This window comes from Collinsella aerofaciens (genome assembly GCF_040910325.1).
In the GTDB taxonomy this organism is placed as follows: Bacteria; Actinomycetota; Coriobacteriia; order Coriobacteriales; family Coriobacteriaceae; genus Collinsella; species Collinsella aerofaciens_BL.
In genome coordinates this window covers 1-49,423 of sequence record NZ_JBDGAV010000004.1, presented here as the reverse complement: position 1 = coordinate 49,423, position 49,423 = coordinate 1, and the positions used below count along the sequence as shown (strand labels likewise).

At 56.7% G+C, this 49,423-nt stretch carries 48 protein-coding genes; 10 read left to right on the top strand and 38 right to left on the bottom strand.

What is annotated here, in order from left to right; genetic code table 11:
* The 12 genes from AB5Z25_RS02720 to pyrR form a co-directional block, all read right to left on the bottom strand.
* A partial coding sequence (locus AB5Z25_RS02720) for a hypothetical protein (protein WP_368134730.1) occupies positions 1-228 on the bottom strand: 228 nt, incomplete at its 3' end.
* Positions 225-938: a helix-hairpin-helix domain-containing protein gene (locus AB5Z25_RS02715; RefSeq protein WP_368134729.1), complete on the bottom strand. Its 714-nt coding sequence runs from the start codon at positions 936-938 to the stop codon at positions 225-227. The genes AB5Z25_RS02715 and AB5Z25_RS02720, both read right to left, overlap by 4 nt.
* 214 nt (positions 939-1,152) lie before the next feature.
* Positions 1,153-2,397: a tRNA uracil 4-sulfurtransferase ThiI gene (thiI, locus tag AB5Z25_RS02710; protein WP_022094718.1), complete on the bottom strand. Its 1,245-nt coding sequence runs from the start codon at positions 2,395-2,397 to the stop codon at positions 1,153-1,155.
* Entirely contained in the window at positions 2,398-2,679 is a 282-nt protein-coding gene (locus AB5Z25_RS02705) for a DNA-directed RNA polymerase subunit omega (RefSeq protein ID WP_035138532.1), read from the bottom strand. It lies immediately after the preceding gene.
* Between the two features lie 5 nt (positions 2,680-2,684).
* Positions 2,685-3,254 carry a guanylate kinase gene (gmk, locus tag AB5Z25_RS02700; RefSeq protein WP_006236131.1) on the bottom strand — a complete coding sequence of 190 codons (570 nt, stop codon included), beginning with the start codon at positions 3,252-3,254 and terminating at the stop codon, positions 2,685-2,687.
* Positions 3,255-3,563 carry an integration host factor, actinobacterial type gene (gene mihF, locus AB5Z25_RS02695; RefSeq protein WP_006236130.1) on the bottom strand — a complete coding sequence of 103 codons (309 nt, stop codon included), beginning with the start codon at positions 3,561-3,563 and terminating at the stop codon, positions 3,255-3,257.
* Between the two features lie 239 nt (positions 3,564-3,802).
* Positions 3,803-4,519, bottom strand: a complete 717-nt coding sequence (gene pyrF, locus AB5Z25_RS02690) for an orotidine-5'-phosphate decarboxylase (protein ID WP_368134728.1) — start codon at positions 4,517-4,519, stop codon at positions 3,803-3,805.
* Positions 4,513-5,421: a dihydroorotate dehydrogenase gene (locus AB5Z25_RS02685; RefSeq protein WP_006236128.1), complete on the bottom strand. Its 909-nt coding sequence runs from the start codon at positions 5,419-5,421 to the stop codon at positions 4,513-4,515. The genes pyrF and AB5Z25_RS02685 overlap by 7 nt, the downstream gene beginning before the upstream one ends.
* 14 nt (positions 5,422-5,435) lie before the next feature.
* Entirely contained in the window at positions 5,436-6,203 is a 768-nt protein-coding gene (locus AB5Z25_RS02680) for a dihydroorotate dehydrogenase electron transfer subunit (protein WP_368134758.1), read from the bottom strand.
* A 116-nt stretch (positions 6,204-6,319) separates the two neighbouring features.
* Positions 6,320-7,609, bottom strand: a complete 1,290-nt coding sequence (locus tag AB5Z25_RS02675) for a dihydroorotase (protein ID WP_368134727.1) — start codon at positions 7,607-7,609, stop codon at positions 6,320-6,322.
* A complete protein-coding gene (locus AB5Z25_RS02670) occupies positions 7,593-8,537 on the bottom strand; it encodes an aspartate carbamoyltransferase catalytic subunit (RefSeq protein WP_035138537.1) in 945 nt (314 codons plus the stop codon). The genes AB5Z25_RS02675 and AB5Z25_RS02670 overlap by 17 nt, the downstream gene beginning before the upstream one ends.
* 4 nt (positions 8,538-8,541) lie before the next feature.
* Positions 8,542-9,126: a bifunctional pyr operon transcriptional regulator/uracil phosphoribosyltransferase PyrR gene (gene pyrR / locus AB5Z25_RS02665; protein WP_138112663.1), complete on the bottom strand. Its 585-nt coding sequence runs from the start codon at positions 9,124-9,126 to the stop codon at positions 8,542-8,544.
* Positions 9,127-9,578: 452 nt separating this feature from the next.
* Here pyrR and rpmB point away from each other — a divergent pair, with 452 nt between their 5' ends.
* The 4 genes from rpmB to AB5Z25_RS02645 all read left to right on the top strand — a co-directional run bounded on the left by rpmB (position 9,579) and on the right by AB5Z25_RS02645 (position 14,126).
* On the top strand, positions 9,579-9,767 hold the full coding sequence (gene rpmB / locus AB5Z25_RS02660; protein ID WP_022094725.1) for a 50S ribosomal protein L28: 189 nt from the start codon (positions 9,579-9,581) through the stop codon (positions 9,765-9,767).
* A 411-nt stretch (positions 9,768-10,178) separates the two neighbouring features.
* Positions 10,179-12,827 carry a bifunctional acetaldehyde-CoA/alcohol dehydrogenase gene (gene adhE, locus AB5Z25_RS02655; RefSeq protein ID WP_138112664.1) on the top strand — a complete coding sequence of 883 codons (2,649 nt, stop codon included), beginning with the start codon at positions 10,179-10,181 and terminating at the stop codon, positions 12,825-12,827.
* Positions 12,828-12,915: 88 nt separating this feature from the next.
* The gene (locus AB5Z25_RS02650; RefSeq protein ID WP_006236119.1) at positions 12,916-13,680 is read left to right on the top strand and encodes an aminoglycoside phosphotransferase family protein; all 765 of its coding nucleotides are present in this window, start codon (positions 12,916-12,918) and stop codon (positions 13,678-13,680) included.
* A 197-nt stretch (positions 13,681-13,877) separates the two neighbouring features.
* The gene (locus AB5Z25_RS02645; protein WP_033121501.1) at positions 13,878-14,126 is read left to right on the top strand and encodes a DUF6061 family protein; all 249 of its coding nucleotides are present in this window, start codon (positions 13,878-13,880) and stop codon (positions 14,124-14,126) included.
* Positions 14,127-14,175: 49 nt separating this feature from the next.
* Here the strand turns inward: AB5Z25_RS02645 and AB5Z25_RS02640 are convergent, their stop codons facing one another.
* The 7 genes from AB5Z25_RS02640 to AB5Z25_RS02610 all read right to left on the bottom strand — a co-directional run bounded on the left by AB5Z25_RS02640 (position 14,176) and on the right by AB5Z25_RS02610 (position 21,848).
* Positions 14,176-14,862: a sensor histidine kinase gene (locus AB5Z25_RS02640; protein ID WP_368134726.1), complete on the bottom strand. Its 687-nt coding sequence runs from the start codon at positions 14,860-14,862 to the stop codon at positions 14,176-14,178.
* A 334-nt stretch (positions 14,863-15,196) separates the two neighbouring features.
* Complete coding sequence (locus AB5Z25_RS02635) at positions 15,197-15,874, bottom strand: response regulator transcription factor (RefSeq protein ID WP_368134725.1); 678 nt, start codon at positions 15,872-15,874, stop codon at positions 15,197-15,199.
* A gap of 19 nt (positions 15,875-15,893) precedes the next feature.
* Positions 15,894-17,966, bottom strand: a complete 2,073-nt coding sequence (locus tag AB5Z25_RS02630) for an ABC transporter permease (protein ID WP_055228677.1) — start codon at positions 17,964-17,966, stop codon at positions 15,894-15,896.
* The gene (locus AB5Z25_RS02625; RefSeq protein WP_033121505.1) at positions 17,956-18,723 is read right to left on the bottom strand and encodes an ABC transporter ATP-binding protein; all 768 of its coding nucleotides are present in this window, start codon (positions 18,721-18,723) and stop codon (positions 17,956-17,958) included. Before AB5Z25_RS02625 ends, AB5Z25_RS02630 begins: the two co-directional genes overlap by 11 nt.
* Positions 18,724-18,800: 77 nt before the next feature.
* Positions 18,801-19,988 carry a sigma-70 family RNA polymerase sigma factor gene (locus AB5Z25_RS02620; RefSeq protein ID WP_033121506.1) on the bottom strand — a complete coding sequence of 396 codons (1,188 nt, stop codon included), beginning with the start codon at positions 19,986-19,988 and terminating at the stop codon, positions 18,801-18,803.
* A gap of 35 nt (positions 19,989-20,023) precedes the next feature.
* Positions 20,024-20,731 (bottom strand): hypothetical protein, encoded by a 708-nt coding sequence (locus AB5Z25_RS02615; RefSeq protein ID WP_055228676.1) that lies wholly within the window; start codon positions 20,729-20,731, stop codon positions 20,024-20,026.
* Between the two features lie 10 nt (positions 20,732-20,741).
* The gene (locus AB5Z25_RS02610) at positions 20,742-21,848 is read right to left on the bottom strand and encodes a DUF6076 domain-containing protein (protein ID WP_033121508.1); all 1,107 of its coding nucleotides are present in this window, start codon (positions 21,846-21,848) and stop codon (positions 20,742-20,744) included.
* 222 nt (positions 21,849-22,070) lie between these two features.
* On the opposite strand from AB5Z25_RS02610, the gene AB5Z25_RS02605 reads away from it, so the two are divergent.
* The 6 genes from AB5Z25_RS02605 to AB5Z25_RS02580 all read left to right on the top strand — a co-directional run bounded on the left by AB5Z25_RS02605 (position 22,071) and on the right by AB5Z25_RS02580 (position 28,339).
* Positions 22,071-22,691 (top strand): CHC2 zinc finger domain-containing protein, encoded by a 621-nt coding sequence (locus AB5Z25_RS02605; protein ID WP_033121509.1) that lies wholly within the window; start codon positions 22,071-22,073, stop codon positions 22,689-22,691.
* A complete protein-coding gene (locus AB5Z25_RS02600) occupies positions 22,666-24,039 on the top strand; it encodes a DNA primase family protein (RefSeq protein ID WP_227351978.1) in 1,374 nt (457 codons plus the stop codon). Before AB5Z25_RS02605 ends, AB5Z25_RS02600 begins: the two co-directional genes overlap by 26 nt.
* Positions 24,040-24,421: 382 nt before the next feature.
* Positions 24,422-24,655: a type 2 periplasmic-binding domain-containing protein gene (locus tag AB5Z25_RS02595; protein ID WP_229028283.1), complete on the top strand. Its 234-nt coding sequence runs from the start codon at positions 24,422-24,424 to the stop codon at positions 24,653-24,655.
* Positions 24,656-25,001: 346 nt separating this feature from the next.
* Positions 25,002-26,291, top strand: coding sequence for a plasmid recombination protein (locus AB5Z25_RS02590; RefSeq protein WP_368134724.1), 1,290 nt, complete (start codon positions 25,002-25,004; stop codon positions 26,289-26,291).
* Between the two features lie 18 nt (positions 26,292-26,309).
* Complete coding sequence (locus tag AB5Z25_RS02585) at positions 26,310-26,612, top strand: hypothetical protein (protein ID WP_033121834.1); 303 nt, start codon at positions 26,310-26,312, stop codon at positions 26,610-26,612.
* 80 nt (positions 26,613-26,692) lie between these two features.
* Positions 26,693-28,339, top strand: a complete 1,647-nt coding sequence (locus AB5Z25_RS02580; RefSeq protein ID WP_199572093.1) for a recombinase family protein — start codon at positions 26,693-26,695, stop codon at positions 28,337-28,339.
* A 179-nt stretch (positions 28,340-28,518) separates the two neighbouring features.
* Here AB5Z25_RS02580 and AB5Z25_RS02575 read toward each other — a convergent pair whose 3' ends face one another.
* From AB5Z25_RS02575 to AB5Z25_RS02485, 19 genes are all read right to left on the bottom strand, one after another.
* Complete coding sequence (locus tag AB5Z25_RS02575; protein WP_368134757.1) at positions 28,519-30,228, bottom strand: proline--tRNA ligase; 1,710 nt, start codon at positions 30,226-30,228, stop codon at positions 28,519-28,521.
* A gap of 12 nt (positions 30,229-30,240) precedes the next feature.
* Positions 30,241-31,323 (bottom strand): flavodoxin-dependent (E)-4-hydroxy-3-methylbut-2-enyl-diphosphate synthase, encoded by a 1,083-nt coding sequence (ispG, locus tag AB5Z25_RS02570; RefSeq protein ID WP_138112668.1) that lies wholly within the window; start codon positions 31,321-31,323, stop codon positions 30,241-30,243.
* 13 nt (positions 31,324-31,336) lie between these two features.
* Positions 31,337-32,698, bottom strand: coding sequence for a M50 family metallopeptidase (locus tag AB5Z25_RS02565; RefSeq protein ID WP_368134723.1), 1,362 nt, complete (start codon positions 32,696-32,698; stop codon positions 31,337-31,339).
* A gap of 24 nt (positions 32,699-32,722) precedes the next feature.
* Positions 32,723-33,910, bottom strand: coding sequence for a 1-deoxy-D-xylulose-5-phosphate reductoisomerase (gene dxr / locus AB5Z25_RS02560; RefSeq protein WP_368134722.1), 1,188 nt, complete (start codon positions 33,908-33,910; stop codon positions 32,723-32,725).
* A complete protein-coding gene (locus AB5Z25_RS02555; RefSeq protein ID WP_368134721.1) occupies positions 33,910-34,824 on the bottom strand; it encodes a phosphatidate cytidylyltransferase in 915 nt (304 codons plus the stop codon). The genes dxr and AB5Z25_RS02555 overlap by 1 nt, the downstream gene beginning before the upstream one ends.
* A 2-nt stretch (positions 34,825-34,826) precedes the next feature.
* The gene (gene uppS / locus AB5Z25_RS02550) at positions 34,827-35,621 is read right to left on the bottom strand and encodes an undecaprenyl pyrophosphate synthase (protein ID WP_368134720.1); all 795 of its coding nucleotides are present in this window, start codon (positions 35,619-35,621) and stop codon (positions 34,827-34,829) included.
* Position 35,622: 1 nt separating this feature from the next.
* A complete protein-coding gene (gene frr, locus AB5Z25_RS02545; RefSeq protein WP_138112676.1) occupies positions 35,623-36,159 on the bottom strand; it encodes a ribosome recycling factor in 537 nt (178 codons plus the stop codon).
* Between the two features lie 2 nt (positions 36,160-36,161).
* On the bottom strand, positions 36,162-36,884 hold the full coding sequence (gene pyrH / locus AB5Z25_RS02540; RefSeq protein WP_118259777.1) for a UMP kinase: 723 nt from the start codon (positions 36,882-36,884) through the stop codon (positions 36,162-36,164).
* A 117-nt stretch (positions 36,885-37,001) separates the two neighbouring features.
* The gene (tsf, locus tag AB5Z25_RS02535) at positions 37,002-37,871 is read right to left on the bottom strand and encodes a translation elongation factor Ts (RefSeq protein WP_368134719.1); all 870 of its coding nucleotides are present in this window, start codon (positions 37,869-37,871) and stop codon (positions 37,002-37,004) included.
* A 45-nt stretch (positions 37,872-37,916) separates the two neighbouring features.
* On the bottom strand, positions 37,917-38,645 hold the full coding sequence (rpsB, locus tag AB5Z25_RS02530; RefSeq protein ID WP_006236109.1) for a 30S ribosomal protein S2: 729 nt from the start codon (positions 38,643-38,645) through the stop codon (positions 37,917-37,919).
* 216 nt (positions 38,646-38,861) lie between these two features.
* Complete coding sequence (locus tag AB5Z25_RS02525) at positions 38,862-39,770, bottom strand: tyrosine recombinase (protein ID WP_368134718.1); 909 nt, start codon at positions 39,768-39,770, stop codon at positions 38,862-38,864.
* Positions 39,771-39,778: 8 nt separating this feature from the next.
* A complete protein-coding gene (gene trmFO, locus AB5Z25_RS02520) occupies positions 39,779-41,116 on the bottom strand; it encodes a methylenetetrahydrofolate--tRNA-(uracil(54)-C(5))-methyltransferase (FADH(2)-oxidizing) TrmFO (RefSeq protein ID WP_368134717.1) in 1,338 nt (445 codons plus the stop codon).
* A gap of 14 nt (positions 41,117-41,130) precedes the next feature.
* Positions 41,131-42,066, bottom strand: coding sequence for a DNA-processing protein DprA (locus tag AB5Z25_RS02515; protein WP_368134716.1), 936 nt, complete (start codon positions 42,064-42,066; stop codon positions 41,131-41,133).
* Positions 42,063-43,586 carry a YifB family Mg chelatase-like AAA ATPase gene (locus tag AB5Z25_RS02510; RefSeq protein ID WP_368134715.1) on the bottom strand — a complete coding sequence of 508 codons (1,524 nt, stop codon included), beginning with the start codon at positions 43,584-43,586 and terminating at the stop codon, positions 42,063-42,065. The genes AB5Z25_RS02515 and AB5Z25_RS02510 overlap by 4 nt, the downstream gene beginning before the upstream one ends.
* Entirely contained in the window at positions 43,586-43,993 is a 408-nt protein-coding gene (locus AB5Z25_RS02505; RefSeq protein WP_368134714.1) for a YraN family protein, read from the bottom strand. Before AB5Z25_RS02505 ends, AB5Z25_RS02510 begins: the two co-directional genes overlap by 1 nt.
* 267 nt (positions 43,994-44,260) lie before the next feature.
* Positions 44,261-45,049 (bottom strand): ribonuclease HII, encoded by a 789-nt coding sequence (gene rnhB, locus AB5Z25_RS02500; protein ID WP_368134713.1) that lies wholly within the window; start codon positions 45,047-45,049, stop codon positions 44,261-44,263.
* A gap of 93 nt (positions 45,050-45,142) precedes the next feature.
* Positions 45,143-45,484, bottom strand: coding sequence for a 50S ribosomal protein L19 (rplS, locus tag AB5Z25_RS02495; RefSeq protein WP_006236098.1), 342 nt, complete (start codon positions 45,482-45,484; stop codon positions 45,143-45,145).
* Positions 45,485-45,693: 209 nt separating this feature from the next.
* Entirely contained in the window at positions 45,694-48,444 is a 2,751-nt protein-coding gene (gene ppdK / locus AB5Z25_RS02490) for a pyruvate, phosphate dikinase (RefSeq protein WP_368134712.1), read from the bottom strand.
* A gap of 746 nt (positions 48,445-49,190) precedes the next feature.
* Positions 49,191-49,423, bottom strand: a 233-nt coding sequence (locus AB5Z25_RS02485) for a hypothetical protein (protein ID WP_368134711.1), incomplete at its 5' end; no start/stop codon positions are given.

The following is a 49,423-nucleotide window of genomic DNA, read 5'->3' as shown; positions in this document are numbered from 1 at the left end:
CTTCAAAGGGGCAAGCCGCGCACAAGATTGAGCCAGCACAACGAATACCGCCGCCGCAAATGGAATGGCCCATAGCAGCCCGACCGCCGGCGTCCGCTCTCTCAGCAGCGCATCTGCGGCCACGTTGAGCACCAAGGCGCAGCTCACGCACATGCCGACACACAGGGTCATCGTCCATGGCATCAGGGGCCGCGGAGGCATCACATGTTCGCGCTCGGTCGCACTCATACGCAGATGCAATCTTTGATTTTGGCAAGCTTCTTCTCGCCGATTCCCGACACACGCATCAGATCGTCAACCGAGGCAAAAGCACCGTTCTTTGTCCGCTCATCGATGATCGACTGTGCCATGGAGGGACCGATACCCGAGAGCGTCTGCAGCTCTGCCGCGCTTGCCGTATTGATGTTTACCAGTCCTGTTGCGCCACTCACGCCCGATGATGCGGAAGTCCCACCATCAACACCGGCTTCCGCAATGGGCGCCTGCTGCTCCCCTACCGTTGGAACGTGAATCTTCTGCCCATCGACGACCTTAGATGCCCGATTAAGCCCCGTAACGTCTGCCTCGGGCGCCAGCCCGCCGGCGGCATCGATCGCCTGAGCCACCCGGGCGCCGTCCTTGAGGCGATATACACCGGGCGACACAACGGCGCCATCGACATCGACATAGACCTCTGCGGCAGCAGAAGCCTTAGACGAAGAGCCTTCGGATGTCTTTCCGCTCGAGGCATCGCCGGATCCCGGCTCCACCAACGAGCCTGAACCGTCAGTGCGCTCAAACGACACGCCGCCGGCATCGCCGCCAAGGTTCGCCATCGCCAAGCCGCTCGCCATCGCCATGACGACCAGTATCGCCATCACCACTGCCTTATGACCGAGCAGCTTGCCCGCCCAGCGGTCCATCTTTTTGACCCGTTCGTGTTGCTCGCGCTGCGCCATAGCAAACACCTCCCAACACCATCGTGTCAGGAAACGAGCACCGCAGCCTCCGCACGCCCACACCGTTTTTCGCGGTCAAACCAAAATCTGACCAAAACCTTGCGAGAAAATGTCCATTTATTCAGGCACACGTCGACAAATGAACAATTTGGAAACAAACGCGCAGATAAATAAAGGCCGACGATACAAATACATCGTCGGCCTATGCACAAATTTACTCGTGATCTTGGTAAATCTCACGCGGAGCAAGCTCCGAATGTTTGCGTTTTAAGGTCTTAGGGGCCTTATACGTGTTGCTCTCGAAGTCAATGTACTCGGTCTGCTTGAGCAGGCGCTCGATCATCTCCTCGTGATCGAACAACTCCCAGGCCTCATGCACGGCATCGAGTTTAGCGTGCGTCTCGGGACGGCGCGGCATAAACAGCGTGCAGCAGTCGGGAGCGGCCTCAGTCGAGATATCGAACGTACCGATCTCCTCGGCGCGCGCGATGATCTCCTGCTTGTCCGAACCGATGAGAGGACGGAACACGGGGATCTTCACGGCCTCGTTGACGGCCATGATGTTCTCAAGCGTTTGGGAGGCAACCTGCCCAAGTGATTCGCCCGTAACGATAGCCTTGGCACCCTCGATGTGTGCAATGCGCTCGGCAACCGAATACATAATGCGGCGATACATAATCACGCGCAGGTTGCTGGGACAGGTGACCGAAATCTCACGCTGGCAGTCGCCAAACGGCACCACGTACAGGCGGCCGATCTGGACACCTGGCTCAAGCGCACGGATGATGTCCTGCACCAAATACTCGCTCGTATCGGGCGTCTGCGGACGACCGGAGAAATGTACCGGCACGCACACCGCGCCGCGACGCGCGAGCATCCAGGTCGCCACCGGAGAATCGATACCCGACGACAACAGCGTCACGACCTTGCCGGCAGAACCCACCGGCAGACCGCCCACGCCACGCTCGGAGCGCGCATACACGTAGACGCTACCCTGGACCACCAGTACGTGCACCATCGCATCGGGGTCGTGCATTTGAACCTTTTTATCGGGGAAGGCCTCGCACAGTACCTCGCCCACCTGACGATTGATATCAATCGAGGTGAGCTCATAGTCAGTATTGGAGCGCTTGGCGTGCACCTTAAACGAATCGAAAGGACCAAACTCGCGCAGTGCCTTCACGGCGGCGGCGCAGTACTCTTGCGGGTCGCGGTTGGTGTGATACGCCAAAGACACACGAGCAACGCCGGGAACGGTGCGAATGACACGCGCCGCCTCATCGGCCTGATGCTCGTTAAAGGTCACGAGAATATAACCGGAAATTCGAGACACGGCATTCACGGAAAAGGCGGCCAAGGCCGCCTTGATGTTATCCATGAGAATATGCTCAAAATGTGCGCGGTTCTTACCCTTCAGTCCAACCTCGTGATAGTGGACCAGGCAGACGCGAGCCGCCATTTAGGCTTCAGCAACCTTGTGGCCGAGCGCCTTCTCGTAACGGGCCTCGTCGTAAGAGATGTCGCCGTCGACAATCTCGTCCATAGCCATCGAGATGGTATCGGCACCGGAAAGCCCGATGGTGATGTCATCGACATCCTGGACGGCAAGCACGCGGTTGTGCTGGCCACGCAGCATGCTATTGATGTCGCAGGCGCGCTTGGAGGCAAGCGAAGCGAGCAGGAAGCGGTTGTGATCGGTCTTCTCCAGAAGATCGTCAATGCAAGGCTTTACAACGGACACGGACCTCAGATCCTTTCATGCATATCGAGAACGCGAACGAGCTCATCGGTCGCGCGGTCGAGATCGTCATTCACCACGACGTCGTCGTAGCGGTCGGCAAGGGCAAGCTCATCGGCGGCGTTTGCCATACGCAGCTCGATTGTCTCGGGCGTCTCGGTACCGCGACCGACCAGACGCTCGCGGAGTACCTCAAGCGAAGGCGGCTTGATAAAGATCAGCACGGCCTCGGGGAAACGCTCCTTCACCTGCAGGGCACCCTGGACATCGATCTCCAAAATCAGAGATGCGCCAGAGGCGAGCTTGGATGTGACCTCGCTCACCAACGTGCCGTAGCAGTTACCGTGGACCTCGGCCCACTCAACAAACTCACCGTTTGCCACGCGGCGGTCGAACTCCTCGCGCGTCAGAAAAAAGTAGTTGACGCCGTCGACCTCACCTTTGCGTGGTGCTCGCGTGGTAGCCGAAACCGTCAGGCCCAGGTTCGAGCGGCGCTCGCGCACACGAGTGACGAGCGTACCCTTGCCTGCGCCTGACGGTCCAGAAATCACAAAGAGCTTGGAATCCTGAGCGCTCACTTATTTGGTCAGCTGCTCGAGGAGCTGCTCGCGCTGACGGACGCCGAGGCCCTGGACGCGACGGGTAGCGGAGATACCGAGCTCCTCCATGATCTTGGCGGCCTTGGCCTTGCCATAACCAGGGAGAGACTCGATGAGGGTGGAAACCTTCATGCGGGAAGCGATGGGGTCATCGGAGTTGAGCACGGACTCGAGGGACTTCTCGCCCTTCTTAATCTGCTCGCGAAGCTCAGCGCGGGCGTGACGTGCGGCAGCAGCCTTCTCAAGAGCCTGCTTGCGCTGCTCATCGGTAAGCTGAGGGAGTGCCATTCGTACCTCCAAAAAGTTAGGTTATATCTGATTCAATAATTGGCATTTTAGCACGTAGAACGTACAAAATGCCCAATCGCGGCTCCATAGGTTAGACGATACCCGCAAAAAGTGCAATATACTGCGCCCAAAGTTAAGCCCCTGACCTGCGATTCCACACAAAGGATGGGAAAGTTTACGCAGGCACAGGGGCTATTTTGTGCTAATGAGACCCAAAAGTGGTGACTTAGGGGAATCTTTTACGCGACGTTTTCGACCAGCTCGGCGACGATGGCGTCAAAGGCGGCAACCGGATCGTCGGCACCGGTGATGGGACGGCCCACCACAATGTGGCTTGCACCGCGCTCGATAGCCTGGGAAGGCGTCGCCACGCGGGACTGGTCACCAAGGGCGGCACCCACCGGACGCACGCCCGGAGTCACGATCAGGGCATCGGGACCCAGCAGCTCACGCATGTCGTGAGCCTCCATCGGCGAGCACACGATGCCATCGATACCGTTGGCCTGAGCGAGCTTTGCAAGGCGGGCGGCCTCCTCGGACACGGGCGACTCGACGCCGATCTCGCTCAAGGCATCCTGATTCATGCTCGTGAGAACGGTGATGGCGACGAGCTTGGCGCGGTCCTCGCGCGCCTCCTCGGCACCCTCGCGGCAGGCAGCGAGCATGGCGCCCGAACCCAAGCCGTGAACCGAAAGCAGGTCGGCACCGGCAAGCGAGGCCGAACGGGCGGCACCGCGAACCTGATGCGGAATATCATGGAACTTAAGGTCAAGGAAGACCTTAAAGCCCAGGTCCTTAAAGGTCTTGACGATCTCGGGGCCCTCAGCGTAATAGAGCGTCATGCCAACCTTGAGCCAGGCGGCATGGCCCGAAAGCTCGTGGGCGAGCTCGAGCGAACGTTCACGATCGCAGTCGAGGGCGACGATTACGCGGTCGCGGGCATCGGTCTCTAGCATTCGAAAGCACCTACCAGCTCGTTGATGTCCTTTACGCCCTGGGACTCGGCCCAGGCCTCGAGCTCATGCGCGATCTTGAGCGAAGCGCACGGATCGACGAAGTTGGCCATGCCGACCGACACGCAGGTGGCACCGGCCAGGATAAACTCAGCCGCATCCTCACCGGTCATGACACCGCCGACACCGTTGATGGGGATATCGACGGCCTGGGCAACCTCCCAGACCATGCGCACGGCGATGTGGTGGCACAGCGGGCCCGAAAGGCCGCCCTTGGGCTTGGCCACGCGGGACTTGCGGGTATGGACGTCGATGGCCATGCCCTGAATGGAGTTGATGACCGAAAGGCCGTCGGCGCCGGCAGCCTCGAGGGCCTTGGCGATCTCGGCGACGTTGACCGGCGCCATCTTCACGAACAGCGGCTTATCGGTCACCTTGCGGCAGGCAGCCATAACGGAAGAGGCGCCCTCGGGCGTGGAGCCCATGGCGGCACCGCCGGCGGCGATATTGGGGCAGCTCACGTTGATCTCGTAGCCGGCAGCCCAGGGGCACAGCTCGACATACATCTCGAGTGCGCGGACAAACTCGTCAACGGAGTGGCCGGCAACCTGACAGATGACCTGGCAGCCGTCCTTGGAGAGCTGCTCGAGCCACGGACCGGACTCGCGAGCAAAGGCGGCCACGCCGGGGTTCTGAAGGCCCACGGAGTTGATCATACCGCCGGGGATCTCGGCCATGCGGGGCGCGGGGTTACCGGGCCAGGGCTCGGCTGCGCAACCCTTGGTGGTGATGGCGCCCAGTTGGGAAACATCAAAGAAGTTCTGGAACTGCCAGCCGTAGCCAAAGGTACCGGCTGCGGTGTTGATGGGGTTTTGCATCTTGACGCCGCCGAAATCGACGGCCATGTTCACGGTACCCACTAGAAGACCACCACCTTGGAAGCATCGAACACGGGGCCGCACATGCAAGCGCCCTTCATACCGTCGACCGTCTCGACATTGCAGGTGTTGCAGGCGCCAAAGCCACAGCTCATCATGCGCTCAAGCGACACCTCGCAGTACGCACCGGCCTCGGCGGCAGCGGCGGCGACTTTCTTCATCATGACAGCGGGGCCGCAGCTGGCGACGTAGTCGTAGCCGCCCTCGCCGAGCAGCTCGGCTGCCGGGTCGGTGCAAAAACCGTGCGTGCCGAGCGTGCCATCATCGGTGCAAACGTTGACCGTGGCGCCCAGCGCGCGGAACTCATCGACACCCACGGCCTTGGAAGCGGTGCCAAAGCCCAGGCACACGTCAACATCCACGCCCTGCTCGGCAAGCATACCGGCAAGACACAGCACAGGCGGAACGCCGATGCCACCGGCGACGAGCAGGGCCTTCCTGGTGCCCTCGGGTACCATCCAGCCACGGCCACCGGGGCCCAGCAGGTTAGAGGTGGAGTCAGGGCCCATCTGGGACAAACGACGGGTATCGTCGCCCACGACGGCGTACCACAGCTCGACGGTGCCGGCCTCGGCGTCGGCGTGGTAGTAGCTCAGGGGCACGCGAAGCAGCGAGGACGCATCGCCGGGTACGGCGATGTTCAAAAACTGACCGGGCTTGAGCGCACTTGCAAGCTTGGGGGCCGAGATGACGAGCGAGAAGATGCCGTCGGCGATCTCCTGGTTCGAGACGACCTCGAAGTCGTGCATGCGTGCAGTGGAAGGTGTGGGCATAGACGCTCCAATCCCCCATGCGGTTGCATGGTCAAAACGAACAGAAAGCGCGGCACCGCAAGGGCGCCGCGCACAAAAGCGATAAGGCTATGCTAGCAGATGCAGCCGTCGGCAAGCGTCTGCTTACCGCCGACAAACACATCGGTGGCACGACCGGTGAGCGTGCGGCCGGCAAAACCGGAGTTCTCGGCGCGCGACTCGTAACCGTCCTCGCCAACCGTCCAGGTGGCGGACGCGTCGAACACGGTCAGGTCGGCAACGGAGCCCGCCTTGACCTGAACCTGGTCGAGGCCCAGGATCTCACGCGGCTTGATGGCCATGAGCTCGACCATACGGCCCATGCTCATCTTGCCCGTGTTGACCAGCTCGGTGAGTACGAGCGACAGCGAGGTCTCGAGGCCGATCATGCCAAAGGGCGCAAGCTCGAACTCGCGGGCCTTCTCCCACGGGGTGTGGGGAGCGTGATCGGTGACGATAACGTCGACGGTGCCGTCGATGACGCCCTGACGAATGGCCTCGGCATCCTCCTCGGTACGCAGCGGCGGGTTGACCTTGAGCGAAGTGTTGTAGGTCTCGTCCAGGTCGTTCTCGGTCAGGAACATGTGGTGCGGGGTGGCCTCGCAGGTAACCTGAACGCCAGCGGCCTTACCGGCACGCACGATCTCCAGACCATGGGCGGTGGAGATGTGCTGGATGTGCAGCTTGGCACCGGTCAGCTTGGCGATCTCGATGTCGCGGGCAATCTGGAGCTCCTCGCCGGCAGCCGGCCAACCCTCGAGAGCCAGACGGGTCGAGACCTTGCCCTCGTTGATCTGGCCGTGGCCGACCAGATCCTCGTCCTGGCAGTGGCTCATAAAGACCTTGCCGAACATCTTGCCGTAGTCCATGCAACGACGGAGCATGCCCGCGCCCTGCACGCCGCGACCGTCGTCGGTGAAGGCGACGGCGCCGTGGGCGACCATATCGCCCATCTCGGACATGGCCTCGCCCTTAAGACCGCGGGTCATGGCGCCCGACGGATAGACGCGGCAGTGGCCGACCTCGGCAGCGCGGGCCTTGACGAACTCCACGACAGTGCCGTTATCGGTGACGGGATCGGTGTTGGGCATGGCGCACACGCCGGTGAAGCCGCCCTTGGCAGCAGCACGGGTGCCACTCTCGATATCCTCTTTGACCTCGTAGCCGGGCTCGCGCAGGTGCACGTGCATATCCACCAGGCCGGGGACGAGATACTTGCCGGAAAGGTCGCGGACCTCGGCTCCCTCGACGGCGAGGTTCTCGCCGACCTCGGCGATCTTGTCGCCGTCAATCAGGACGTCGACGACACCGTCAAGCTCGACGGACGGATCGACGACGTGGGCGTTCTTAAGAAGCAAGGCCATTATCGGCACCTCCAAGCAGCAGATACAGGATAGCCATACGCACGCAGATGCCGGCGTAGACCTGCTCCAGGATGACGGAGCGTTGCGGGTGGTCGGCCATGTAGGAGTCGAACTCGACGCCGCGGTTGATGGGGCCCGGGTGGCAGATGATCGCATCGGGCTTCATGAGCTTCTCGCGGTCCTTGGTCAGACCGAAGAGCTTGTGGTACTCACGAATCGTGGGGAACGGTGCGCCCTCGAGGCGCTCCTGCTGCACGCGCAGCATATAGACGACGTCCAGCTCGGGCAGGACGGAATCGAGGTCGCTCGTCACGTGGTCGCAGCCCAGGACCTCGGGCGCCGGCGGCAGTAGCGTGCCGGGGGCGACGGCGTAGGTCTCGCAGCCCATGATCTTAAGGGCGGGAATCAGCGAGCCGCACACGCGGGAGTGCGCGATATCGCCGACGACGGCGACCTTCAGACCGTGGAAGTCACCCTTGTGCTCCCAGATGGTATACAGGTCCAGCAGGGCCTGCGTGGGGTGGTTGTGCTTGCCGTCGCCGGCGCAGATAACGCTCGCGGGCGAGTTCTGCGTGACGATGTAGGGCGCGCCGGCGTGCTTGTCGCGCACGACGATGCAGTCGATCTTGTAGGCGTTGAGGGTCTCGACGGTGTCGACAAGGCTCTCGCCCTTGACCGTGGAGGTCGAGGAGCCGCCAAAGTTGAGGCTGTCGGCCGAAAGACGCTTCTCGGCGAGCTCGAAGGAGCTGCGGGTGCGCGTCGAGGGCTCGTTGAACATGTTGACGATGGTCTTGCCCTTGAGCGTGGGGACCTTCTTAATCGCACGCTCGTTGACCTCGGAGAACGCCTTGGCGGTCTCGAGGATGAGCTTGATGTCCTCTTCGGAGTACTCGGTAATGTCGATCAGGTGCTTATGGTTGAACGCCACGGTACTACTCACCTCCCAGCGGCGCAGAACCCACGTGGGAGCCCGGCGCGACGTCGTTGATCTCGACAGCGGTACGGCCGTCGACTTCCTTCATATATAGGTGCACGTTCTCCTCGTGCGACGAGGGAACGTTCTTGCCGACAAAGTCCGGCGAGATGGGGAGCTCGCGGTGACCGCGGTCAACGAGAACTGCCAACTCAATGCGGCTCGGACGGCCCAGATCCATGACGGCGTCCAGAGCGGCGCGAATGGTACGGCCCGTGTACAGGATGTCATCCACCAGCACGACGCGCTTGCCGTCGACGCTAAAGGGAATGTTGGTGGCGTGGATCGCGGGAGCGAAATTGGTCGCATAGTCATCACGGTAGAAGCTGATGTCGAGGCTGCCGAGCGGAACCTCGACGCCCTCGATCTCCTTGATCTCCTCGGCGAGCTTCTTTGCCAGAAGGTCGCCGCGCGTGACGATGCCGACCAGAGCGAGGTCTTCACAGCCCTCGTTGCGCTCGAGAATCTCGTGCGCGATGCGGGTCATCGCTCGGTTGACGGCGGTCTCGTCCATGATGACCGCCTTGGGGGAAGTCGTGCCCATCGATCTCCTTCCTCACATGTCTTGACTGCTGACACAGTCAAAAAAATAGATGCCCGACCGCTCAAAGCGGACCAGACACCCACAAGGAAGGGCTGCTCTATGGCAGCTATGTAATTCCATGTGGGTATCTCGTACCCCTTTAATGGTCAAGGGATAGTGTAGCCAACCTCGAGCTTAATTGCGAGCATAAATACGGAGCAATCCGTAAACGGAGCCCAACGCTCAATAAACCTATATATATTTGTGGGACGAGCTTGAAAACCTTGTTGCGAGCTGGCATAATCCCCTCTGCTGCACGCAAATCGGATCTACGTCCAGGGCCGTGGCGTGGGCACTATCGCCAAAAGAGAAATATCTCTGTGTAGATTACGCACAGGGAGCTGCTTCTGTGCTATAGTTCAGGCTTGTTTGTTAACGCGACATGTTCGTTTGTCGCCCAAGGAGGGTCAGTTATGTCCAAAGTTTGCGAAGTTTGCGGTAAGCACCCCGTTGCCGGTCGCTCCATCAGCCACTCTCACCGCGTCACCAACCGTAAGTTCCGCCCCAACATCCAGCGCGTTTACGTCGTCGTCGACGGTCACCGTCGCAAGATGAACGTTTGCTCCACCTGCCTCAAGTCCGGCAAGGTTGCGCGCTCCTAAATAAGGTCTTACCAACAAGTACCTCGGACTCTCCGGGTCAAAGACCTCGCGTTCACATAGAACTTACCAAAGGCGCCCTCCCCTACGGAGGGCGCCTTTTTGGTTTATTGACTACCAACTGATCGTAAGACGACAACTACTAACATATGAATATGCAAAAGTCGTTCTCGATAACCCGACGCCTTTAAGCCAAAAACCCTCTGGAACCAAATGCTGGCCAATACGGCTTCAGGGCACCTACAAGGCGCAAAGCATCCGATCTTTCCTACGCTAAGTAGCATAATTTAGTTGAAACGATTCATTTGATTGAAGCGTTTTAGTATGCCTTTTACGGGAATCTGACCGTTTACCGAATTATTTCTTGCTATCATGCAAGGCGTAGGGTAAATCTCCGATCGCAAGGAGACACAAATGGTGAAAAAGTCACCGGAAAACACTACTCCCGCCATCGTGGACAACGTGGAGGCGCTTGAGGCCAAACTCAAATCTATGCGTGAGGCCCAGGCTAAATTCGCTGAGTACACTCAGGAGCAGGTAGACAAGATCTTCTACGAGGCTGCTATGGCCGCCAACAAGGCTCGTATTCCTTTGGCCAAGCTCGCCATCGAGGAGACAGGCCGTGGCGTTCTCGAGGACAAGGTCATCAAGAACCACTACGCCGCTGAGTACATCTACAACGCATACAAGAACACCAAGACCTGCGGTGTCATCGAGCGCGACGACGCTTACGGCATCACCAAGGTCGCCGAGCCGATCGGTATCGTTGGCGCTGTCATCCCGACCACCAACCCGACCTCCACGGCCATCTTCAAGACGCTCATCTGCCTGAAGACCCGTAACGCCATCATCATCTCCCCGCACCCGGCAGCCGCCAAGTGCACCATCGCCGCCGCCAAGCTCGTTCTCGACGCAGCTGTCAAGGCCGGTGCTCCTGAGGGCATCATCGGCTGGGTCGACAAGCCGTCCATCGAGCTGACCAACATGGTCATGCGCGACGTCGACATCATTCTCGCAACCGGTGGCCCGGGCATGGTCAAGGCTGCTTACTCCTCCGGTAAGCCCGCACTCGGCGTCGGCGCCGGCAACACCCCGGTCATCATCGACGATACCGCGGACATCAAGCTCGCCGTCAACTCCATCATCCACTCCAAGACGTTCGACAACGGCATGATCTGCGCTTCCGAGCAGTCCGTCACCGTCCTCGACTCCATCTACAAGGATGTCAAGGCTGAGTTCCAGCGTCGCGGCTGCTACTTCGTCAAGCAGGGTGCCGAGATGGACGCCCTGCGTGCCGCCATGTTCAAGAACGGCGCACTCGATCACCGCATCCCCGGCATGGCTGCCGCCAAGATCGCCGAGCTCGCCGGCATCGAGGTTCCCGCCAAGACCAAGATCCTGATCGCCGAGGTCACCTCCACCGATCCCGAGAAGGAAGAGTTCTCCCACGAGAAGCTCTCCCCGGTCCTCGCTATGTATCACGCCAAGGACTTCCAGGAGGCCGTTGACAAGGCAGAGCACCTCGTCCTCGCAGGTGGCCCGGGCCACACCGCCTCTCTCTACGTGCACCCGGCACAGAGCGAGAAGATCGCTAAGTTCCAGCACGTCATGAAGGCCTGCCGCATCGTCATCAACACCCCGTCCTCGCACGGCGGCATCGGTGACCTCTACAACTTCGGCATGAAGCCGTCTCTAACCCTGGGCTGCGGCTCCTGGGGTGGCAACTCCGTCTCCGAGAACGTTGGGGTGAAGCACTTGATCAACGTCAAGACCGTGGCAGAGCGCCGCGAGAACATGCTGTGGTTCCGCGCACCCGAGAAGGTCTACTTCAAGAAGGGCTGCACGCCCGTCGCACTCGACGAGCTCGGCACCGTAATGGGCAAGAAGCGCGCCTTCATCGTTACCGACCAGTTCCTCTTCAAGAATGGCAACACGCGTGCCATCGAGGCCAAGCTCGATGAGATGGGCATCGCTCACGACTGCTTCTACGACGTTGAGCCCGATCCCTCCCTGCAGTGCGCACGTCGCGGCGCCAAGCAGATGACGCTCTTCGAGCCGGATGTCATCATCGCCGTCGGCGGCGGTTCCGCAATGGACGCCGGCAAGATCATGTGGATGATGTACGAGCACCCCGAGGCGAACTTCGAGGACATGGCCATGGACTTCATGGACATCCGCAAGCGTATCTTCACCTTCCCCGAGATGGGCAAGAAGGCTTACTTCGTCGCCGTCCCGACCTCTTCGGGCACTGGCTCCGAGTGCACGCCGTTCGCCATCATCACCGACAAGGAGACCGGCATCAAGTGGCCGCTCGCCGACTACGCGCTGCTCCCCAACATGGCTATCGTCGACGCCGACAACTGCATGACCGCCCCGAAGGGCCTCACCGCAGCTTCCGGTATTGACGTCATGACCCACGCCATCGAGTCCTACGTCTCCATCATGGCTTCCGATTACACCAAGGGCCTCTCCGAGCGCGCCGCAAAGCTCGTCTTCGAGAACCTCCCGAGCTCCTTCACCAACGGTGCCAAGGATCCGCACGCTCGCGAGGAGATGCACAACGCATCCTGCATGGCCGGTATGGCATTCGGTAACGCCTTCCTGGGCCTCAACCACTCCATGGCCCACAAGCTCGGCGCTTTCCACCATCTGCCCCACGGCCTCGCAAACGCAGTCATCCTGACCCGCGTCATGCGTTACAACGCCGCCGAGGCTCCTGTCAAGATGGGAACCTTCTCTCAGTATCCTTACCCCAACGCGCTGCACAACTACGCCGAGATGGCTCGTTACTGCGGCATCGACGGCAAGGACGACCGTGAGGTCTTCGAGAACTTCATCACCAAGCTCACCGAGCTCTGCGACTTCATCGGTGTCAAGCACACCATCGCTGAGTACGGCGTTGACGAGAAGTACTTCCTCGACACCCTCGACGAGATGACCGAGCAGGCATTCAACGACCAGTGCACCGGCGCTAACCCGCGCTACCCGCTCATGAGCGAGATCAAGGAGCTCTACCTGGACGCCTACTACGGCCGAGAGCCTCAGGATTACGCCGTCTGCTAGTTCTAGCACGGTTTTTAACGGCGGGGGTGCACGGGTGTTTCACACACCCCCGCCGTCGCTTCTATCGCATCGTTGAAAGGATGCAACCATGCTGCTACCCGATTCCAAGACCGAGCTCGTCCGCCGTGGCAACAAGGTCGTTTACGACCTGGGCGACAAGATCGTCAAGGTCTTTAACGAGACCAAGCCCGTCTCCGACGTGTTCAACGAAGCTTTGAATCTTGCCCGCATCAATGAGTGCGGCATCCGCAGCCCCAAGGCTCTCGAGGTTTCCCAGCTCGAGAACGCCAACGGCTGGGCGCTCGTGACCGAGAAGGTTCCGGGCACTACCCTTGCCGAGAAGATGACTGCCGAGCCCCAGCGCTTTGGTGAGTACCTCGAGATGTTCGTCGACCTCCAGATCGAGATCCACGGCTACACCTCCCCGCTGCTTAACCGTCAGCGCGACAAGTTCGCCCGCATGATCGACAGCCTTGATCAGCTCAATGCCACCACGCGCTACAACCTTCAGGAGCGTCTGGACGGCATGACCAAGGAGTTCAAGGTCTGCCACGGCGACTTCAACCCTTCGAACGTCATCGTCGGCGACGATGGCCAGCTGTACGTCTGCGACTGGGCACACGCCACCCAGGGCTCCCCTGCTGCCGACGTTGCCACCACCTACCTGCTCTTTGCCCTCAACAGCAAGGATCAGGCCGAGGCCTACCTGGAGCTCTACTGCGACCGCGCCGACATGCCCATGCAGGTCGTGCGTCAGTGGACGAGCATCGTCGCCGCATCCGAGCTCGCTCGTAAGCGCAACGTGAACGATGAGTTCCTGAAGAACTGGATCGACGTCGTCGATTATCAGTAATATCTGAGCGATTCGCTTCGCATCGGAGGCACAAAGAAAACCCCGCAGCTCATTGGCTTAACAGTGATAAGGAACTAATTTACTTATCAACTGTTAGCTGACGGTTTCCGGGGTGCATACGGACAAATCCCGTCTGATTTCTAACAGAAAGTCAGACGGGATTTTCGCTTTATATTACGAATTATGGAGGACATACCATGAAAACCTTAATATCTTGTGCCTACAATATGGATAATTGCTGTGTGGAAGTGAAATTCAGCGACGGCAGTATGATTGCGATTGACACTATCGTCGTTGAGAACGAGATTGCTGACAATATGTATCAGCGGTCAGAGCTGGATTATTTGATCTACAACGCTCCTTTGGAGTATGCAGACCTTATCTTGAACGGCGATCCCGAAACCTATTTGAAAACTGTAACAGAATACAAGCCTTGGGATAGCTGACAACACGCTGCCCGCAGGAGAAAATCCTGCGGGCGTTTTTCTGTTTATATTATTTCCCTCCGTTGGATCTCAATTTAGGAAAGAAGATGACAATCTTGAAGCTCTTTCCCCACTGGGAAGCTGCTTCCAGATGAAGATTTAGATCGTCGGCCATCTTCTTAACCAGGTAAAGTCCCATACCGGTAGTCTTCTTTCTGCTGTCAGTAGAATCCCCGGTAAAGCCCTTTTGAAAAATGTACGGCAGATTATATTTTTTTACGCCAATGCCGTTATCTTCAACAGAAAGGATATCTGCAGTCTCCGAATGTATCACGGAAATTGTAAGCATGGGACTATCGCTGCTATATTTGATGGCATTGCTAACGATTTGTCCCAACATAAACTGAAGTCCTCTACGGTCTGTATAGACTGTTTCAGATTGCAGTTTGTTGAGAATGACAAAATGCTTCTCTTCAAGAAGTGGGGCATAGTCCTCCAGAACTTCACCCAAGCAGTCATTCAAATTGACATCCTCAAATCGGTAATCCTTTGTACTGCTCTTCAACCGGGCATAGTACAGCATCTGCGTGACATCCTCCTGAAGCTGACTGCGGACATAATCCAGCTTTGCTTGCAGGGAAGGAGAGATTTCATCGTTCCGGTTATCCAAGAGCATGGTCAGCAACGATAGGGGCGTTTTCGCTTCATGTGCCCAGCCCTCCACGTATTCTTCATAGTCCCGTAGGGCATCCGCCATATTGTTACTCTCGTTTTGTATTCCCGTAAAACCGAAGCCAAAAATCGGACAGATTCTCCTTCTTTCTGACTAATGGCACTGAGCAGCCGTTCTTCATTGCAGATGGTAGGATCACTGAGGAAATCTCGGAACAGTTCCATGTGGGTGTTCTCCCTCTTGTTTAGTACAAACAGAATCGCTGAAAACAAAAGGATGCTCGTCAGAACTACTAACCCGATCAAGGTTTGAAATACCTGAATGTCAGAAATCCAAAGAATGACAGCGCAAAAGCAATCCACGCCCAGCAGCAACAGAAGCCAGGGGTAGTACCGTTCTATCATGTGCCAAAGCTGCTTCATAGAGACACCTCCGCTTCCAAACGGTAGCCCATTCCTCGAACTGCAACGATTCGCTGCTTCATTTCAAGGGCGGACATCGTTTTTTTCAGCCGGGTTAGGTTAACCTGCAAGGCATTTTCATCTATGTATTCCGTGTTTCCCCATAGTGCCATGCAAAGCTGCTCCGTCGTGACCAGAGCATCGCCGCCGGACAAAAGAGCGACCAACAGTTTTCCCTGATTTTTTGGAAGCACCACAGAGGTATTATGAATATAAAGCGTGTAGGTCTGCTGGTCTAACAGGAAATCTGGTCCCTCTATGAGATTGGTACGGCCTTCATACCTTTTGAGAATATTGGATACCCTGGCAAGAAGTCGATCTTTTCTGCACGGCTTCGTCAAATATTCATCGGCACCCAACTGGAACGCTTGCAGTTCATCCTTTACCTGATCTCTGGAAGTCAGCACCAGGACGGGGATAGCAGTTTTATTCTTTAGCTCCTGGCAGATTTGAAAGCCACTGATCTCCGGCAAGTTCAGGTCTAAGATCACAAGGTCAGGGCGGAGGGCTGCCAAGAGCCGAGCGGCATCTTCAAACTCGGTAATTGCCTCCACAAGATAGCCGTCCTTTTGGAGCATATCGCAGAGTTCTTCCCGCATATAGACTTCATCTTCCACAACAGCAATTCTTTTCATGACAGCACCTCCTTCCAAATTATTCTTCTCTCTGCGGCTGCATCAGTGTCAGCAAATACCGATCACTGGAGCGCTTGACCACTCTCATATAAATATATTCTATCACGCAAAGTAGTAAAATCATAGCAGCAGATACAAGCAGCATTTCAGACACTGTCCCACGGGTTCGGGACGAGAGTATCCCTGTAAATAACGCCCTGACTCCAAACAGACTGCTGACAGCCGCAACCAATACAGGAAGTCCCATAAACCAGGTAATTTGCTTTCCAGCAGACTGGCAAAGGGTTTCGTAAGTAGCTCCCAGGCGGATCAGGGTCTGGTATCTGCGCCCGGTTTTCTGCTGACTCATCAGGAACTGAACACCCACGATGGTGTTGGCAACTACCAGGAAAACAATCGCAAGATAGAGGGTAATATAACTGGATGCTATGGTGTAGAAAAGCTGACGACCTATATTCTGAAGATAGCTTTCATATTCAATGCCAGTTTCGTCCAGCTTCTCGTTCAAATCCAAATATGCAGTCATAAGGCTATTTCCATCCAGAGCCTGCTCACTGAGCACCGCATTGACATAGGTATCATACATTCCCTGGCTATAATATAGGAATGCTTCATCCGGAAGAATCAATGCAAAGGACAAGGTTATAGAACGGTCCGTGACCAAATTCACAGACTGAACCTCTCCTGTAAGATGAATCGGACTACCATCCAGTTCCACCTTGGGCTGTCCGGCCAATACTTGGTTCAGCATTGCGGTACGACTTACCGTAGTAAACTCTGTATCAATATAGACAGCGGCCTCCTTTTCGCCTAATTGGAGAGCCGGTTTGCCGGACAATTCCAACAAACGATTATAGTCCGATAAACAAATCAAATATGGGTATGTGGCATAACCAAGATTGTTCAGAAGGACATCCCGGTCTTCCGACTGGGGCAGGCTCCGAAGAGAGTCCATAACAGCGTCCATGCTGTAGGCATTATCATAATCTTCTGTGGTGCGAATACGCCCAACCCTCATTTCAAAAAGCTCTGAAAATTGATTTTCCAAACCGTTTTCTTTCAGGGCTGCCTTTATATTCGGAAGAACCTGCGATGAATCTTCTGCAGTATGATCTTCAAAAGTATAGTCGATTACATGGCCAGAAGACAGGCTATTCGTTCCTGCAATTCCTACGCCCGCACCAAAACAACACAGCGCCGCCAGAATCAGCAGGGAGCTGATGGCCATGGAGGTTGACTGATGAATAACATTCTCCTGAATCTGCCGGAAGGTAAATACATGAAGCTGCTTATTTCCTTTTCCTTTCTTAACAATCAAAGCAATCAGCGCACGCATCCCATAGAAAAGCAGCATCGTACCAACTATGCCCAACAGCAAAGTCAGTCCCATCATACTTACCTTTGTCCATGCAATTCCCTGAATCGCCATGTAGTAAGCCACTGCCAACATCACACTTCCGCATATAGCAGCCAGTCCATAGATAACAGATGGCATTTGCTTTTTGGGGCGGTTCGTTGGCTGGGATAGCAAAGTACCGATCTCCTGGCGGCTGATTCGTCCACTCAAAATCAGAAGTGCCGTCAGCTTAATTGCCAGAAATCCTGCCAGCGTCCATTCAATTGCAGACCAGGATAAAGAAAACTGATGACCGATGATCCCCATGCCTACCAGCTTGGCGGTGACAAGACTGACAATTTCTGAAAGCACCACAGCCACAGGTAAGCCTATGAGCATGGCAAGAATACTGGTCAGGAAATCTTCCGCCAGAAGCATACCAAACAGTTTACTTCTACGCATCCCCAACATTAGATAAACACCAAACTCATGCCGTCTGCGCTCGAACTGATACTTGCAGGCAAAATAGATCAAAAAGAACAGAATACCGAGGGTCATCCCATAAAACGCAGGAATCAGAAGCAGGAGTTTGTCAACTGCGTCACTCTCCATTTTCTGCAAAAAGAGCATCACATCTTGAGTGGAGATGGAAAGAATCATGTAAAAGGCAACAATAGAAATCACCAGGGAGCTGAAAAACAGACCGTTTTCCTTTCGGCTGCGGTGGCTGTTCCGAAGAATGAGATTAGAGAACATTTGCGCTGCCCCCTCCCAGTTGCGCCATCACCTTCAGGATGCGCCCGTAGAACTCCTGCTGGCTTTCGTCTCCACGCCGAAGCTCATGAAAGATCACGCCGTCCTGGATGAACAGAATGCGCTTGCAAAAGCTGGCGGCATTGGAATCATGGGTTACCATCAGGATCGTAGCTTGTTCGTCACGATTCAGGCCGGACAGCTTCTCCATAAGACTTCTTGCGTTCTTAGAATCCAGCGCACCCGTCGGTTCATCGGCAAGGATCATTTGGGGATGTAAGATCAGAGCCCTTGCTGCCGCAACACGCTGACGCTGGCCGCCGGACATCTTGGACGGAAACTTATCCAGAACATCAGTGATTTCCAGATAGTCAGCCAACTGCTTCAGCCGCTGGCTGCTTTCTGCTTCGGATACCCCATGCAAGGAAGTCGGGAGCAGGATGTTTTCCCTGCCAGTCAGGTTGTCCAGCAATTCAAAGTTCTGGAATAGATAACCAACTTTTTTGCCACGGTACTCTGCAAGAGCCTTTCCCTTGAGGGATTGCAGAGTATCGCCTTCCACCTGAATGCTTCCACCTGTGGGTTGAATCACAGTCGCAATACAATTGAGCAGTGTGGATTTACCGGAACCGCTGCTTCCCATAATGCCGAGAAACTCTCCCGGCATCACCTGGAAGGTGATCCCATTCAGTGCCTTTGTTTGACTTGGCACATTGCCATAGATTTTTGTTAAATTTTCAATATTCAAAATGGGTTTCATGTGAATACCTCCTATCATTTGTAATAAAATGATAGCATGGGAACACAGCAAATACCACTTACAGTGGTTGTAAGGATTCAAGATATAAGTGGCGGCTCAAGGGGGACGAGCATATATTTTGTAAGAGCATCAGGCGACAATGATAAAATATACCGGATCGCCTCCTTGGCAAACCAGTTCGTTTTAATTGTATCCCAATCAGCAAGTCGGATAATCTCTGCTGTGCCGTTCTCAAAATCAACTGAAATTTCGCCCCATTCGCCGTCGCAGTCTGCTTGATATTCGTAGATTGCGGCGGCGATTTTCTTTTTGCGCTTGGTTTTGGTTTTCTGTTTCAGCCGGACAGCATGGAGCGCACCTTCGGCAACCAGCAGTTCTGTCAGTTTGTCCACCGCTTTCCGGTAGGCTCGCTCTGCACCGCTGGCTGTGCTGCCCTCAAACATAATCGCCAATTCTTCAAAAGTGGGGCGGTTCTTCCATGAGCCAACTCGCCCGCAGGTCATACAGATTGCTAACCGTTTTTCGAGCAAGGTCTGTTCCCGGTAATTCAGCTTCTCAAATGCCCGCTGTACCTTTTCTGCTTGTATGCCGTTCCAGAGGATGTCGGTATAGTTCCAGCTATCGTCAAGGGCTATATCCTCGCCTGTTTCCTCGCCGTCCTCGTCCGTTATATAGAACGGCTGCTGGTTGCGGATTCCACGGACAACTTTCAGATATTCTTCCGCAAGAGCAAGGTCGCAGTTATACTTCTTGGAAAACTGGTTGACCGCATCTTTGGTGTTATGGTACAGCCACGCCATTGATCGCACCATTTTGTAATTGGTCAGAGAGGATACCGACCATTTTTCTTCGCCCATGCGGAAACGGAGCATAGAATCCCAGATGAACGGATAGATGTATGTAGCATACTCCGCACCCTTGGCAGGATCATAGTCCATCAGCTTTTGGAGCATTTGCTCCCGGCAGGAGATCTTTATATCGATAAATCGGTCTGTGTCGTACAGATTGCCGCCGTCCACACTGAGAAAGCCTTTGATGCGCTTGTTGAGCTGCGTTTCGTAGTGGTGCAGAAAGAACGAAAAATATAGCAAATTCTTTTCCCGCAAAGCAGACAGGATATATTCATTCAGACTGTCCACCGCTGGCGGTTCCGGTTCCAGTTGGAAGATGCGCTCTGCCACATAGGGGATGATGCCGTCACCGTGTGGATTAACTTGGTGCTTCGGTATGTATCCGGTCATGTTCCACGAAAAATCATTTAGCATAGCGCACCTCCCTTCTAAGTAATCAGCGGGAATAATTAACCATAATTCCAAGTTTGTCTTGCAGCATTTATATTATCCAGAAGAACAGATGCAGGATTTGCCTCGTAATAGTACGTGCTCATATCCAAAATGCCTTCTTCCATTTCACCCCACTCTGCTGTGCGAGAAACAAAGATTCTATTATATACACACCAATCGCATGTGGTGGTGAAAGCAGCAATATCTGCAAAGTCTTTTGGAAATACAATTCTTCTTCCATTTGATGTTGGCTTAAGATAGTTCTCCATTATTTCTTTGAAATTCTTCAGATCATAATCCGTAGCGTTTTCCAAAGCTTTACAGACAATCAATTCTTCGTGCGTGAATTCTGTAAGTGTTTCTAAATGGTTTGCAAGAATTAGACCATAAATAACGCAAACCTTTGGGCATTCTGCATTTACGGTTTGTTTGAACAGATTGGCTACGATAATAGCCTTTTCCGGGCTGGAGTTTACATAGTTGTAAAGCTCGTTCAATCTTCTTTCGAGATTAAAGCCAGATGCAAGACCGTTCAGTAGATGGCCGAGTTTGAAGGTATTGTATTCAGATAGAAGATCATTTCCTATTCCGCCTACAATTCCCGCAACTGGGTTTACTACGCCCAACACACCAATAGAGCCAGAACGGATTATTTTGGTCATAGGATTGTCCATAACCCGGCTAAGCGCATTCCCAATATCAGTTAAATCATATTTCTGTGCCATTACATATTCCTCATTTCGTCCGTAATTTTGCTTCTTTCTTCAAAGCAGCCTGTCCCATCTCTTTTTCGTAATCACCTTTGGCATAGGCGACATTGCTCAGCGCTCGAAGCATTTTATCCTTTGCCAGCTTTTTCATAACCTCTGCAAGATCAGCGTCCAGAGTACCACGCTTCACATAGCGGTTTATGGTGTTCAGCCGTTTCTCATAAATCTGTTTCACCGGATGATCGTCCGCAAGCTCCCGTTGTTCTCTGCCTTTCAGGTTGCCGATCTGTCGGCAAGTGCGGTGCAGCTTGTCCCCCGGTGCATAGCCGCCGCAGTATTTGGTGTGCCTTGCGTTGGTGGTGAGGAACCACTTGCCGCAGATTTTGCATTTTTTCGGGGCATGACCAACACATAAGCCCTCAAAAAGATCAGACCGGAACATCCCTACAAAGGATACATAGTGCATCCGCTTGACCAGCTTCGCAACTTTTTCGCCGGGACGGATGACCGATATATACTGAACGGAATTATTCAAAGTAGACATCCAGGCATTGCCCTCCGTGATAGAGAACTCCGGCGGAAAATAGTCGCCGAACATTTTTGCAAAACCCTCTGCGGTGCGTTCTGCTTCATTGCCGTCTGATTTTTCTGCAAAATCAAGCATGGCCGTTTGGTATTCCCCAAGGGAGTATGCCAGATGCCCGAAAACTGCGGTATAGCGTTGGAGCATCATCGCATCGGCAAAGTTCTGGATTTCTTCAAATTGCAAAGAATTGGTTGCGGCTTTTATGGCAAACTCCACATATTTCAGCGCATTGTCCACAGTAAAGACTTTTTCAATCCGTTCTCTGTGCTTTGAGATATTCATATAGGAGAACGGCGGTGTTTGACTGAGAATATCAAGCATCGTCAGAGCAGCTTCCGTTGCAATAGGACAGAGTGCAGAAGCATCCTGTCCGGCGTTTAATATTCCAAGCAGCAGATTGATTTTCTCGCATTGCTCGTTCATCTTTGCGATGGTATCCGCAGGGACATTCAGCGCATCACAGGCAAGAGCGCCGACAGGAAGTGTTTTTCCCTCATATATGACCGTATCCTGCCAAAAATCCAATGTCATCAGTTCTTGGTTCATGCTTGCCCCTCCTGTCCTGTTTTTTCATTTTCTTAATTCTATCATGCTAATGTAAAGAAATCTACATCTATCCATAAGTTGTCCTGTTTTTTGAAACGGGGTTGTCCTCCGATTAGCCTGTTTTTTGAAAAATCCGGCATAACCATAGTAGAAGGAGCCAAACCCCTGCCAATCACGGCGGGTGTTTCGTGCTTTCTAAATACTATGAACGGAGGTTTTTCTATGACAATCTATGAAATCATCAAGGCGGCAATCAGCGTAAAGCAAGCCGCAAAACACTACGGGCTGAATGTCAACCGCAATGGTATGGCTTGCTGCCCGTTCCACAACGACAGGCATCCGAGCTTGAAGCTGAACGAGGATTATTTCTTCTGCTTCGGCTGCGGAGCCAAGGGGGATGTAATCGACCTTGTGGCAAGACTGTTCGATCTGAGCAGTTATGAAGCAGCGCAAAAGCTGGCTGCGGACTTCGGGCTTGACCCGAAACCGCCCACTGCCGCAGCTATGGTCAAGCCAAAGCGTCCCTATATCCGTCAGTTCCGGGAGAATGAAATGCTGTGTTTCCGGGTGCTGACGGATTATCTGCATCTGCTGGAAGATTGGAAAATACGATACGCACCCAAGACACCGGAAGATGCTCTGGATGACCGTTTTGTGGAAGCCTGCCAGATGCACTGCTATATCGAATATATGGCAGATGTGCTGACGGTGGGTGATCTGGAAGAACGGGTGGCATTGGTGGACAAGCTGATGCAGGACGACAAAATTGCTTTTCTGCAAGAGTATACCGCACGAAAGAAAAAGGAGGTGGCGCACCGTGGCGAAGAACCGGAAAACGCCTAATATGAATTTTCCTGTCTGGTTTGACGGGCAGAACATCAACGAAGCTCTGTTTTGTGAAGAATTTCTGCATGAGCGCAGAATCATCTTCGCAAACGGAGCTTTTTTCACGCCCGATGGTCGAGTGACGGATGACCTTCCTCTGCGTGGGGAGATTTACGACAAGCTGAAATTTTGTGCCGTGAACAACATCCCACGGAAGATCACCAACATTCTGGAAGTGCTGAAACTGGAAGCGCAGGTGTCTGACTTCCCTCCGGAGCAGGATCGCATCCATGTTGCCAACGGTACGCTGCTCTTGAACGGCACTTTCACCGAAGGCAGACCGGCTATCGTGCGAAGCCGTCTGCCTGTCGGCTATAATCCCGATGCTCCTGCACCGGTGATCTGGCTGAACTTTCTGGATGGGTTGCTTTACGCCGAGGACATTCCAACTTTGCAGGAGTTTATCGGCTATTGCCTGATTCCCTCCAACAAGGGGCAGCGCATGATGGTGATTAAAGGCAACGGTGGCGAGGGTAAATCTCAAATCGGTGCGGTGCTGTCCACCATCTTCGGCACGAATATGAAAGACGGCAGCATCGGGAAGATTTCTGAAAACCGTTTTGCCCGTGCCGATCTGGAACACATCCTGCTGTGCGTGGATGATGATATGCGGATGGAAGCTCTGCGTCAGACCAACTATGTAAAATCCATCGTGACTGCACAGGGCAAAATGGACTTGGAACGCAAGGGCAAGCAGAGTTATCAGGGCTGGATGTTTGCCCGGTTGCTGGCATTCAGCAATGGTGATCTGCAAGCCCTATATGATCGCAGCGATGGTTTTTACCGCAGACAGCTTGTGCTGACCACCAAAGAAAAGCCCATGGACAGAGCCGATGATCCTGACCTTGCAGAGAAGATGAAAGCTGAAGCCGAGGGTATCTTCCTGTGGGCATTTGAAGGCTTACAGCGGCTTGTTGCCAACAACTTTAAGTTTACGGAGAGTGACCGTATCCGGAAAAACCGGGAAGCGGTCAAGCGTGACAACAACAATATCTTTGATTTCATGGAGTCGGAGGGATACATCCGATTGAAAGCGGATGCTTCCATCAGCTCTAAGGATTTCTATGAAATCTACCGGATGTGGTGTGAGGAAAACTCTCTTGCACCGCTGAAAGCCCGTAGCTTCAGCGATGCCATGATTGCCAATGCCGGGAGATTCAATCTGGAGCATTGCAACAACATCACCAACTCTGCCGGACGGCGGGTGTGGGGCTTTATGGGCGTGGAAGCTGTGGCAAGACCTCATATAAATGGATTTTACGATGTTTCGCCGTGTACGTACGTACCGGAGGACTGGCGGGATTGATTTTGCCAGTCATGCTCTGTACGTATGTACGCAGCATTTACCCCTGTTTTCTTCCGTTATAGGAAACAGCAGCTTTCAAAGCTGACCTGTTTTCGGGCATTAAAAATCAATGGTAATGGAAACAGCAAAGTTTTTGACCGCAGGACGAAACTATTTCACGAAATCGTGCTTCTCTGAACCGTGTACCCTGTTCACGGAACAATGGGTGTTTTCACTGTTCCAGACCAAACCACACAAAACGGCAAAGTGGGATATGGTCATATATGGACAGGACATCACAAGCGAAATTCTGAACGGATTTCGGAGATTGCAGATTTTTCACTGTTCGGTGCATCCACTCCACCTTGGAGCGCAGAGGTTGCACCGACACATGAACTGAATTATGGAGGATTTTATCAATATGAATATACGCAACGAAATAAAGGCACAGATCATCCGTGCCGGGATGACCATGCAGGAAGTTGTTGACCTGCTCTCGGACGAGTACGGATGGAGCGACAGCGTTTCCAACCTGTCCGCAAAATTACAGCGGGAAAGTATACGATACAAGGAAGTATTGGAGCTTGCCGCTGTGCTTGGTTACGACATCGTATGGCAGAAAAGACGGGAGAAGTGATACCCCGGCAACAGCCCTCCGCATCTCCCGTCCCCATAGGCGCACCGCAGTGCTGCCCATGGACAGGCAGTGAAAGATACGGTTTTCGCTGCCATCGTCTGCAAGAAATGTTCCGCAGAACAGCTTCATGCAGACGGGCTGACCAAGGTAAAAGGCGCAGACATTTTGCCTTGGTCAGCAGAGGTCACCGCAGTGACCGCATTCCCCCTCGGGAGAGCCCTCGGAGAGCCCACGGCACTTTGTAGCCAGCATGGATGAAAGTGTAATAGTGGGTTATTACACTTTGAAAAAGTGCCGTTCCTCAGCCCTCCGCTGTCTGCAAATCTTAAAGAAAGGACAAAAATCTATGGCAAGAAATGATGGAATTGATCGTACCTTAGCCAGAAATCAGGACTTGGAAACTCCGGATGATGTGACAAAAGTACAGGAACACAATGAGCGTGAAAAAGACCGTTATTCCAATGTGGACATCGTGCCGGAACGTACTGCGCTGAATGTTCACTTCAAGTCTCCCACTGACGATTATGTAAAAATGTTTGAGCAGATGGAGCAGGACAAGATCATCTCCACCAGAGGGCTGAAACCGGATGCCGTCAAATATGGCGAGTTGGTTTTCGATGTGAACTCCGCTTATTTCTACAACCACGGCGGCTATGGGTTTGCAAAACAGTTTTATGCCGATGCCTATAAAGCCGCCGTGGAGATCGTGGGCGGTGAGCAGTATATCCTCTCCGCTGTAATGCATGCCGACGAGCGCAACCGGGCAATGTCGGAAGCTCTGGGTGAGGATGTGTACCACTATCACCTTCATGTGGTTTATATCCCGGTGGTGGAGAAACAAATCCTGTGGTCGAAGCGATGCAAGGATGAATCCCTCCGGGGAACGGTAAAGGAAACGATCACACAGGTCAGCCGCAGTAAGAAGTGGGAATCCAAACCCGTTCTTGATGAAAACGGAAATCCTATGTTGAACGCAAAAGGGAAAAAGATTTTGAAGTCGTCCTACAGTGTGCTGCAGGATGACTTTTTCAATTTCATGCGAAACGCTGGTTATACCGATGTAGAGCGTGGAGAATGTGGCAGCACCGAAGAACATCTGACGGTGACACAGTTCAAGGTACAGGCCGAACAGCAGCGTTTGGAAGCTGTGACCGGACAGGTGGCACAGGCCGAGCAGAGCTTAGCGGATGCCAAAGCTGCCACGGAGAAGCAGAAAAAGAAACTGGAAGCTCTGAAAAAGGAAACTCAGGCTGCTAAGTCTGTTGCTATGACTGCACATGAGATTGAGTCGATGGGCAAGAAAAATCCCATTACGGGAAATGTTACCATGACGGCGGATGAGTGCCGCACGCTAAAGGATTATGCGGTCAGCAGCTTTGCGGAAAAGTCTGAGAAGCTGAAATACAAGCAGAAATTCGAGCAGGCAGATAAAAACGCAAAGATATGGAAAGACCGTTTTGAAAAACTGAACAAAGACTATGAGGAGCTGAAACAAAAAGCCCAGCCTTTCCTGGATGCGATTGAGATTGCATCTGAAAAGGTCTGGGCTTTTATCAATGCCATCCTCGCCAGGGGAAAGGAACTGTATGAACACAAACACCCTGCCCGCAATCGTGGACAGGACATGGAAATTTAAGAAAGGAACTATTTGCCTATGAAGAAAACCGTAGATGAAATTAACAAGATGATTATGGAAGATGCCCCGATGGAAGAAATCAACGATGCCATCGGCTATATTGATATTTGCTCCTGCTTCGATCCGATTTTTGAGCCGCCTATTGATTTTCTGGAAGAATGCCGCAAGCGTTGGGAAGCGGCACAGTCCTCTTTCTGCAAAACCATTGAGTGCAAGATCGGAAACACATGGTATGTGATTGAAACGGAGTGTGATGGAAATGAGCCACTTACCGACAAGGTAAAACGGCTCATTTTTTCTGACAAGGGGGTGATTTGTTAATGACTGCGACACAAAAGCATGATATAATTCCAATATGCACAACGGTACTGTCGGCTGACCAACCACCGAAGGAGGATATTATGTTGGATCAGCAGAAAATTACCATTCTCTATTGCCGTCTGAGCAACGAGGATGCCCAGGAAGGCGAGAGTAACAGTATCGCAAATCAGAGAGAGTATTTAACCCGATATGCCCGTGACCACGGGTATACAAACCTGAAAATTCTGGTGGATGACGGCTATACGGGGACGAACTTCAATCGTCCCGGTGTGCAGGAAGGCTTTGAGCTTGTCAAGCAGGGGCTTGTGGGCTGCTGGCTGGTCAAAGACCTCAGCCGCTTTGGTCGTGACTATCTGACTGTTGGACAATATACGGATATTATCTTTCCGAGTTATGATGTCCGCTTTATCGCTATAAATGATGGCGTAGACAGCAACCGGGGAGACAGCGAGGGCTTCGCCGCAATCCGTAATCTGTTCAACGAGTGGTATCCCCGTGATACCAGCAAGAAAGTCCGTGTCAGTTTGCGGCAGAGAGGAACCAGTGGGAAGCACATGGGCAAACCGCCCTACGGATACCGCTGTGACCCGGAGGACAAGGATCACTGGATTCTGGATGAAGAAGCGGCTCCGGTAGTCAAGCTCATCTTCGACCTTTGCATTGACGGCAAAGGCCCGGAGCAGATTGCAAGGATTCTGGAAGAAAAGCAGATTATGACCGCAAAGGCACTCTATGCCAAGCGAAAGAAAAAGCCGATGCCGGAAAGACCGTACCACTGGGGCAACCAGTCCATTGCAGGGATTTTGGAACGGCAGGAGTACACAGGCTGTACCTGCAACTTCAAGACTTATTCCAAGTCCTACAAGCTGAAAAAGCGGATTCCCAATGAGCCGGAGAATATGTTTTATCTGCCGGACACACAGGAAGCGATTGTATCTCAGGCACAGTTTGACAGGGTGCAGGAACTGAGGAAAAACAAACGCCGCCCCGCAAAAGCGGAACGGCAGGGATTGTTCTCCGGGCTTCTGTTTTGTGCCGATTGCGGCGGCAAGCTCCACTTTGCCACAAGCAAAAGCTTTGAGGGCAAGCAGGATCACTACGTCTGCAACAACTACAAGAGCAACCGTGGTACTTGTACTGCCCACTATATCCGGGAAGATGTGCTTCGTGAAATCGTTCTGGAACGCATCCGGGCAGTCAATGAGTATATCCGAAGCGATGTGGACGGTTTTCAGGAGGAATGGCTGCAATGCCGCAGGACTGACCAGGAGCGCAGCATCCGGGATGACAAAAAGAAGCTGGAACAGGCAAAGAAACGCCTTGCCGATCTGGATGTCATCATCGCCCGGCTGTACGAGGACTATGTTCTTGGAAATCTCAATCAGGACAGATACAGAAAGATGTCTGCGGACTATGAAGCGGAGCAGGAACGGTTAAAGCTCGAAATTGAAGTTATCGAAGAATGGGTGGAACAGCGGGAAGAAATGAACGACGGTCTGGATGCCTTTATCGCCCTGACACAGAAATATGTGGATGTGGAGGAGCTGACACAGACCATCGTGAACGAGTATATCAAGAAAATCATCGTCTATGCCCCGGACAAATCCAGCGGCAAGCGCAAGCAGAAAGTGAAGATTTTCTTCAACTTCGTGGACGATGTAGATATTCCCGTTATTTCCGAGCCTATCATCACGCAAACAACCTATGAACACAGAAAAACGGCGTGACCTTCGGGTCACACCGTTCTCTGCGACAAAATAGTTACTTGTCACTATTAAGCCTTTGGGCTGTGGGGTTTTCTGTTACCCGTCGAGCTGATTCACGCAACAAAAAGGACTGCCCCGCTTCTCATCCTAAGAGAGATACGGGGCAGTCCTGTAATTGCATCTAATAGCAGAAACGTCGATTAGCGACGGGCAGCCTTCACCAGCTCGGCAACCTTGGCGACGACCTCGTCAATCGCCACGTCCTCACGCTCGCCGGTAGCACGGTCCTTGAGCTCCACCGTGCCATTCTTGAGACCACGCTTACCCAGAACGACCTGATATGGGAAACCCATAAGGTCGTTGTCGGCAAACTTAAAGCCGGGACGCTCGTCGCGGTCATCCACGACGACCTCGATACCAACGGCGCACAAGCCCTCGACGATTTGGTCGCAGACGGTCGCGCACTCCTCCTTCTTGGGATCGAGCGGAATCACCGCCACCTCGTACGGAGCGACAGAGACCGGCCAGACGATGCCATGCTCGTCATTGTGCTGCTCCACGACGGCAGCAAGCGAGCGAGACACGCCCACGCCGTAGCAACCCATGATCAGCGGTTTTTCCTTGCCGTCCTCATCCATAAAGGTGGCACCCATGGCCTCGGAATACTTGGTACCCAGTTGGAAGACCTGAGAGACCTCGATGCCGCGGGCAGCAGAGAGCGGCTTGCCGCAGTGCGGGCAGGGATCGCCGGCAACGACGGTGACCAGGTCGGCCCACTCATCGACGGTAAAGTCGCGCTCGGGGCAGGCGCCGGTAAAGTGATAATCGACCTCGTTGGCACCGCAAGCCCACTGCTTGGACTCGCGCAGGCTCTCGTCGCAGACCAGACGAATACCATCGGGCAGGTTAACCGGTCCGATAAAGCCCTTATGCAGACTGTAAGTCTGGAGCTCCTCGTCGGTCATCATGCGATAGCCCTTGCCAAAGACATGCTCGGCCTTGCAGTCGTTGAGCTCATGATCACCCGGGACGATGGCCACGACGGGCTTACCCTCGGCATCGATCAACGCCAGGGACTTGCGCGTGCCGTTCTCGGGGAAGCCGAAGAACTTGGCGACGGCCTCGATGGTGCCCATGCCCGGAGTCTCGACCTTGGTGAGCGTACCGTCGCCGGGGCCCTCAGTCACGACGACCTTGGTGCTTGCCGCCTCGTCATCGGCAGCAAAGCCGCAATCGTCGCAGTAGACCAGCGAAGCCTCGCCGGCGTCGGCCAAAGCCATGTACTCGACGGAAGTATCGCCACCGATCTCGCCGGAGTCGGCAACGACGGGCAGGGCTTTGATGTAGCAGCGCTCGCAGATGTTGGCGTAGGCCTGCTTCATCTTGTCGTACTCCTCCTGCAGGCTCTCCTGCGTGGCGGAGAAGCTGTAGGCGTCCTTCATGATGAACTCGCGACCGCGCATCAGACCAAAGCGGGGGCGGAACTCGTCGCGGAACTTATCCTGGATGTGGTAGAGGTTGACGGGCAGCTGCTTATAGGAGCGCAGCTCATTGCGCACCAGGGCGGTGACAGTCTCCTCGTGGGTGGGACCCAGCACGAACTCACGGCCGTGACGGTCATCAAAGCGTACGAGCTCCTTGCCATAGGCATCGATACGGCCGGACTCACGCCACAGCTCGGCATCGACCATGATGGGCATCATGAGCTCCTGGGCACCGGCGGCATCCATCTCGTCGCGCACGATGTTCTCGATCTTGCGAATCGAGCGCCATGCGAGCGGCAGATAGGAATACAGGCCGGCGGCCTCCTTGCGGATCATGCCGGCGCGAAGCAGCAGACGGTGGCTCGCAAGCTCGGCGTCCGCCGGATCCTCTTTGAGCGTCGGCGCGTAAAGCTTAGACATATACATTGCTCGAGTCATTTATTTCTCCTCAATAAGCTTGTCGACCTCGGCCATGAGCGCGTCGACAATTTGATCCTCAGCTACTTTACCAATGATCTGGCCATGCGAAAAGAGCAGGCCCTGACCTCGTCCACAGGCAACTCCCAAGTCGGCGTCGGAAGCCTCGCCGGGGCCATTAACGGCACATCCCATCACGGCGATGGAAAGCGGCGCGGAATAGTTCTTCAGTCGCTCGGTGACCTCCTCAGCGATGGGAATGAGGTTGACCTGGCAACGAGCGCACGTGGGACACGAGACGATCTCGGGACCACGGCGGCGCAGGCCAAGGGACTGCAGGATACCCCAGGCGACCGGCGGCTCCTCGACCGGATCGGCCGTGAGCGACACACGCATGGTGTCGCCGATGCCTTCGGAAAGCAAGATACCCAAGCCTACGGAGCTCTTGATGGTGCCCTGCAGCTTGGTCCCCGCCTCCGTCACGCCCAGATGGAGCGGAACATGCGGTATCTCGCGCGACAGAGCGCGATAGGCATCAAGCGTTGTGGCCACGCTATGGGCCTTAGCGGAAAGTACGATGTTGGTGAAACCGCGGTCCTCAAAATGCTTGACGAAGCGCTCGCTCGACATCACGAGCTTTTCGGGCTGCGTAAGATCGTCGCGCTCGGCAATATCCTGCTCGAGCGAACCGGCATTCACGCCAATGCGAATCGCACACCCGGCAGCGCCCGCAGCATCGATCACGGCATCGACCTTGGCCCAATCGCCGATGTTGCCGGGATTAATGCGGAGCTTGGCGGCACCGGCCTCAACGGCACCAATGGCCAGCTTGTGGTTAAAGTGGATATCGGCAACGATCGGCACCGGAGACTCGGCACAGATGGTGCGGAAACCCTCAAGCGCGGCCTCGGTGGGCACACTCACGCGCACGATATCGCAACCGGCTTGTGCCAAGGCGCGAACCTGAGCAAGCGTTGCCTGGGCGTCGGCGGTATCGGTGCAGGTCATGGATTGGACCACCACCGGAGCGCCACCACCGATCTGCGCACCGCCCACATATACGGGGCGCGTCAGCTCGCGCGGCAAAGGATGGGATAAAGACAATCCAAACACTCCCCTACAGAATAAATCGAAGGATGTCGGAACGAAGCATGTAGATAAACAGCAGCACAAAGAGCGCGATGCCCACATAGCTCACGATCGTTTGAACCTTGAGCGGCAGCTCGCGGCCCGCAATCTTCTGAATGATTTCGATAACCAGCTTGCCGCCATCGAGCGGCGGGATGGGCAGCAGGTTCATAAAGCCGAGCGAGAACGAGATGAGCGCGGCAAACGTCAAAAACGTTGCAGGGCCGGCGGCTGCAGCCTGGGATGACATAACGCTGATGCCCACGATCGAGGTCGACTGATCGAGAACCTCCATCGTATGTTGCGGTTGCAGCAGGCGCATCACGCCCTCAGCAGTCTGCTGAACATAGGAGAACGACAGGCGCGCCGACGTAATGGGGTCCAAATGGACCACCTGCGTAGAGGCATAAACGCCCAAACGCTCATCCTCCTTGAGCGCGACCGAGGTCGAAAGATGCTTGCCATCGCGCTGATACTCAATGGCAATATCGTCCTTGCCGGCGGCCGCTCCGATCGCATCGTATACGTCCATCCAGGAAGAGCACGACACGCCATCGACATTAAGAATCGTGTCGCCGGCCTCGATGCCCGCCTTGGCAGCAATGGAACCCTCGTCGACCTGACCGATCACATTGCTATCGACCGGCACCGATACGCCGGCGATAGAGTAAATACTCATAAGGAGCAAAAAGCCCGTCAGGATATTGACGACAATGCCCGCGAGCAACATAAAGGCGCGCTTGAGAAAACCCTGGCCAAGATAGGTGTGCGAGCGCTCTTGCGCAAGGAACTCGGCCTTATCGCACGGCAGCTCCCATACGTCGCCCTCGGCGGTCGCATGCTCGCGATCAAACCGACGCCCGTCAAAGGTGGTGTAGCCCGCCTCATCGCGCGGCAGCGTCTGATACTTGGTGGGGTAATAGCTCGACGAGGGCTTCTCCCCCTCCTCGTACCAAGGAGCGATGGAACCCCACCCCAGCAGCAAGGCACAGGCCTCGAGCACGTCCTCCTCGGGCAGTTCGAGCTCGGCGGCAAGGTCGGCCACGGTCACGCGACCATGACGATAGATCGCCGCAAGCACGCGGTCGGCACACGAGACATTGGTCGGGTCCATACCGCAGATAGCAGCATAACCACCCAGCAGCAGCGGCGTCACGCCAAACTTGGTTCCGATGCGACGCGACGTGTGATGGATGTCAAAACGGCACGGCAGGCCCAAATAGAACTCGGTCACACGGACGCCGCAGGCACGCGCCGCCAAAAAGTGGCCGCCCTCGTGCAAAAACACGAGGACGGAAAGCATCAGAAGGCCCCAAAAGACCGATGAGAGAACGCTCAGAACAGTATCCATAAATCGAAAAAGAAATCCTTATGGTTAGGAATGGGTTGCGGCGAGCACCAGAGCGGCCTTTTCGCGCGCCCAGGCATCGATGTCGCGAAGCTGCTCAAACGAGGTAACCGCCTGTGTGTCATGCGCATCCATGCAGGATTCCACAACGCGGTCGATATCGGTAAAGCTACAGCCGTCGTGTAAGAACGCATCGACAGCGACCTCGTTGGCCGCATTAAGCACGCACGGCATGGTGCCGCCCGTCTTGCCGGCACGCTCGGCCAGCGCCAGGCAGCGGAACGTGTCCATATCGGCGGCATCAAAGGTGAGCTGCCCCAGCTCGCGAAAATCGAGACGAGGCGCCGGAGTATCCCAGCGCTCGGGAAACGAGAACGCAAACTGGATGGGAATACGCATATCGGAAGCACCAAGATGCGCCATCACGGAGCCGTCGGCAAACTCAACCATAGAGTGGATCTTGGACTGGCGCTGCACAACAACGTTGATAAAGTCGAGGTCGCAGTTAAACAGATGCATGGCCTCGATACGCTCCAGGCCCTTGTTCATGAGGGTAGCGGAGTCGATCGTGATCTTAGCGCCCATAGACCACGTGGGATGCGCCAGTGCATCGGCGCGAGTCACGCGATCGAGCTCGTCGCGCGTACGGCCGAAGAACGGACCACCCGAGCAGGTGAGCCAAATGCAGTGGGCCTCGCGTGGATTCTCCCCCAGATAGCACTGGTAGATGGCGGAGTGCTCGGAGTCGACCGGAATGAGCTGACCCGGCTGGGCCAGCGGCATCAGCAGGTCGCCACCGACAACGAGGGACTCCTTGTTGGCAAGAGCAAGGCGCTTGTTCGAGGTCAGGGCCGCATGGCTCGCTTCGAGCCCGGCGGCGCCCACAATAGCAACAAGCACACAGTCGACATCATCGCGACGTGCGAGCTCACAAACCGCCTGCGCACCAACACCGAGATCCGTGCCCTCGGGCAGCTCCTGCAGCACGGCGTCATCACCATGAGCGACATCGGCCACGGCAACGGCCGGAACCGAGAACTCGCGGGCGGCGGCAACGAGCTCTGAGGTGCTGGAATTGACGGACAGCGCCGTCACCTGCAGCCGATCGGCATGCTGACGGCACACATCGAGTGCCTGCGTGCCGATAGAGCCCGTACAACCCAGGATGGCAACGCGAAGGCGTCCATCGGGGCCATATGTCGTCTGGAATGACATTACAGCACGCCCCCGACCATCAAAAGCAGCTGCGCGGTAATGCAGCCAAAGATAAGCGAGTCGCTACGGTCGAGCATGCCGCCATGGCCCGGGATAAGGTTGCCGGAATCCTTGACGCCCACGCCACGCTTGATGCGCGACTCGATGAGGTCTCCGATAACGCCCAGGATGGACACGACCACGCCGCACAGCAGCGCATAGGGCAAGCTCAGCTTATAGAGATGCGTCGCCCACAGGATGAGCCAGATCAAGACAGACCCCAAAATGCCGCCGACAAAACCTTCCCAGCTCTTTTTGGGAGAAATCTTGGGGACCATCTTGTGCTTACCGATACGACTACCCACGATATAGGCAAACGAATCGGAGACCCAGAGAGACGCGCAAACACCCACCGAAAGCAGGGCGCCGGCAAAACCGGGCACAGCATCGCGCAGCAGCACGATAGCCGACAGCATAAAACCGGTATAGATGGGACCCATGAGCGTCACGGCGACATCGGATATGCGGGTACGCGGCGACCAAACATACCAAATGCCCACCGCAAGCATCAGAGCAAAAAGCAGGGCATTCAACAGCAGCGAGTCGCCCAGTGCCGAGAGCGGAAAAAGCACGGCAGCAGCGATACCCAGGCGATCGTTGGCCACTTTGCCATCGAGTTTCGTCATGCGAAAGAACTCATAGCAGCATAAGCCGCTCATGACGGACACAAAGATAGCCGTTGGCACGATACCCAAAACGAGACACAGGATAAAGACGACGGCATAGACGATACCGGCGGCAGCACGGGTAATAAAACCAGCCAGCCATGAGCCGGTGCCGCCCTTCGCAGCCGGTGCCTTGGAAGCAGCGGCCCTGCGCACAGGTGTCGTAGAAGTAGGCGCTTTGGGAGCAGTTGCCTTGGGACGATCAGACACGATTAAGCCTCCTCGGTCTTACTCAGCCCACCAAACCTACGGTCGCGGCCCTGATAAGCCAAGATAGCCTCAACAAGACCCCAGCGATCGAAGTCGGGCCAGTAGGTATCGGTGACATAAAACTCGGCATAAGCGACCTGCCACAGCAGATAGTTCGAAAGGCGCAGCTCGCCCGAGGTGCGAATAACGAGCTCGGGATCGGGAAGACCGGCGGTGTACAGGTGAGAAGCCACCATATCGTCATCAATTGCGGCGGGGTCAATCTTGCCGGCAGCTGCATCGAAGGCAAGCTGACGGGCAGCGCGCGTGATCTCGGCACGGGCTCCATAGTTAACGGCGAGTGCCAGGGTCATACCGGTATGGTTGGCGCACTCGGCAAGACCGCGCTCAAAGACATCACGGGTCTTCTTGGGCAACACAGAAATGTCACCCAAAAATACAACGCGCACGTTCTCGCGCTTCAGCAACGGCAGTTCGTCGATAAACGTCTTGGCAAACAAATGCATGAGGACGTTGACCTCGTGCTGCGGGCGATTCCAGTTTTCGGTAGAAAACGCATAGGCCGAAAGTACGTCGACGCCCAGGCGCACGCAGGCGGTAATAATCTCGCGCAGAGAGACGATACCGGCCTTGTGACCCTCGGTGCGGGCAAGACCGCGCGCCGTGGCCCAACGGCCGTTGCCGTCCATGATGCACGAAATATGGCGCGGAATGTTATTGAGGTCAAGGTCGGAAAAACCGACGCCCGCAGGGGCGTCGGCAAAGTACTCGACCAGTTTATGCTCGTCGTATTGCACCTTAGATCTCCATGACCTCGGCTTCTTTTTCCTTCAGAAGCTCCTCGACCTTGGCAACATACTCGTCGGTATGCTTCTGAACCTTGGCCTGCTCGCGACGAACATCGTCCTCGGTAAGCTCCTCGTCGCGCTCGAGCTTGTTGTTAAAGTCGCGACGGATGTTGCGGATAGAGACCTTGGCCTGCTCGGCGTACTCGCGGCACTCCTTGACGAGCTCGCGACGACGCTCCTCGGTGGGAGCCGGGAACGGCAGGCGTACGACGGTACCATCGGAGTTGGGGGTAATGCCCAGGTCGGAGGCACTGATGGCCTTAACGATGGCGTTGATGAGCGCCTTGTCCCACGGCTCGATGAGCAGCATGTGGGCCTCGGGGGTCTTGACGGCGGCAACCTGCGTGACCGGCGTGGGAACACCGTAGTAATCGACGGTGATGTCGGACAGAATGTTGGCGCTGGCGCGACCGGTGCGGACCTTGGAGAAGTTATGCTTGAGGGACTCGAGCGACTTGTCCATGTGGGCGGTGATGTTCTCTGCCATGCTTAATCCTCCTGATAGACGAGCGTGCCGACGGGCTCACCCGCGAGCGCGCGCTTGACGGTGTCCTCGCCATCGATGTTGAGGACCAAAATGGGCATACGGTTATCCTGGCACAAGGCCGTTGCCGTGGAATCCATAACCTGCAGGCCGCGAACGAGCACCTCGTGATAGGTGATCTTGTCAAAGCGGACGGCATCGGCGCACTTGACGGGATCCTTGTCGTAGATACCGTCGACCTTGGTGGCCTTGATCAGAATCTCCGCACCGATCTCGCAGGCGCGAAGGGCCGCGGCGGTGTCAGTCGTAAAGTACGGATTGCCCGAGCCGGCGGCGAAGATAACGACATTGCCCTTGGACAGGTGGTTGATGGCGCGACGACGAATATAGGGCTCGCAAATCTCGTTCATCTGGATAGCGCTCATAACGCGGCAAGGAACATCGTTATGCTCGAAGGCATCCTGCAGGGCAAGCGCGTTCATAACGGTTGCCAGCATACCCATGTAATCGGCCTGAGCACGCTCCATGCCACCGGCAGCGCCGGCCATGCCGCGGAAAATATTGCCGCCGCCGACAACGACGCCGACCTCATGGCCAACGGCGAGCAGCTCCTTGACCTGCTTGGCAAGATGGTCGGTAACCTTGGGGTCGATGCCATAGTGGCCGTCGCCCATCAGTGCTTCGCCGGAAAGCTTAAGAAGCACGCGTTTATATCGGATGTCGGACAAAGCGATCCTCCTTTAATTAGACTCTCAATATGATATCAAAGGCTCTACCCAGAGCCATGAAAAAGCAGGCTGTGAGTAAAACCCACAGCCTGCTCATTACCAGCTACAAGAGCTTATTTACTCGCCACGGACCAGACGGTCGAAGGCAACGACGGTAATGGTATCACCGAGCTCCTTGGAGACCTGCTCAGCGTACTTCTTGATGGTGAGGGAGCTGTCCTTGATGAACTCCTGCTCGGTGAGCACGGACTGCTTGTAGAACTTCTCCAGACGGCCAACAGCCATCTTCTCCTGGATTGCCTCGGGCTTGCCGGACTCGGCAGCCTGAGCCATGTAGATCTGCTTCTCGTGCTCGACGGTCTCAGCCGGAACCTGATCGCGGGTAGCGCAGATCGGGGCGACAGCGGCAACCTGAAGGGCAACATCGTGGGCAAAGGTCCTGAAGGACTCAGCCTGAGCGGTCTCGGCCTTCTCGAAAGCAAACTCGACGAGGACGCCGATCTTACCACCCATGTGGATGTAAGAAGCGAGAGCGCCGTTCTCGGCCTTGCGGGCGGCGAAACGGGAGATCTTCATGTTCTCGCCCATGATGTGAATCATCTCGGTGAGCTCGGAGGAAACGGTCTCCTCGCCCATCGGCTTCTCGAGCAGAGCGTCGACATCGGCCGGCTCGGTGGTGGCGACAACCTCGGCGACCTTGGAAGCAAAGCCGGTGAACTTGGCGTTGGAGCCAACGAAGTCGGTCTCGCAGGAAAGCTCGAGCAGAGCGCCGGTCTTGCCATCCTCGGAGACGAACGCGGCGACAGCGCCCTCGTTGGTCTCGCGGCCAGCCTTCTTGGCAGCCTTGGCGAGGCCGTTCTTGCGCAGAACGTCAACAGCGGCGTCCATGTCGCCGTCAGCCTCGACGAGAGCCTTCTTGCACTCCATCATCGGGGAGTCGGTCATCTCGCGGAGCTGCTTGACCATAGCGGCGGTAATCTGGGCCATTGTGGTTCCTTTCAAAGAGATGAAAAAGACTTAAATAGGACTGATTTACTCGGCCTTGGGCTCAGCGGCCATCTCGGCCTCGGAGACCTGCTCCTTGCCAGAGCCAGCGAGGCAGGCGTCAGCCATGAGCTCGCACATAAGGGTGACAGCGGAGATAGCGTCATCGTTGCAGGGGATGCCGTACTCGACCTCGTCGGGATCGGAGTTGGTGTCGATCAGAGCGACGACGGGGATGTTCAGGCGCTGGGCCTCCTTGATGGCGTTCTCCTCGCGCTTGGTGTCGATGACGAACAGAGCCTGGGGCAGACCCTTCATGTCGCGGGCGCCACCGAGGTTGGTCTGGAGCTTAGTGAGCTCCTTGCCCAGAACAGCCTGCTCCTTCTTGGGCAGCACTGCCATGCGGCCGTCCTCGACCATGGCCTCGAGCTCCTCCATGCGGTTGATGCGGGAGCGGATGGTGACGAAGTTGGTCAGCATGCCGCCGAGCCAACGCTGGTTGATGTAAGGCATGTTGGCGCGCTCAGCGGCGTTCTTGACAGCCTCCTGAGCCTGCTTCTTGGTGCCGACGAACAGCACGTTGCCACCCTTGGCAACGTTCTTGACGAAGGTGTAGGCCTGGTCGGCGTCAAGGATGGTCTGCTTGAGGTCGAGGATGTAGATGCCGTTGCGCTCACCGAAGATGAACGGCTTCATCTTCGGGTTCCAGCGACGGGTCTGGTGGCCGAAGTGGCAGCCGGCCTCGAGCAGGGTGCGGATATTAATCTTGGTAGCCATGTTAAACCTCCTGTGGTTTGCCTCCGCGCGGGGTCATCCTCCAAAACCAACCCGGACATGTGCTACCAAAGCCCGGGCACCACGGTTTGAAGTAGCCGCGCGTGCGTGATAAAAACCTGTTGCCGTGAAGCAACCCGATGAATGATAGCAGGATTGCCTCTTCCTGCCAACCCGCAATCAAAACCACACACCTAAGCGCAACGCGAGCCGCCCAGCCTACTCGCCCCGGGGATGGGCCTGGGTCACGGCGCGCTTAAGCCGATCGGGCGTAAGATGCGTATAGATCTGCGTCGTGGACAGGCTCGCATGCCCCAGCAGCTCTTGAACCGAACGCAGATCCGCGCCGCCCTCAAGCAGATCGGTCGCAAACGTATGACGCATCGCATGAGGCGCGATGTCGGCCGGAATGCCGACGCACGTCGCCAGCATATGGAACCGTCGCCTGAGCATAGCGGCACTCATGCGATTACCGCGCGCAGAAATAAACAGCGGATGCAGACCGGCTGCGGCGTCGCGGTGCTTTGCCTGGGCGAGCAGCACCGGTCTCCCCTCCTCGACATAGGTGCGCGTCGCCTCAAGTGCGCGACGATACAGAGGAACGATGCGCTCCTTGCTCCCCTTGCCCCAAAGGCGAACCACGCGCTCCGACCAAGCGATGGATTCCACGTTAAGCGCGGCAAGCTCCGAGATGCGGGCACCCGAGGCATAGAGCAGCTCGAGCATCGCCGCATCGCGCAGTCCCGCGGGCGTCGAGGTATCAGGCGTCTTGAGCAGCGCCTCGACCTGCTGAGTCGTAAGGACGCCGGGCAGGTCGCGCGGCAGCTTGGGCGACGCGATCGCCGAGACCGCATCACCCTCGACAATCCCCTCGGCAGCCATCCAACGGTAGAGCGACCGAATAGCCGACAAATGTGCCGCAAGGGTGCGAGGCGCCACCTGCTCGCGCGAAAGCTCGGCCAAATACGTGCGGACGGTACGCACGTCGGCCGCACGCGCATCGACACCCGTACGCTCGCACCAGGCAGCAAAGCGCTCCAACCGCGATCCATAAGCGGTCACCGTATTGGGAGAGAGCCCCTCGACACGTGCGATGTAGGCGATAAACGAGTCGACGGTATCGTACAAGTCAAAGGCTATGACCGGTCGCCTCCAAACAAGTCGGAACGCGTGGCCAAGTAGGCATCGAGGGCCTCGAGGGCGCGATCCGCATAAGCCTGATAGCGGTCGCGCTTACTGCGGCGCCTGCCGTCCTCGAGCGGCGGCACCAGGCCAAAATTGACATGCATGGGCTGGTAGCCAACGGTTGCCGGATCGGTCGCATAGCCCACGAGCGCGCCCAGGGCGCCCACACGAGGAAGCTCCACAGAAGCCGCACCGATAGCCTCGGCATAGGTGTTAAGCGCGGCAAGCAGACCGGTCGCCACCGCTTCCATGTACCCCTCGGTGCCGGTGATCTGACCGGCGAGGCGCACACCCGTGCCAGGCACGGCAAAGGTGCCGTCAAGAACGTGTGGCGCATCGACAAAGGTATTGCGGTGCATGACGCCATAACGGAAGAACTCGGCATTCTCCAGACCGGGAACCATGTGGAAGACACGCTTCTGCTCGCCAAAAGTCAGATTTGTCTGGAAGCCCACCAGGTTATAGGCGGTCTTTTCCTTGTTCTCGGCGCGCAGCTGAATCGCCGCCCAGGGACGACGTCCGGTTCGCGGGTCGGTGAGGCCGACTGGCTTCATGGCGCCAAATCGGATAGCATCCTTGCCAGTGCGGGCGACTTCCTCGGCAGGCTGACAGGCCTGGAAGAGATCGCCGCCCTCAAAGTCCTTGAGCACCACGCGGTCGGCGGTTGTGAGTGCCTCGATAAAGGCCTCGTACTCCTCCTTGTTGAGCGGAGCGTTGAGATAGTCGCCGCTCCCCTGCTCCTCATAGCGCGACTGAGAGAACAGCACGTCCATATCGAGCGTGGAGGCATCGACGATTGGCGCGGCAGCGTCAAAGAACGCCAAGGCGTCGCCACCGACGAGCTTCATGACCTCTTCGCTCAATGCCGGAGAACACAGCGGGCCCGCGGCAATGACCACGTGGCCCTCGGGAATCTGCGTGACCTCGCCGTGCACAACCTCGATATTGGGTCGGGAGGCAACCTCGGCCTCAACAAGCCCGGAAAACTTGACGCGGTCGACCGCCAGGGCACCGCCAGCGGGAACGGCCGCACGATGGGCGCAATCGAGCAGAACCGAACCCATGCGCTCGAGCTCGGCCTTTAACAAGCCCGCAGCAGAGTCCGGACGGGTTGACTTAAACGAATTTGAGCAGACGAGCTCGGCCAGGTGGTCGGTATGGTGGGCCGGAGAGCTCACCTGGGGGCGCATCTCGCACAGCTTTACGGCAAACCCGCGATCTGCCAGCTGGATCGCACATTCCGAACCCGCCAGACCGCCACCGATAACCGTCACCTGATCGAACTGCATCTGCAAACACCTTTCTAATTGACACGCTTTCCATTGTGACCGAAGGGCGTCTGGGCGTGAAGCGCAAACTTTGAGGGCGCATACCTTCCATCCATCATGCGCTCAATAAGACCCTCGAGCTCGAGCGAGCCCAAGAGCTTGAGCACGCCGACAGCATCAAGCGAGACGAGCGCGGCAATGTCGTCGACCTTGAGCGGCGAGGCGATAAGCGCGTGCATCACGGTCTGCTGTGTTGGGTCCAGATCGGCAATGCCAGGTGCATCGGGACGCGAGTAGCGCAGCGTGCCGTAGATGCGCGAGATGGCCATCTCGATTGATTCCTCATCGATGATGCAGCAGGCTCCGTTAGCGATGAGATAGTTAGTCCCGCGCGACTCGGGCGAAAGGATAGACCCCGGCACTGCAAGAAGCTCTCGCCCCAAGTCCATAGCGGCCTCCGCCGTGGAGAACGTACCCGAGGGCATGCCCGCCTCGGAAACAAAGAGTGCCTGCGACAAGGCGGCGATTACACGATTGCGCCGCGGAAAGGCGAACTTACGCGGTCCCATACCCCACGGCGAAATCGAAACGACCGCGCCGCCCGTATCGAGTGTGCGCGTTATGAGGCCGGCGCTCGAGCGCGGATAGACAACATCGGCGCCGGTCCCCAGTACCACGATGTGTTTGCCCCCGGCGTTGACCGCGGCCCAACCCGACGCCTGGTCGCAGCCGACCGCACCGCCCGAGACCACCGTCACCCCCGCCTCAACCGCCACCTTGGCCGCAAGTTCTGCCACGGCGAGACCGTACGGCGATGCCTTGCGCGCGCCGATAATGGAGAGCGCGGGCGTCGAAAGCACCTCGGGGTTGCCGCGCACATAGAGCGTCTGGGGTACATCAGAAAGCTCCAATACGGTCTCGGGATACAACGCATCACCTGGATGCAGCTCGAAGGTCCCCTCGGCCATCATTGGTCCCTCCTTCCCTGATACATCGCCGCCTCGAGCATGTGATCCTGCGTCACCCGTTCGCTTTCGGCAACATCGGCGATCGTGCGTGCAATGCGTACCAGGCGCACGATGCCGCGACCCGTGAGATGCGTACGCTTCGACAGGCCGAGCACGCATTTCTCGGCAGCCTCATCAAGCCCAAAGGTCGAAACGACGCCGTCAATGGACCGCGACTCATCTTCCTCGGCCTCGGTGTCCGCATCGTCCATACGGGATTCACGCCAGGCGCGAAAGGCGCGCCCACGCACGACGTAATCGCGCAGCTCGGCCGATGACATACCCTCCGCGCCCTCAATGATCACCTGGGGATCGGGGCGGGTCACGTCGATCATCATGTCGATGCGATCAGCCAAGGGACCGCGCAACTTGCCCCGATAGCGCTCGACCATCGCCGCCGAGCAGCGACACGGCACTTCGCGATCGCCCAAAAACCCGCAGGGGCAGGGATTGCTCGCGGCCAGCAGCTGAAAGCGCGACGGAAACGTAAAGGCCCCGTCAACGCGCACGATCCTCACGTACCCGCGCTCGATGGGCTGACGCAGCGTCTGCAGCACGCCGGTGGGAAACTCGGCGAGCTCGTCCAAAAAGAGCACGCCGCCATGAGCCAAGCTAATTTCGCCCGGATGCACCGGACGCCCGCCGCCGATAAGTCCCGCGGTCGAAATACTGTGATGCGGACTGTGGAAGGGGCGATGCCCCGCAAGCAGTCCATCGATGTTCTCGCCCAAGACCGAATGGATGCACAGCGCCTCTTGCTGATCCTCGAGAGAAAGCTCGGGCAGGATGCCGGTCATGCGCCGCGCAAGCATGGTCTTGCCCGAACCGGGCGAACCGATCATGAGCAATCCGAGCTCGCCGGCGGCCGCAAGCGCCATGCCACGTTTGGCGACCTCCTGCCCCAGAACGTCGGCATAATCGAGCTCGGGCTCAAAGGTCGCCTCGAGCACTTCAGAATCCAGGTAATGCCGTGCGGCATCCCCCATGCCATGGGCAAGCTGAGATAGGTGGTCGATAAACCCGCAATCCACGCCCGCGAGTGGCACATGCTGGTCTGACCTGCCGGCGATAAAAGACAGCCCCATGTCGCGAGCCAGCAGCTGAAACGCCACCTCGCCCTTGACGGGAAGCACCGTACCGTCCAAGCCGAGCTCGCCGGCGATAAGGCAGCGATCGAGGTTGTCACGGGGAATCTGCCCATCGGCCGCTAGAACCGCGATGGCGATGGGCAGATCAAAGCCGCTACCGGTCTTGCGAATATCGCCGGGCGCCAGGTTGACCGTAATGCCCGAGCGTGGGATCTCGAACCCGGCGGAGCGCATCGCGCAGCGAATACGACCGCGTGACTCCATCACCTCCATACTCGGAATACCGAGCATCTGAATGCCCGGAACGCCACCGGCAAGCGAGACCTCGACCGTGACGGGAATCGCCTCGACGCCGCGGATGCAGGCCGCGTGAACGGCAAACGTCTCGAACGCCATCACGACACCTGCCAATCGAACGCGTTGTACTGGTGCTCGATCTCGGCGATATGCCCGCCGCGAATGGTAACGCCCACGGCATCGAAGCGAATCGCCTTGAGAGGATAATGCTCCATGAGATAGCAACTTGCGATGCGGCGGTAGCGACGTTGCTTTTGGGCGTCCACGGCCTCCTCGGGAAAGACCCGCGTGCTGCAATCCAGCGCAACGCGTCTGGTCTTGACCTCGGCCATCACCACGACATCGTCGAGCTCATCGAGCAGCACCAGGTCGGCCTCGCCCTCGGTGCAACGATAACCCTGCTCCAGCAAGGTGTAGCCGCGCTCGTTAAAGTAGTCGATGGTGATCAGCTCGCCCAGCATGCCCAGCTCGCGGGGACTGAGTCGCTTGATAAACTCGGGCGTCATCGCCCCGCAGTCGAGCTCGCCATTTTCCCAACACTCCTTGAGCTACTGCGTCTTGCTCTTTTTGCTTGCGGCACTCATGGGGTCTCCTTTCCCGCACACTGCATTGCCCCGATGATGAGGGCACCTTTTATGCGGGTAAGTACCGGAAGCAAACCAAAAGCTGACCAAATGCTGTCAAAAAACGGGCCGTACGCAGCAATGGTGTTGCATACGGCCCGCTACCAGCAGGTTTATAGAACCTTTAAGGTCCCTGTCTTCACAATTGGCCTAGAAAAGGCGCTCAGTCTGCAGAAAGTTTCCGCAAAAGCTCACGCGGTGCAGCGGACAAAGTCCATGTTTGCGAATGGCCTCGATGTGCTCGGGGCTCGCATAGCCCTTCGACTCGGCCAGATGGTACTCGGGGTACTCGGCGTCGTACTCGACCATCATCTCGTCACGCGTGACCTTGGCCATGATGGACGCCGCGGCGATGCAGGCGATCTTGGCATCGCCCTTCACCACATCGCGCTCGTTGGGAACGGCGCCCAAGGGGTTACCGTCCATGAGGACGCAGTCGGGCTCGAGCCCCGTATCGGCCACGGCGCCCACAACGGCAGCGCGGATTGCGCGGGCCATACCCATCTCATCGATATCCTTAGGCGCGATATGGCAAAAACCGATCGCCGTCGCCACCTCGGCAATCTTCACTGAGAGCAACTCGCGGCGCGCGGGCGTGAGCTTTTTGGAATCGTTGATACCCCAGACGCGCGGTTCCATGGGAAGGCAGACGGCGCATACCGTCAAAGGACCGGCCACCGATCCGCGACCCACCTCGTCGACACCAACGACCACCCCATCGCCGCCAAGCTCATGCATAAGCTCGTACATGTCATTGACGCGCTCGCGCTCGGCAAGCTCCTTGGCATGGCGCTTAAGAGCACGCTCGCAAGCCTTGATCACCTGCTGGCGCGGGTCCTCGCGATAATGCTCTACGAGGGCAGGAATCTCCTCAAACGTAGCGCTCGCCAACTCACCGGCAACCTGCGATGCCGAAACCGAGCTCGTCATGTTGGCCATACCAGGCCCTCCTTGCATGCAAATCAGATAAAAAGAAGGGCCACCCGAAGGTGACCCTTACGTCCAAACGAGTGGACAGACGCTGCGATCTTCTTAGCGCTTCTCGGGGATGCGAGCAGCCTTGCCCACCTTGTCGCGGAGGTAGTACAGCTTGGCGCGACGGACGCGACCATGACGAACGACCTCGAGCTTGGCGATCTTCGGGCTGTGAAGCGGGAAGGTACGCTCAACACCGACACCGAAGGACATCTTGCGGACGGTGAAGGTCTCGCGGGCACCGGCGCCGGCCATGCGGATGACGTCGCCCTGGAAGACCTGGATGCGCTCGCGGTCGCCTTCCTTAATGCGGTAGTGAACCTTGACGTTGTCGGCGACGCGAACCTGAGGAATGTCCTCGCGGATCTGCTGACGCTCGATTGCGCGGATGTAATCCATGTGCAATTCCTTACTCTTCTAGAGGTGCCGTACCACCTTGGCCGGCACGTAGTTGAACAAACGTATTCGAGTATACACGCGCGGGTTTCTGCTGCAAGAACAATTTTTTACGCAGACAAAAAGACAAAACCCGCACATGATAACCGCCCGTCTCACGAATGAGACGGGCGGCATGAAGGGGGCTACGCTAGGCGTCTAAACCCAAAACGTTAGGCGGAACGCTTGGCCTCGAGCTTGGCTTGAGCGGCAGCCAGGCGTGCGAGGGGCACGCGGTAGGGCGAGCAGGACACGTAGTCCACGTCGGCCACGTTAAACAGGCCCTTGATGGACTTGGGGTCGCCGCCGTGCTCGCCGCACACGCCAAAGTGCATGTCGGGGTTGGTGGCTCGGCCCTTCTCGACGGCCATGCGCACCAGCTCGAGCACCGCCGTATCGATGGTCTCGAAGGGATTGTCCTTCAAGATCTTCTTATGCATGTACAGCGGGATGAACTTAGCCTCGGCGTCGTCACGCGAGAAACCGAAGGTCGTCTGGGTGAGGTCGTTGGTGCCAAAGCAGAAGAAGTCTGCGTGATGGGCGATCTCGTCAGCGACCATGCAGGCGCGCGGCAGCTCGAGCATCGTGCCCACGGGAATATTGAGCTCGACGCCTTCTTCGACGGAAACCTCGGCGATCACGCACTCGATAACCTCGCGGGTCTGAACATGCTCCGCCGTGATGGAGACGAGCGGAACCATGATCTCGGGACGCGGATCGACGCCTTCCTTGATAAGACGGGCAGCAGCCGTGGCGACGGCGCGAACCTGCATGAGCGGCAGATCGCTAAAGACGACGGACAGGCGCACACCGCGCAGGCCGAGCATCGGGTTGGACTCGACCATGCCGTCGATACGACGCAGACGGGTGCGCAGGGCGGCAAGCTCTTCCTCGTTGGCGCCAGCGGCCTCCTTCTTGGTGATGGCGACCTCGAGCTCGCGAGGATTATCCAGGAACTCATGAAGCGGCGGATCGAGCAGGCGGACGACCACATCGCGACCGGACATGGTCTTGAACATCGCCAGGAAGTCCTCGGTCTGAACCTTGAGCAGGTCGGCCAGGGCCTGCTGCTTCACGGCCTCATCGTCAGACAGGATAAAGCTCTGGATGATGTTCTTGCGATCGCCCAGGAACATGTGCTCGGTGCGGCACAGGCCAATAGCCTCGGCGCCAAACTCGAGGGCGAGCATGGCACCCTCGGGATTGTCGGCGTTGACACGCACATGGTTGGCATGGCCGCTGGTCTCGTCCAAACGGATTTCGTCGGCCCAGGACAGGATGGTGTCCAGGTCGCCGGTGAGCTCGGCGGAGACCAGGTCGACGGGACCGTCGACGACGATACCCTGGGTACCGTCGATGGAGATAACGTCGCCTTCGTGCAGCACGCGGTCGCTGCCCTCGATGCGCACGACCTTCTCGGCGGCGTCGATGTGGAAGCGTTCGACGCCGCAGACGCAAGGCGTGCCCATACCGCGGGCGATAACGGCGGCATGGCTCGTCTTGCCACCGTGGCTGGTAAGGATACCTTCGGCGGCGACCATGCCCTTCAGGTCGTCGGGGTTGGTCTCCCAACGAACCAGAATGACCTTGTGACCCTCGGCGGAACGTGCGACGGCGTCGTCACTCGAGAACACGACCTCGCCCACGGCGGCACCAGGGCTGGCATTAAGACCGCTGGCCAGAGCCTCATACTTCTTGGAGGCGTCGAGCTGCGGGTGCAGGAGCTGGTCGAGCTGTGCGGGATCGATGCGGCTCACGGCCTCCTCGCGGGTGATCAGGCCTTCCTCGACCATTTCGATGGCGATGCGCAGGGCGGCGGTGGCGGTGCGCTTGCCCACGCGGGTCTGGAGCATCCAGAGCTTGCCCTGCTCAATGGTGAACTCGATATCGCACATATCGCGGTAATGATCCTCGAGCGTCAGGAACACGCGCTCGAGCTCCTCACCTGCGGACTCGAGGCCCGGGGTGGTCTTGAGGTCGGCGATGGGCTCGGTGTTGCGGATACCGGCGACGACGTCCTCGCCCTGGGCATTAACCAAAAAGTCACCGTAGAACTCCTTGGTGCCGTCGGCCGGATTACGCGTAAAGGCGACGCCCGTCGCAGAGGTCTCGCCCTTGTTGCCAAAGGCCATGGCCTGCACGTTGACGGCGGTGCCGAGGTCGTCGGAAATGCCATGCTGCTTGCGGTAGATGCAGGCACGCTCGTTCATCCAGCTGCCAAAGACGGCCTGGATTGCAAGGCGTAGCTGAAGCTCCGGATCGTGCGGGAAAACGGGCTTGCCATCGGCGACCTCGAGCTCGGGATACAGGGAGGCATCGACGTTCTCGGAGAAGATGCCCTTAAAGGTCTCGACGAGTTCCTGCAGGTCCTCGGCCGAAAGCTCGGAATCGACGCGAACGCCGGCGACCAGACGGGCCTGGGTCAGGGCGTTCTCGAACAGGTCGGCGTCAACGCCCATGACGACATTGGAAAACATCTGGATAAAGCGGCGATAGCTATCCCAGGCAAAACGCGGGTTCTGCGTCTGCGCGATGAGGCCCTGGACAGAATCGTCATTGAGGCCCAAGTTGAGGACCGTGTCCATCATACCGGGCATGGAGAACGGAGCGCCCGAACGAACCGACACGAGCAGCGGATCGGAGGCGTCGCCGAGCTTCTTGCCACAGCGGGCCTCGAGGTCTGCCTCGGCGGCAACGATTTCATCGAGTGCGCCATCAGGCCACACGTTGCCGGCACCGGAGTACTCGACACAGGTCTGGCAGGTAATGGTAAAGCCGCCGGGAACCGGCAGGCCGATACGGCTCATCTCGGCAAGGTTTGCGCCCTTGCCGCCAAGCACGAAGTTCATGGACTTGTCGCCCTCAGTCACGCAAGTGCCCTGGGCGTCGGTACCAAAACGGTAAACCCTCTTGCAATCGCTCACGATACTTCCCCTTCCATGTGCTCTCGCACACGACCGTGGTAACGAATCGACCCGCCGGATGCGGACCGTGAGGGAACTATACGGCGGGTTTTGGACAGGCTTGAGCAGAGGATGCGCGGTTTGGTAAACGTGCTAAAACTTGCGGTAAACGGTAGGTAAAGGTGGTTACCTTATGAAGATACCAGTACAACGTAGTCGCAGGTCAAAAGCGGTATAAACTGCTAAAACGCTTTAGCAAAAAGCTGTAATTATTGGAATGGAATCTCTTAAACTACGCAATAGCCAAGAAAGACAAAATCTATCAGAAGTATTTGTCCCAGGGATTTTGGTCAGAGTAGCTAATTTGGGACGGGGCTATTTTAGCCACCCCGGCAGATAGCGCGAATGCTTTGGCGGAGTAACGGCCGGGGTAGCTAAAAAAGCCCCATTACAGTTTGAGTCGTCCGAAAGGGCGGCTCCTTACTAGTTCTGGTAATACGATTGAGCCGTACCGATGGTCGCTGGCCGACCGCGACCGCGACGCGGCCTCCACCCGAGACCCCCATCTCGACACATAGCCCGTCATCCGACGAAAGCGCGCAGGTCGTCCTGTATAGGCGCATGGTGTCCCCCTCCGCCGCAAGAGGGAAACGAAAAAGCCCCTCTTTGCCACTACGGACAAAAGGGGCCTCCCAGGGGAAACGTGTTACAAAGCCTTCTTTGCAGGACGATGAAGATCAGAAACCCAACGTCGTACGCGTAGGGACTTACCCAACACCCACGCCATTTCGATCTTCTGGGCCTTCAACGCCACGTCCCGATAAGCATCCGGGCATCGGAATGACCTCGTCGCAAGCCGCAAGCATCTCTTCGTCATGAGTGACAACGATTACAATATGGTCTCTCTTAACCTCATGAAGCAATTGAGTATTTGCTCGCTTGAGCACTGTTGAATATCGCGAAACAGCACCGCCGATATCGCGCTTGGGCACCGGGGCCG

Coding starts and splice junctions, on each gene's coding strand:
- AB5Z25_RS02715 (WP_368134729.1), bottom strand. CDS start 938: ATGGCGCAGCGCGAGCAACACGAACGGGTCAAAAAGATGGACCGCTGG.
- thiI (WP_022094718.1), bottom strand. CDS start 2,397: ATGGCGGCTCGCGTCTGCCTGGTCCACTATCACGAGGTTGGACTGAAG.
- mihF (WP_006236130.1), bottom strand. CDS start 3,563: ATGGCACTCCCTCAGCTTACCGATGAGCAGCGCAAGCAGGCTCTTGAG.
- pyrF (WP_368134728.1), bottom strand. CDS start 4,519: ATGCTAGAGACCGATGCCCGCGACCGCGTAATCGTCGCCCTCGACTGC.
- AB5Z25_RS02685 (WP_006236128.1), bottom strand. CDS start 5,421: ATGGCCGTCGATTTCGGCGGCGTCAAGATGCAAAACCCCATCAACACC.
- AB5Z25_RS02680 (WP_368134758.1), bottom strand. CDS start 6,203: ATGCACGACTTCGAGGTCGTCTCGAACCAGGAGATCGCCGACGGCATC.
- AB5Z25_RS02675 (WP_368134727.1), bottom strand. CDS start 7,609: ATGGCCTTGCTTCTTAAGAACGCCCACGTCGTCGATCCGTCCGTCGAG.
- pyrR (WP_138112663.1), bottom strand. CDS start 9,126: ATGGGCACGACTTCCCCCAAGGCGGTCATCATGGACGAGACCGCCGTC.
- rpmB (WP_022094725.1), top strand. CDS start 9,579: ATGTCCAAAGTTTGCGAAGTTTGCGGTAAGCACCCCGTTGCCGGTCGC.
- adhE (WP_138112664.1), top strand. CDS start 10,179: ATGGTGAAAAAGTCACCGGAAAACACTACTCCCGCCATCGTGGACAAC.
- AB5Z25_RS02650 (WP_006236119.1), top strand. CDS start 12,916: ATGCTGCTACCCGATTCCAAGACCGAGCTCGTCCGCCGTGGCAACAAG.
- AB5Z25_RS02645 (WP_033121501.1), top strand. CDS start 13,878: ATGAAAACCTTAATATCTTGTGCCTACAATATGGATAATTGCTGTGTG.
- AB5Z25_RS02640 (WP_368134726.1), bottom strand. CDS start 14,862: ATGGCGGATGCCCTACGGGACTATGAAGAATACGTGGAGGGCTGGGCA.
- AB5Z25_RS02635 (WP_368134725.1), bottom strand. CDS start 15,874: ATGAAAAGAATTGCTGTTGTGGAAGATGAAGTCTATATGCGGGAAGAA.
- AB5Z25_RS02630 (WP_055228677.1), bottom strand. CDS start 17,966: ATGTTCTCTAATCTCATTCTTCGGAACAGCCACCGCAGCCGAAAGGAA.
- AB5Z25_RS02625 (WP_033121505.1), bottom strand. CDS start 18,723: ATGAAACCCATTTTGAATATTGAAAATTTAACAAAAATCTATGGCAAT.
- AB5Z25_RS02620 (WP_033121506.1), bottom strand. CDS start 19,988: ATGCTAAATGATTTTTCGTGGAACATGACCGGATACATACCGAAGCAC.
- AB5Z25_RS02615 (WP_055228676.1), bottom strand. CDS start 20,731: ATGGCACAGAAATATGATTTAACTGATATTGGGAATGCGCTTAGCCGG.
- AB5Z25_RS02610 (WP_033121508.1), bottom strand. CDS start 21,848: ATGAACCAAGAACTGATGACATTGGATTTTTGGCAGGATACGGTCATA.
- AB5Z25_RS02605 (WP_033121509.1), top strand. CDS start 22,071: ATGACAATCTATGAAATCATCAAGGCGGCAATCAGCGTAAAGCAAGCC.
- AB5Z25_RS02595 (WP_229028283.1), top strand. CDS start 24,422: ATGGAGGATTTTATCAATATGAATATACGCAACGAAATAAAGGCACAG.
- AB5Z25_RS02590 (WP_368134724.1), top strand. CDS start 25,002: ATGGCAAGAAATGATGGAATTGATCGTACCTTAGCCAGAAATCAGGAC.
- AB5Z25_RS02585 (WP_033121834.1), top strand. CDS start 26,310: ATGAAGAAAACCGTAGATGAAATTAACAAGATGATTATGGAAGATGCC.
- AB5Z25_RS02580 (WP_199572093.1), top strand. CDS start 26,693: ATGTTGGATCAGCAGAAAATTACCATTCTCTATTGCCGTCTGAGCAAC.
- AB5Z25_RS02575 (WP_368134757.1), bottom strand. CDS start 30,228: ATGTATATGTCTAAGCTTTACGCGCCGACGCTCAAAGAGGATCCGGCG.
- AB5Z25_RS02565 (WP_368134723.1), bottom strand. CDS start 32,698: ATGGATACTGTTCTGAGCGTTCTCTCATCGGTCTTTTGGGGCCTTCTG.
- dxr (WP_368134722.1), bottom strand. CDS start 33,910: ATGTCATTCCAGACGACATATGGCCCCGATGGACGCCTTCGCGTTGCC.
- frr (WP_138112676.1), bottom strand. CDS start 36,159: ATGGCAGAGAACATCACCGCCCACATGGACAAGTCGCTCGAGTCCCTC.
- tsf (WP_368134719.1), bottom strand. CDS start 37,871: ATGGCCCAGATTACCGCCGCTATGGTCAAGCAGCTCCGCGAGATGACC.
- rpsB (WP_006236109.1), bottom strand. CDS start 38,645: ATGGCTACCAAGATTAATATCCGCACCCTGCTCGAGGCCGGCTGCCAC.
- trmFO (WP_368134717.1), bottom strand. CDS start 41,116: ATGCAGTTCGATCAGGTGACGGTTATCGGTGGCGGTCTGGCGGGTTCG.
- AB5Z25_RS02515 (WP_368134716.1), bottom strand. CDS start 42,066: ATGATGGCCGAGGGGACCTTCGAGCTGCATCCAGGTGATGCGTTGTAT.
- AB5Z25_RS02510 (WP_368134715.1), bottom strand. CDS start 43,586: ATGGCGTTCGAGACGTTTGCCGTTCACGCGGCCTGCATCCGCGGCGTC.
- AB5Z25_RS02505 (WP_368134714.1), bottom strand. CDS start 43,993: ATGACGCCCGAGTTTATCAAGCGACTCAGTCCCCGCGAGCTGGGCATG.
- rnhB (WP_368134713.1), bottom strand. CDS start 45,049: ATGGCCAACATGACGAGCTCGGTTTCGGCATCGCAGGTTGCCGGTGAG.
- rplS (WP_006236098.1), bottom strand. CDS start 45,484: ATGGATTACATCCGCGCAATCGAGCGTCAGCAGATCCGCGAGGACATT.